49 protein-coding genes, 1 tRNA gene and 1 pseudogene (1 of these 51 running past the window's edge) are annotated in these 57,671 nt (G+C 64.4%); 39 read left to right on the top strand and 12 right to left on the bottom strand.

Translation table 11 applies throughout. The annotated features are described in order from the left end of the window. Positions 1-193 carry the 3' end of an HAD family hydrolase gene (locus CTR53_RS00250; protein ID WP_290808077.1) on the top strand. It extends 320 nt beyond the left edge of the window, so only the last 193 of its 513 coding nucleotides appear in the window; its start codon lies beyond the left edge, outside the window; it ends in the stop codon at positions 191-193. A gap of 32 nt (positions 194-225) precedes the next feature. Beyond that, complete coding sequence (locus CTR53_RS00245) at positions 226-1,131, top strand: SDR family oxidoreductase (protein ID WP_290808074.1); 906 nt, start codon at positions 226-228, stop codon at positions 1,129-1,131. A gap of 24 nt (positions 1,132-1,155) precedes the next feature. On the opposite strand, the gene CTR53_RS00240 is transcribed toward CTR53_RS00245, so the two are convergent. Continuing rightward, positions 1,156-2,472, bottom strand: a complete 1,317-nt coding sequence (locus CTR53_RS00240; protein ID WP_290808071.1) for a 3-deoxy-D-manno-octulosonic acid transferase — start codon at positions 2,470-2,472, stop codon at positions 1,156-1,158. 126 nt (positions 2,473-2,598) lie between these two features. Here CTR53_RS00240 and CTR53_RS00235 point away from each other — a divergent pair, with 126 nt between their 5' ends. Then, positions 2,599-3,369, top strand: coding sequence for a crotonase/enoyl-CoA hydratase family protein (locus CTR53_RS00235; RefSeq protein WP_290808068.1), 771 nt, complete (start codon positions 2,599-2,601; stop codon positions 3,367-3,369). On the opposite strand, the gene mutY is transcribed toward CTR53_RS00235, so the two are convergent. Next, positions 3,326-4,435 (bottom strand): A/G-specific adenine glycosylase, encoded by a 1,110-nt coding sequence (gene mutY / locus CTR53_RS00230; RefSeq protein ID WP_290808065.1) that lies wholly within the window; start codon positions 4,433-4,435, stop codon positions 3,326-3,328. The two genes, CTR53_RS00235 and mutY, sit on opposite strands and share 44 nt — an antisense overlap. Before the next feature lie 101 nt (positions 4,436-4,536). Between mutY and CTR53_RS00225 the strand changes: the two genes are divergently transcribed. The 6 genes from CTR53_RS00225 (at position 4,537) to CTR53_RS00200 (ending at position 14,063) form a co-directional block, all read left to right on the top strand. Further along, entirely contained in the window at positions 4,537-5,703 is a 1,167-nt protein-coding gene (locus CTR53_RS00225; RefSeq protein ID WP_290808062.1) for an ABC transporter substrate-binding protein, read from the top strand. 24 nt (positions 5,704-5,727) lie between these two features. Further along, positions 5,728-6,108: a fluoride efflux transporter CrcB gene (crcB, locus tag CTR53_RS00220; protein ID WP_290808059.1), complete on the top strand. Its 381-nt coding sequence runs from the start codon at positions 5,728-5,730 to the stop codon at positions 6,106-6,108. Continuing rightward, on the top strand, positions 6,105-6,620 hold the full coding sequence (locus tag CTR53_RS00215) for a DUF721 domain-containing protein (RefSeq protein ID WP_290808056.1): 516 nt from the start codon (positions 6,105-6,107) through the stop codon (positions 6,618-6,620). Before crcB ends, CTR53_RS00215 begins: the two co-directional genes overlap by 4 nt. A gap of 106 nt (positions 6,621-6,726) precedes the next feature. Then, positions 6,727-7,344 carry a DsbA family protein gene (locus tag CTR53_RS00210; protein WP_290808053.1) on the top strand — a complete coding sequence of 206 codons (618 nt, stop codon included), beginning with the start codon at positions 6,727-6,729 and terminating at the stop codon, positions 7,342-7,344. A 35-nt stretch (positions 7,345-7,379) separates the two neighbouring features. After that, complete coding sequence (locus tag CTR53_RS00205) at positions 7,380-11,717, top strand: AAA family ATPase (protein WP_290808050.1); 4,338 nt, start codon at positions 7,380-7,382, stop codon at positions 11,715-11,717. A 204-nt stretch (positions 11,718-11,921) separates the two neighbouring features. Continuing rightward, positions 11,922-14,063, top strand: a complete 2,142-nt coding sequence (locus CTR53_RS00200; protein ID WP_290808047.1) for an MASE4 domain-containing protein — start codon at positions 11,922-11,924, stop codon at positions 14,061-14,063. 66 nt (positions 14,064-14,129) lie between these two features. Here CTR53_RS00200 and CTR53_RS00195 read toward each other — a convergent pair whose 3' ends face one another. The 6 genes from CTR53_RS00195 to CTR53_RS00170 all read right to left on the bottom strand — a co-directional run bounded on the left by CTR53_RS00195 (position 14,130) and on the right by CTR53_RS00170 (position 20,277). Continuing rightward, positions 14,130-15,062, bottom strand: coding sequence for a pentapeptide repeat-containing protein (locus CTR53_RS00195; RefSeq protein ID WP_290808044.1), 933 nt, complete (start codon positions 15,060-15,062; stop codon positions 14,130-14,132). A 108-nt stretch (positions 15,063-15,170) separates the two neighbouring features. Next, the gene (locus tag CTR53_RS00190) at positions 15,171-16,163 is read right to left on the bottom strand and encodes a D-glycerate dehydrogenase (RefSeq protein ID WP_290808040.1); all 993 of its coding nucleotides are present in this window, start codon (positions 16,161-16,163) and stop codon (positions 15,171-15,173) included. Between the two features lie 183 nt (positions 16,164-16,346). After that, positions 16,347-16,958, bottom strand: coding sequence for a hypothetical protein (locus CTR53_RS00185; protein ID WP_290808037.1), 612 nt, complete (start codon positions 16,956-16,958; stop codon positions 16,347-16,349). 198 nt (positions 16,959-17,156) lie between these two features. Continuing rightward, positions 17,157-18,101 (bottom strand): Hsp33 family molecular chaperone, encoded by a 945-nt coding sequence (locus CTR53_RS00180; RefSeq protein ID WP_290808034.1) that lies wholly within the window; start codon positions 18,099-18,101, stop codon positions 17,157-17,159. A gap of 32 nt (positions 18,102-18,133) precedes the next feature. Further along, a complete protein-coding gene (argF, locus tag CTR53_RS00175; RefSeq protein WP_290808031.1) occupies positions 18,134-19,093 on the bottom strand; it encodes an ornithine carbamoyltransferase in 960 nt (319 codons plus the stop codon). After that, the gene (locus CTR53_RS00170; protein WP_290808028.1) at positions 19,090-20,277 is read right to left on the bottom strand and encodes an aspartate aminotransferase family protein; all 1,188 of its coding nucleotides are present in this window, start codon (positions 20,275-20,277) and stop codon (positions 19,090-19,092) included. The genes argF and CTR53_RS00170 overlap by 4 nt, the downstream gene beginning before the upstream one ends. 325 nt (positions 20,278-20,602) lie before the next feature. Here CTR53_RS00170 and CTR53_RS00165 point away from each other — a divergent pair, with 325 nt between their 5' ends. The 3 genes from CTR53_RS00165 (at position 20,603) to CTR53_RS00155 (ending at position 22,852) form a co-directional block, all read left to right on the top strand. Next, the gene (locus CTR53_RS00165) at positions 20,603-21,769 is read left to right on the top strand and encodes an iron-containing alcohol dehydrogenase (RefSeq protein ID WP_290808025.1); all 1,167 of its coding nucleotides are present in this window, start codon (positions 20,603-20,605) and stop codon (positions 21,767-21,769) included. 4 nt (positions 21,770-21,773) lie between these two features. Further along, positions 21,774-22,217 (top strand): thioesterase family protein, encoded by a 444-nt coding sequence (locus CTR53_RS00160; protein ID WP_290808022.1) that lies wholly within the window; start codon positions 21,774-21,776, stop codon positions 22,215-22,217. Positions 22,218-22,666: 449 nt separating this feature from the next. Beyond that, positions 22,667-22,852 (top strand): hypothetical protein, encoded by a 186-nt coding sequence (locus tag CTR53_RS00155; RefSeq protein WP_290808019.1) that lies wholly within the window; start codon positions 22,667-22,669, stop codon positions 22,850-22,852. A gap of 318 nt (positions 22,853-23,170) precedes the next feature. Here the strand turns inward: CTR53_RS00155 and CTR53_RS00150 are convergent, their stop codons facing one another. After that, the gene (locus tag CTR53_RS00150; protein WP_290808016.1) at positions 23,171-23,971 is read right to left on the bottom strand and encodes an ABC transporter permease; all 801 of its coding nucleotides are present in this window, start codon (positions 23,969-23,971) and stop codon (positions 23,171-23,173) included. A gap of 69 nt (positions 23,972-24,040) precedes the next feature. Between CTR53_RS00150 and meaB the strand changes: the two genes are divergently transcribed. The 4 genes from meaB to CTR53_RS00130 all read left to right on the top strand — a co-directional run bounded on the left by meaB (position 24,041) and on the right by CTR53_RS00130 (position 28,629). Continuing rightward, positions 24,041-25,006, top strand: a complete 966-nt coding sequence (gene meaB / locus CTR53_RS00145; RefSeq protein WP_290808013.1) for a methylmalonyl Co-A mutase-associated GTPase MeaB — start codon at positions 24,041-24,043, stop codon at positions 25,004-25,006. A 12-nt stretch (positions 25,007-25,018) separates the two neighbouring features. Continuing rightward, on the top strand, positions 25,019-26,182 hold the full coding sequence (locus CTR53_RS00140; protein WP_290808010.1) for a pyridoxal phosphate-dependent aminotransferase: 1,164 nt from the start codon (positions 25,019-25,021) through the stop codon (positions 26,180-26,182). A gap of 10 nt (positions 26,183-26,192) precedes the next feature. Next, positions 26,193-27,341, top strand: a complete 1,149-nt coding sequence (locus CTR53_RS00135) for an acyl-CoA dehydrogenase family protein (protein WP_290808007.1) — start codon at positions 26,193-26,195, stop codon at positions 27,339-27,341. 103 nt (positions 27,342-27,444) lie between these two features. Further along, a complete protein-coding gene (locus tag CTR53_RS00130; protein WP_290808004.1) occupies positions 27,445-28,629 on the top strand; it encodes an acetyl-CoA C-acyltransferase in 1,185 nt (394 codons plus the stop codon). Positions 28,630-28,646: 17 nt separating this feature from the next. Here CTR53_RS00130 and CTR53_RS00125 read toward each other — a convergent pair whose 3' ends face one another. Both CTR53_RS00125 and CTR53_RS00120 read right to left on the bottom strand, forming a co-directional pair. Then, positions 28,647-29,087 (bottom strand): DUF3293 domain-containing protein, encoded by a 441-nt coding sequence (locus CTR53_RS00125; RefSeq protein ID WP_290808001.1) that lies wholly within the window; start codon positions 29,085-29,087, stop codon positions 28,647-28,649. After that, entirely contained in the window at positions 29,084-29,785 is a 702-nt protein-coding gene (locus tag CTR53_RS00120) for a lipid-binding SYLF domain-containing protein (RefSeq protein WP_290807998.1), read from the bottom strand. Before CTR53_RS00120 ends, CTR53_RS00125 begins: the two co-directional genes overlap by 4 nt. Positions 29,786-29,934: 149 nt before the next feature. Between CTR53_RS00120 and CTR53_RS00115 the strand changes: the two genes are divergently transcribed. The 10 genes and pseudogenes from CTR53_RS00115 to CTR53_RS00075 all read left to right on the top strand — a co-directional run bounded on the left by CTR53_RS00115 (position 29,935) and on the right by CTR53_RS00075 (position 38,348). After that, positions 29,935-30,210, top strand: coding sequence for an exodeoxyribonuclease VII small subunit (locus CTR53_RS00115; RefSeq protein WP_290807995.1), 276 nt, complete (start codon positions 29,935-29,937; stop codon positions 30,208-30,210). Position 30,211: 1 nt separating this feature from the next. Further along, positions 30,212-31,135, top strand: a complete 924-nt coding sequence (locus CTR53_RS00110; RefSeq protein WP_290807992.1) for a polyprenyl synthetase family protein — start codon at positions 30,212-30,214, stop codon at positions 31,133-31,135. A gap of 16 nt (positions 31,136-31,151) precedes the next feature. Next, entirely contained in the window at positions 31,152-33,074 is a 1,923-nt protein-coding gene (gene dxs, locus CTR53_RS00105; RefSeq protein ID WP_290807989.1) for a 1-deoxy-D-xylulose-5-phosphate synthase, read from the top strand. A gap of 168 nt (positions 33,075-33,242) precedes the next feature. After that, positions 33,243-34,352, top strand: coding sequence for an MATE family efflux transporter (locus CTR53_RS00100; protein WP_290807986.1), 1,110 nt, complete (start codon positions 33,243-33,245; stop codon positions 34,350-34,352). After that, positions 34,349-35,098 (top strand): TlyA family RNA methyltransferase, encoded by a 750-nt coding sequence (locus CTR53_RS00095; RefSeq protein WP_290807983.1) that lies wholly within the window; start codon positions 34,349-34,351, stop codon positions 35,096-35,098. The genes CTR53_RS00100 and CTR53_RS00095 overlap by 4 nt, the downstream gene beginning before the upstream one ends. Next, the gene (locus tag CTR53_RS00090; RefSeq protein WP_290807978.1) at positions 35,088-36,374 is read left to right on the top strand and encodes a class I SAM-dependent RNA methyltransferase; all 1,287 of its coding nucleotides are present in this window, start codon (positions 35,088-35,090) and stop codon (positions 36,372-36,374) included. The genes CTR53_RS00095 and CTR53_RS00090 overlap by 11 nt, the downstream gene beginning before the upstream one ends. A gap of 80 nt (positions 36,375-36,454) precedes the next feature. Further along, positions 36,455-36,528 (top strand) — tRNA-Gln (locus CTR53_RS00085). Positions 36,529-36,601: 73 nt separating this feature from the next. Further along, positions 36,602-36,727: pseudogene (locus tag CTR53_RS21170) on the top strand (DUF6538 domain-containing protein); the annotation flags it as partial. 57 nt (positions 36,728-36,784) lie between these two features. Beyond that, the gene (locus CTR53_RS00080; protein WP_290807975.1) at positions 36,785-37,522 is read left to right on the top strand and encodes a hypothetical protein; all 738 of its coding nucleotides are present in this window, start codon (positions 36,785-36,787) and stop codon (positions 37,520-37,522) included. Continuing rightward, positions 37,503-38,348: an ATP-binding protein gene (locus CTR53_RS00075; RefSeq protein WP_290807971.1), complete on the top strand. Its 846-nt coding sequence runs from the start codon at positions 37,503-37,505 to the stop codon at positions 38,346-38,348. Before CTR53_RS00080 ends, CTR53_RS00075 begins: the two co-directional genes overlap by 20 nt. Positions 38,349-38,809: 461 nt before the next feature. Here CTR53_RS00075 and pgmG read toward each other — a convergent pair whose 3' ends face one another. Then, positions 38,810-40,225: a phosphoglucomutase/phosphomannomutase PgmG gene (gene pgmG, locus CTR53_RS00070; RefSeq protein WP_290807969.1), complete on the bottom strand. Its 1,416-nt coding sequence runs from the start codon at positions 40,223-40,225 to the stop codon at positions 38,810-38,812. A gap of 473 nt (positions 40,226-40,698) precedes the next feature. Here pgmG and CTR53_RS00065 point away from each other — a divergent pair, with 473 nt between their 5' ends. The 13 genes from CTR53_RS00065 to CTR53_RS00005 all read left to right on the top strand — a co-directional run. Next, positions 40,699-41,262 (top strand): hypothetical protein, encoded by a 564-nt coding sequence (locus CTR53_RS00065; protein ID WP_290807960.1) that lies wholly within the window; start codon positions 40,699-40,701, stop codon positions 41,260-41,262. After that, entirely contained in the window at positions 41,195-42,007 is an 813-nt protein-coding gene (locus CTR53_RS00060) for a response regulator transcription factor (RefSeq protein WP_290807957.1), read from the top strand. Before CTR53_RS00065 ends, CTR53_RS00060 begins: the two co-directional genes overlap by 68 nt. Further along, positions 41,931-43,538 (top strand): HAMP domain-containing sensor histidine kinase, encoded by a 1,608-nt coding sequence (locus CTR53_RS00055; RefSeq protein WP_290807955.1) that lies wholly within the window; start codon positions 41,931-41,933, stop codon positions 43,536-43,538. The genes CTR53_RS00060 and CTR53_RS00055 overlap by 77 nt, the downstream gene beginning before the upstream one ends. Positions 43,539-43,673: 135 nt before the next feature. After that, the gene (locus tag CTR53_RS00050) at positions 43,674-45,137 is read left to right on the top strand and encodes a mannose-1-phosphate guanylyltransferase/mannose-6-phosphate isomerase (RefSeq protein WP_290807952.1); all 1,464 of its coding nucleotides are present in this window, start codon (positions 43,674-43,676) and stop codon (positions 45,135-45,137) included. Then, positions 45,124-46,134, top strand: a complete 1,011-nt coding sequence (gene galE, locus CTR53_RS00045; RefSeq protein ID WP_290807949.1) for a UDP-glucose 4-epimerase GalE — start codon at positions 45,124-45,126, stop codon at positions 46,132-46,134. The genes CTR53_RS00050 and galE overlap by 14 nt, the downstream gene beginning before the upstream one ends. Positions 46,135-46,251: 117 nt before the next feature. After that, the gene (locus tag CTR53_RS00040) at positions 46,252-47,493 is read left to right on the top strand and encodes an outer membrane beta-barrel protein (protein ID WP_290807946.1); all 1,242 of its coding nucleotides are present in this window, start codon (positions 46,252-46,254) and stop codon (positions 47,491-47,493) included. 168 nt (positions 47,494-47,661) lie between these two features. Next, positions 47,662-48,345, top strand: a complete 684-nt coding sequence (locus CTR53_RS00035; RefSeq protein WP_290807943.1) for a polysaccharide biosynthesis/export family protein — start codon at positions 47,662-47,664, stop codon at positions 48,343-48,345. Then, entirely contained in the window at positions 48,345-50,627 is a 2,283-nt protein-coding gene (locus CTR53_RS00030) for a polysaccharide biosynthesis tyrosine autokinase (RefSeq protein ID WP_290807940.1), read from the top strand. The genes CTR53_RS00035 and CTR53_RS00030 overlap by 1 nt, the downstream gene beginning before the upstream one ends. 3 nt (positions 50,628-50,630) lie before the next feature. Further along, a complete protein-coding gene (locus CTR53_RS00025; RefSeq protein WP_290807938.1) occupies positions 50,631-53,087 on the top strand; it encodes a glycosyltransferase in 2,457 nt (818 codons plus the stop codon). A gap of 137 nt (positions 53,088-53,224) precedes the next feature. Beyond that, a complete protein-coding gene (locus CTR53_RS00020) occupies positions 53,225-54,844 on the top strand; it encodes an undecaprenyl-phosphate glucose phosphotransferase (protein ID WP_290807935.1) in 1,620 nt (539 codons plus the stop codon). 15 nt (positions 54,845-54,859) lie between these two features. Beyond that, positions 54,860-56,050, top strand: coding sequence for a glycosyltransferase (locus CTR53_RS00015; RefSeq protein WP_290807931.1), 1,191 nt, complete (start codon positions 54,860-54,862; stop codon positions 56,048-56,050). After that, positions 56,047-57,399: a hypothetical protein gene (locus tag CTR53_RS00010; protein ID WP_290807928.1), complete on the top strand. Its 1,353-nt coding sequence runs from the start codon at positions 56,047-56,049 to the stop codon at positions 57,397-57,399. Before CTR53_RS00015 ends, CTR53_RS00010 begins: the two co-directional genes overlap by 4 nt. A 3-nt stretch (positions 57,400-57,402) precedes the next feature. Beyond that, a partial coding sequence (locus tag CTR53_RS00005; protein ID WP_290807925.1) for a glycosyl hydrolase family 28-related protein occupies positions 57,403-57,671 on the top strand: 269 nt, incomplete at its 3' end.

Genomic DNA, 57,671 nt, shown 5'->3' with positions numbered 1-57,671 from the left:
CGGCCTCAACGAGGTCTGCCATGTCGCCGATGACGTCAACGACATGGATGTGATGGAGGCGGTCGGCCTGCCCATTGCGGTGTCGAATGCCCGGCCGATGGTGAAAAACGCCGCCGCCTATGTTACCGAAACCGCCGGCGGTCACGGCGCCGTGCGTGAAGTCTGCGACCTGCTGCTGGCGCACCAGGTCTGATCCAACATATCTGATCAGGAAGGGGAGTTCTCATGGCCATCGATTTCCAGGGCCGCGTTGCCATTGTCACCGGAGCTGGCGCAGGTCTGGGCCGCAGCCACGCGCTGCTGCTGGCAGAGCGCGGCGCGAAGGTGGTGGTCAACGATCTGGGCGGTGGCGTCGACGGCACCGGCGGCTCGTCCAAGGCCGCCGATCAGGTGGTGGCCGAGATCAAGGCGAAAGGCGGCGAGGCCGTCGCCAATTACGACAGCGTGTCGGAGGCGGCTTCGGCGGCCAATATCGTCAAGACCGCGGTGGAGGCCTTCGGCCGTGTCGATATCCTGGTCAACAATGCCGGCATTCTGCGCGACAAGAGTTTCGCCAAGATGGAGATCGCCGATTTCGACACCGTGGTCGACGTGCATTTCCTTGGTTCGGCCTATGTCACCAAAGCGGCCTGGCCGATCATGCAGCAGCAGCAATACGGCCGCATCGTCATGACGTCGTCGAATTCCGGCCTCTACGGCAATTTCGGCCAGTCGAATTATGCCGGCGCCAAGATGGGCGTGGTCGGCCTGATGAATTCGCTGAAGCAGGAGGGCGCCAAATACGGCATCCTGGTCAACACGATTGCGCCGGTGGCCGCCACCCGCATGACCGAGGCGCTGCTGCCGCCCAAACTCCTGCCGCATCTCAAGCCGGAATACGTGTCGCAGGCCGTGGTCTATCTCTGCTCGGAAGCCTGTGGTGCCACCGGCGACATCATCTCGGCCGGTGCCGGCTTCTACGCCAAGATGCAGATCATGGAATCGCAGGGCATGTTCTTCGGCGTCGACGCCAAGGTCACCGTGGAAGACTTCGCCGCCAACTATGGCAAGATCACCGACATGTCGAAGCCGCAGCATTTCGGCTCGTCGATGGAAGAAGTCGGCCATATCGCCAAGCCGTTCGTGGAATAACGGCGCTTCACCAACGCCGTTTGATCAGCCGCGGGGCAGGCGTTCCAGCACGGCCTGGCTAAGCCGTTCGATCACGGTATCGTCGGCACTGGCAAAGCGCTGGCCGGCAGCGGCGATGGCCTCGCGCTGTGCAGCATTCTGCAGCAGGGCAGCCACCGCACCGGCAATGCCCTGTGCGTCCTGCACCAGCCGCGCGGCGTTCGTGGCCAGCAGGCCGGCGCTCGCTTCGGAGAAATTGTACATCTGCGGGCCGAACAGCACGGCGCAGCCGAGCCGTGCCGGCTCCAGCGGATTGTGGCCGCCCACCGGCACCAGCGAGCCGCCCATCAGCACGACTGGTGCGAGGCGATACCACAGGCCGAGTTCGCCCAGCGTGTCGGCGATATAGAGATCGGTGTCGGCGTCCGGCAGTTCGCTGGCGGAGCGCAGCGCAATCTTCACATCCGGTGCTGCCAGTTCCTGCTGCAGCACCGCGCCGCGATCGGGATGGCGCGGCACGATCATGGTGAGCAGCCCGGGCAGTTGCGGCTTCAGCAGGCGATGCGCGGCGACGATCTGCACCTCTTCGCCGGGATGCGTGCTGGCAGCGAGCCAGAGCGGTCGCCCGGTTGGCAGTGGGCCGGCCAGCCGTGCGCGCCAATCCGACAGGGCCGCAGCATCCGCCGGCAGCGGCGGCGCCGCCTGTTTCAGGTTACCAACTTCGATCACCCTGGATGCGCCGAGCCGCAGCAGCCGTTCGGCATCGCCGCCGGTCTGCGCGTAGATCGTATCGAATGCCGACAGCAGCCAGCGCGCGGTATTCGGCACCAGCAGCCAGCGCGACACCGAGCGTTCCGACAGCCGCGCATTGGCCAGCAAAGCCGGGATGCCGCGCTGGCGCAGCTCTGCGAGAATCCCCGGCCAGAAATCGGACTCGCTCCACAGCACCAGATCCGGTTGCCAGTGATCGAGGAAACTGTCCACGGCATCGGGCAGGTCGATGGGGATGAACTGATGAATCACGCCGTCCGCCGCGCGCTGTTCCACCAGTGCAGCAGAGGTGACGGTGCCGGTGGTCAGCAGCAACGTGAGATCCGGCCGGACTTTGCGCAGATGTTGCAAAAGCGGCAGCAGCGCCTGCGCTTCACCCACGCTGGCGCCATGGCACCAGAGCAGCGGGCCGGACGGACGCGGCTGCGCGGCCTGGCCGAAACGTTCGCCCAGACGCGCGGCATTTTCTTTGCCCTGCGTCACGCGGCGCTGCAGCCACAGGCGGACGACCGGCGTCAGCAGATGGCCGATGCCGCGCCACAGCGCACGCCGCCCGTCGAAAGCCGGCTGGTATTTTGATTGGCCATTCATTGCGGCGCAGATTGCCGTAACGGGAGGGGCAATGAAAGAGTTTAGGCGACACTTGCAGCGCGGCAATGGCACTGTCAGCCTGTGCCAAGACGCACAATATGGGCAACGATAACGGGAGGGCACGCCATGGCGGTGCATGTGGACAAGCGCGGCGCGGTGACCACGGTGATTCTCGATCGTCCGCAGGCACGCAATGCTGTCGACCGGCCGACCGCCGACGCGTTGCGTCAGGCCTTCAAGGATTTCGATGCCGATGACACGGCGAAGGTCGCGGTGCTGTGGGGCGCGGGCGGTCATTTCTGCGCCGGTGCCGATCTGAAAGCCGTCGCCGACGGCAATCAGCGCAACGACGTCTCGCCCGAAAGCGAAGGGCCGATGGGGCCGACGCGACTGATGCTGTCGAAGCCGGTGATTGCCGCGGTGTCGGGCTTTGCTGTCGCCGGCGGGCTGGAACTTGCGTTGTGGTGCGACCTGCGTGTCGCCGAGGAAGACACCACCTTCGGCGTCTACTGCCGGCGCTGGGGTGTGCCGCTGATCGATGGCGGCACCGTGCGTCTGCCGCGACTGATCGGCCACAGCCGCGCGCTCGACATGATCCTGACCGGTCGTGCAGTTGACGCTCAGGAGGCATTGCAGATCGGGCTTGCCAACCGCGTTGTGCCCAAAGGAGAGGCGCGCACCGCCGCCGAACAGCTGGCCGAGGAGATCAGCCGCTTTCCGCAGGCCTGCATGCTGGCCGACCGTGGCTCCAGCTATCGCCAGTGGGACATGTCGCTGGATGCCGCGCTGCATGACGAGGCCGAGGGCGGGTTGCCGATCATCGAACAGGAAGCCATCAAGGGTGCCGCCCGCTTCAAGAGCGGGCTCGGTCGCCACGGCGACTTTTCGTCAATTTGATGTCTGCGCTCGGCAGCAGGCCGAGCATTTTCTTCATCACGGTGGGCAGAGCCGCCTCCTGCGGCTGTTGCCACTGGCCGTCGAGTTTTGCGGCCTCACGCGCGCCGACGCGGCCCAGCATGGCGCCGATGCGCAGTTCGAAATGCGTGAATACATGCACGGCATCGCCGTTCAGCATCAGCCAGTCGGTCTGCGCCGGTGCGTGTTGTAGTGCCTCGACGCTGGCCCAGGGCGTGTCGCGCCAGGGCGCGCTCGGCACTTCCAGCATCCCGCCCAGCAGGCCTGTCGGCGGCCGGCGGCGCAGCAGCACGGCGCCGTCGTCGTTTCGCTGCAGCAGGAAGGCGATAGTATGGCGCACCGGGCGTGCGGCTTTTGCGGCCTTGCGCGGCAGCGTCTCGGCGATACCGCGTCTGAAGCCTTCGCAGCGTGCCTGCAAGGGACAGAGCAGGCAATCAGGGCTTTTCGGTGTGCAGATAGTCGCGCCGAGATCCATCATTCCTTGCGCGAAATCGCCGGGCCGCTTTTGCGGCGTTACCTGCGCCGCGAGCTTGCGTAACTCAGTCCGTGCCTGCGGCAGCGGCGTTTCGACGGCAAACAGCCGCGCCAGCACACGTTCGATATTGCCGTCCAGCACGGCGGCCGGCTCGTCGAAGGCGATGGCGGCAATGGCGGCCGCCGTATACGGCCCGATGCCCGGAAGTTCGAGCAGTCCGGCTGCGCTGCCGGGGAAAGTGCCACCATGCTGCTCACTCACGGCCTTGGCGCATTTGTGCAGGTTGCGGGCGCGCGCGTAATAGCCCAGCCCAGCCCAGGCTTCCATCACCTGCTCGACCGGCGCATGGGCCAGATCATGCACGCTGGGCCAGAGTTTAAGGAATTTCTCGAAATAGGGTTTCACCGCCGGCACCGTGGTCTGCTGCAGCATCACCTCGCTGAGCCAGACGCGATAAGGTTCGGGCGCCGGCATGCCCGGCGGGCTGCGCCAGGGCAATTTACGATGGTGCCGGTCGTACCAATCCAACACCAATGCGGCAATATCGGGCGAATTGGTGCGGGCTTTCGACATGGCGAGACTGTAACATCCACTTTATCCACCTGCCATGCAGATGGACTTGCATCTGGGTCACCTTCTGCGCCATTTTGCGCGCGCCTGACTGGGAGAAACTCATGCGGCATATCCTTCGCGCAGCACTGCTGATCGGCCTGGCTGCACCCGTCTTATGCTTTTCTGGCTCGTCCTACGCGCAGGGCAAGTCCGACATCGTTGTCGGCACCATCACCGATCTGTCCGGTCCAGCTGCCGTCTATGGCCATGCCGTGGTCAATGCGATGCGCCTGCGCTTCGATGCGGTGAATGCCGCTGGCGGCATCCGCGGTCGCAAGCTGAAACTCGTTGTTGAAGACCATCAGTTCCAGGTGCCGCGCGCCGTGCAGGCGACGTCGAAGCTGCTCAGGCTGGACCATGCGCAGGTTTTCGTCGGCTCGCTCGGCACCGCACAGGTGCAGGCGGTGCTGCCGCAGCTGCGTGCCGCCGGCGTCGCCAACCTGTTTCCAATGGCCGCCAGTCGCGATCTGGTCCATGCGCCGGATGCGATCAGCTGGATCTCCGGCTCGCTCTATTACGACCAGATCCGCGCCGGCGTGAAATGGATGGTCGAGACGCAGGCCAAGCAGGCGGTCTGCGTGATGGCGCAGGGCACGGACTATGGCGAGGAAGTGCAACAGGCAGTGAAAGATGAGCTGGCCCGGCATGGCCAGAGCGTGAAGATGGTCGTGACACATCGTCCGATCGACACGGATTTCTCCGCGCCGGTGCAGCGCCTGCGCAATGCCGGCTGCGATCTCGTCGTGCTGGCCACCCTGCTGCGCGACACCATCCTGCCGATGGCGTCGGCCAAAACAGCCGGCTGGAATGTCGATTTCCTCGGGCCGTCGACGACGCATGACTATCTGCTGGCGCAGGCACCGGGCGGCGCCACGCAGGGACTCTACAGCGTGTCGTCGATTGCGCTGCCAGACCGCGCCGCCGCGCCGGCCGGGGTGGTGGCCTGGATGGATGCCTACAAGGCGCGGTTCAATACCGAGCCCAATGCAGCCGCGATCTACGGCGCCACCATTGCCGATCTTGCCGTGCTGGCGCTCGACCGCGCCGGGGGCGACGCCGGCATGGCGAAGCTGACCCGCAGCATTGCCAGTATCCGCGGCTGGCGTGACCTGTTCGGCGGTACGCTGCAGTCCTTCGGCGATGGCGGCCGCCAGGGTACCCGGCAGGCCTATGTCTACCAGCTGCGCGGCCCGCACTATGAACGCCTCACCGAAGCCGTGGGCTACTAGCTGCATCTGCGCTAAACTGGCGGCATGAACTACCTGATCGTCTTTCTCGGTGCCGGCATCGGCGGGGCCATGCGGCATGGCGTGAATGTCGCCGCCATGCGCCTGATCGGTGCCGGTTTTCCCTGGGGCACGCTGGCGGTCAATATCGCCGGCTCCTTCGTCATGGGCCTGGTGGCCGAATATTTCGCGCTGAAAAGCGGCCTGCCGCAGCAATGGCGGCTGTTCCTGGCCACCGGCGTGCTCGGCGGTTTCACGACATTTTCGGCCTTCTCGCTGGAAGTCGCGCTGCTCTATGAGCGTGGCGAGGTGATGGCGGCGGGCCTGTATGTGCTGGGCTCGGTCGCGCTTGCCGTGGTCGGACTGTTCGCCGGGCTTTACGTCATCCGCGCCCTCGTGGCGTCGTGACGGACGAGAAGAAGAAACCGGCACGCGATCCATCGCAGCGTACGAATGCGCCGAAAGCGCTGGGGGTTTCGCTCGGCCGGCTGACGCGGCCGATCATGAAGCAGCGCGGTGTCGCACTGGCCGAGATCATCAACCGCTGGAGCGAGATCGCCGGACCGCTGCTGGTGAAGGAAACCCAGCCCGAGAAAATGGTCTACGCCTCGGGTGCCGGCCATGCGGCGACCCTGGAGATCGCGGTCAGCCCGGCCTTTGCACTCGAACTGCAGCATCTCTCTCCGCTGATCATCGAAAAGATCAACGGCTATTTCGGTTTCCGCGCCGTCGAGAAACTGCGCCTGAAACAGACTCCGATCCACCGCCCCGAGTCGCAGGCCCCAGCGGGACGGAGCAGTCGGCCGCTGACCGCCGACGAGCAGGCGAAACTCGAAGATTTGCTCACCGGAGTCGAAGATCGCGACCTCCGCCAAGTGCTTGAAAGCCTTGGTAGATCACTTTTCGGTGCGAGTCGCTGAGCTGCCTTGAGTCGGCCAGATTCTTGTGGATAACGGCAGAGTCCGGTTGCAGGCCGGACGTGCAACCATACAATGCCCCCAACATGTAGGGGGTCGGAGTATCTCTATGAAATATATACAGCGTTTCGTTCTGACCCTGGCGTTCGTCCTCGGTGGTTTCTTTGCAATCGGCGCGCAGGCCCAGACGGCCTCTGCCGCGGCAGACCCGCGTCTGCAGGACATGGTGCTCGGCAAGGCCGATGCCCCGATCACCATCATTGAGTATGCCTCGCTGACCTGTCCGCATTGCGCCCATTTCCATGAAACGGTGCTGCCGACGCTCAAGACCGAATATATCGACACCGGCAAGGCGAAGCTGATCTTCCGCGACTTCCCGCTCGACCAGATGGCCTTCGCCGGCGCGGTGCTGGCGCGCTGCGGCGGGCCGGAGAAGTACTACACCTTCCTCAGCGTGCTGTTCGCGCAGCAGCGCCAGTGGGCCGGCGCGTCGGATCCCAAGGCGGCCCTGGTGCAGATCGGCCGGCTCGGCGGCATCTCGTCCGACCAGTTCGAGAAATGCCTGCAGGACAAGCCGCTGGGCGATTACATCCTGAATTCGCGCCTGGAAGGCAACCAGAAGCTCGGCGTCAATTCGACGCCGACGCTGATCATCAACGGCAAGGCCGAAGCCGGCGTGCCGTCGATCGACGATTTGCGCAAGAAGCTCGACGCGCTGGCGAAGTAATCGCTAAGCGCCGCGTTATTTGAAAGGGAGTCCCCGTGCAGTTCACCAAGTTGCGCTTGTCCGGTTTCAAGTCCTTCGTCGAGCCGACGGATTTCATTATCCATCCCGGCCTGACCGGGATTGTCGGCCCGAACGGATGCGGCAAGTCCAACCTGGTGGAAGCCCTGCGCTGGGTGATGGGTGAGAACTCGGCCAAGCGCATGCGCGGCACGGGCATGGACGACATGATCTTTGCGGGCACGGCCACTCGGCCGTCCCGCAATATCGCTGAAGTCACGCTCACGCTCGACAACAAGACCCGTACCGCGCCTGCCGCCTTCAACGAGATGGAAGAGGTGGCGATCACGCGCAAGATCGAGCGGGAGAAGGGTTCTGACTATTCGATCAACGGCAACGACGTGCGCATGCGCGACGTGCAGCTGCTGTTCGCCGATCTGGCGTCGGGCGCCAATTCGCCGGCCATGGTCAGCCAGGGCCGCGTCGGCGCCATCATCAATGCCAAGCCGACCGACCGCCGTATGCTGCTGGAAGAGGCGGCCGGCATTTCGGGCCTGCATTCGCGCCGGCATGAAGCCGAGCTGCGCCTAAAGGCAGCGGAATCGAACCTGGAACGCGTGGTCGATGTGATCGGCCAGCTCGACAATCAACTGCAGTCTCTGAAGCGCCAGGCCCGTCAGGCCAGCCGCTACCGCAATATTGCCGGCCAGATCCGCAAGACCGAAGCGATCCTGTTCCACCTCAAGCATGAAGCGCTGAAAAACGCGCTGGCCGAGGCCGAACAGGCCATGCATGCCGCCGAGCGTGAGGTCGCCGACCGCACCTTGCAGGTGTCGGAAGCGCATGAGGCCGAACGCATCGCCGCCGAGGCGCTGCCGCCGCTGCGCCAGCATGAGGCCGAAGCCGGTGCCCGCCTGCATCGCCTGACCGTCGCCCGCGAAGGCCTGGAAGCCGAATCCGCCCGCGCCCAGGAAGCCGCCGAAGCCGTGCGCGCCCGTCTGGCGCAGATCGCCTCGGATGCCGAGCGCGAAAGCGCACTGTCGCAGGATGCCGAAGAGACTGTGGCGCGTCTCGCCACTGAAACTGAGCAGCTCGAAGCTTTGCGTGCCGGCGAGGCCGAAGCGCAGACCGCCGCGGAAGCCGCGGTCACCGAGGCGCAGGGCAAGGTCGATGCCAGCCAGGGCGAACTCGACGCCCTCACTGGCCGGGCCGCCGAAGAACAGGCCCAGCGCGCCCGCCTGCGCCAGGCCATCGAAGATGCCAGCCGCCGTCTTGAGCGCCTGAATGCGCGTCTGGCCGAACTGAGCGCGGAAGAAACCCGCCTGAACGAGCAGACCGAAGCGCTGGTCGAAGCCGAGACCATCACCGCCGAAGTCGAGGCCAAGCAGGCGGCCGTCGAGACCATGCGCAATGCGCTGGATGGCGTCGAGACTGAACACGCCGCGAAGATCGACGCGGCGCGGCAGGCCTACGAGGCGGTCGAAGCCGAACAGGCCCGCCTGATCGAAGCGGCCCGTGCGGCGTTGGAGGCCGTCGAGGCCGAGCATGCGCAGAAGATCGAAGCCGTGCGTCAGGCGATGGCCGATGTCGACAGCGAACACGAACAGAAGATCGAAGCGGCGCGTGCCGGTCTTGCCACTGTCGAAGGCGAGCATGCCCAGAAGATCGAAGCGGCCCGCAGCGGTCTGAATGCGGTCGAGTCCGAACATGCGCAGAAGATCGAACAGGCCCGCGTCGGGCTGAACGCCGTCGAGGCCGAGCAGGCGCAGAAGATCGACGAGGCCCGCGAGGGCGTCAACGCCGTCGAGGCCGAGCATGCCGAGAAGATCGCCGAAGCCCGCCGTGGCGTGGAGGCCGCCGAAGCCGCTCGCGCCGCCCAGCAGCAGGCCGAACAGGCCAGCCGCGATGCCTGGCAGGGCGTGCAGGGCGAACTCACCCGCCTGAAGGCGGAAGAGACCGGCCTGACCAAACTGCTCAAGCTGGACGAAAGCAATCTCTTCCCGCCGCTGATCGACCAGGTCACCGTCGAACCCGGCTTCGAAAAGGCGCTCGGCGCGGCGCTGGCCGACGAACTGAACGCCGCCACCGATCCCAATGCACCGATGCACTGGGATGCACTGCCGCCGATGAGCGACGCGCCGGGCCTGCCGTTTGGCGCCGAGCCGCTGTCGAAATACGTCACCGGTGCCGCCGCGCTGCAGCGCCGCCTGAGCCAGATCGGCCTCGTCGCGGATGACGCCGATGGCGCCCGCCTGCGCGCGGACCTGAAGCTCGGCCAGCGTCTGGTCACGAAGTCCGGCGCGCTGTGGCGCTGGGATGGTTTCACGGTCAAGGCCGGCGCGCCGACCTCGGCCTCGATCAAGCTGGAACAGCGCAACCGTCTGGCCGACCTGCGCGAGGAACTGCGCGAGCTGGAAGGCAGGCTGAGCGACGCGCAGCGCGCCTATGAGGAGGCCCGCCGGGCCACCGAACACGCGGCACAGGCCGAACGTACCGCGCGTCAGGGCGTTGCCGCTGCCGAAGAGCAGCGCAACGTCGCGCGCCAGCAGGCCAATGCCGTTGTGCAGGCTGCCGAACAGGCGCGCAACGAAGTGCGCCAGCAGGCCGCCAGCGTTGTGCAGCAGGCCGAGCAGGCTCGCAACGAAGCCCGCCAGCAGGCCAATCAGGTGGTGCAGGCCGCCGAACAGGCGCGCAATGAGGCCCGCCAGCAGGCGGCGAGCGTCGTGCAGACGGCCGAACGTGCCGCTCTTGAAGCGCGTGACCGTGCCGCGCAGGCTGTGGCGGGCGCCGAACGCGACCGTCAGGGCGCGCGCGATCAGGCCAATCAGGGCATTGCCCAGGCCGAACGCGAGCGCAACACCGCACGCGAACATGCCAATCAGGGCATCGCCACGGCGGAACGCGAGCGCAATGCCGCGCGCGAACGCGCCAATCAGGATGTGGCCCGCGCCGACCGCGAACTGGGCCAGGTGCGCGATCGCCAGGCGGAGATGGTGCGCCGGGAAGCCGAGCGCCAGTCGCGTCTGGCGGCTCTCGCCGAACAGAAGCAGCAGACCGAAGGCGAGATCGCCGAGACCACGCAGGCGCGTGAGGCCGAGGAAGCTGCGCTGGCCGCGATGCCGGCGGAAGACGAAGTACGCCAGCTGATCGGCATGATCCGCGAGGACCTGACGGCATTGCGTCAGGCGCTGGTCGAACGCCGCGCCGCGCTGGAACAGTTACGCCTCGATGCCCAGGCCCGCGCCCGCCGCCTCGACGGCATCGTGATCGAGCGCCGCGCCGCCAATGCGCGCAACGAAAGCGCCTCGCAGCAGCTCGCCCAGCTCGGTGTCCGCCAGGCCGAGGCGACAGCCGAACTGGAAAAGCTGGAGCAGATTCCGCGCGAACTCGAAACCCGCCGCAATGCGCTGCAGGAGCAGATCGACATCGCCGAGATCGCCCGCAGGGAAGCCGCCGATCATCTGGCCAATGCCGAAGGTGCGCAGCAGCTCGCCGCGCGGACTGCGCGTGAGATCGAGCAACTGCTCGGCACTGCACGCGAGTCGCGCGTGAAGTCGGAAAGCGACCTGGAGCATCAGCGCGTCAGCCTCGACGAGCTGGCGATCCGCGTGCGCGAAGTGCTCGATTGCACGCTGGATGCCGTGCTCAGGGCCGGCGAAGTGGAGGACGGCGAGGAATTCCCCGAACTCCATACGGTCGAAAATCGCCTCGAACGCCTCCGCAAGGAACGCGACAACATGGGGCCGGTCAATCTGCGCGCCGAGCTGGAAGCCAACGAGGTGGAGGAGAAACTCACCGCGCTGTCGACCGAGCAGACCGATCTGGTTTCCGCCATCGACAAGCTGCGCCAGGCCATCACCTCGCTGAACAAGGAAGGTCGCGAGCGCCTGCTGGAGGCTTTCCAGAAGGTCGACGGCCATTTCCAGAAGCTGTTCGTCGAGGTCTTCGGCGGCGGCAAGGCGCATCTGCAACTGGTCGAAAGCGACGATCCGCTGCAGGCGGGCCTCGAAATCTATGCCTCGCCGCCGGGCAAGCGCCTGCAGGTGATGTCGCTGCTCTCGGGCGGCGAGCAGGCCCTGACCGCGCTGTCGTTGCTGTTCGCGGTCTTCCTCACCAACCCGGCGCCGATCTGTGTGCTGGACGAAGTGGACGCTCCGCTCGATGACGCCAATGTCGAGCGCCTATGCAACCTGATGGAAGCGATGGCGCGCCAGACCTCGACCATGGGCGAGGGCACGCGCTTCGTGGTGGTCACCCACCATCCGATCACCATGGCGCGCATGGACCGCCTGTTCGGCGTCACCATGGCCGAACGCGGCGTCTCCACCCTGGTCAGCGTCGACCTCGCCGGCGTCGATCACCTGAAGGCGGCGTAAGCGCATCACCGTCATGCCGGCCTTCGGGCCGGCATCCCATTTCTTTTTAATGGGACCCCGGGTCAAGCCCGGGGTGACAACCTGAATGCCGCCCCCATTGCCCATGACGGCGCCTGTTTTTCCGGTCGCCCTCCCCAGAATTCGTCGGTAGACTGAGCTATCTGGTTCACCTGCGGCGGCAGCCGGGAAGGCGCGGGTCAGTTCATGGCAGTCGAGTCATACAACCGCGATCAACCGGTTTTCCTGTCACTTCTGCCGGCCCGGCCCGGCGAGCGGACTTTCGCCTTCGGCATCATGGCCGCGTCGCTGGTGGTTTTTGCCCTGCTGGCGCCGCTGGCCAAAGTGCCGTTGCAGCGGCTGGATGCGTTCATTCCGGTCTATCAGTCGGCGCTGGTGATCAATGACCTGATCACCGCCGTGCTGCTGTTCGGCCAGTTCAGCATCCTGCGGTCGCGCAGCCTGCTGATCCTCGCCAATGCCTATGTATTCACCGCCCTGATGGTGGTGGCGCATACACTCAGCTTCCCTGGCCTGTTCGCCGACAGCGGTCTGCTTGGCGCCGGACCGCAGACCACGGCCTGGATCTACATGTTCTGGCATGGCGGGTTTCCGTTGCTGGTGATTGGCTACGCAGTGTCGCGCGGCAACGACCGCATCCTGTCCGACCGCAGCGGGTGGCATATCGCCGCCAGCCTGGTCGCCACCATGGCCGCCGCAGGCGGCGTCACGCTGCTTTGCACACTCGGGCAGGATCAACTGCCGGCGATCATGGTCGGTAACAGCTATACGCCGGCGATGATCGTCGTGATCGCCACGGTCTGGGTCCTCGGACTTGGCGCATTGCTGTTTCTCTGGCGGCAGCGGCAGAAAGCTTCGCTCGATCTCTGGCTGATTGTGGTGGTGGGCGCCTGGCTGCTGGATGTGGCGCTGGCGGCCATGCTGAATGCCGGCCGTTTCGATCTCGGGTTTTATGCTGGCCGCATCTATGGCCTGATTGCCGCAAGCACCGTGCTGATGGTGCTGCTGCTGGAAACCCGCTCGCTTTACGCACGCTATGTCGGCGACCTGCAGACGGCCAATCATGCGCTGCGCGACAGCGAAAACCAGCTCAAGCAGCTCAACGACACGCTGGAGCAACGTATCGCCGAACGCTCGCGCCAGCTGGAAGCCGAGATCGCCGGACGCGAGGAGCTGCAGTCGGCCCTGCGCGAGGCGCAGAAGATGGAGGCCGTCGGGCGCATGGCCGGCGGCGTTGCGCATGACTTCAATAACCTGCTTGCCGTGGTGATCGGCAATATGGAAATCCTGCAGGTCGAATTGCGCGACAAGGAACATCTGGCGGCGCTGGAGGCGATCGACCGTGCCGTCACGCGCGGCAGCCGGCTGGTGCGGCAGCTGATGACCTTTTCCCGCCGCCAGCCGGTCAACGTGGTCGCTGTCGATCTGGCTTCGCATGTCGCCGAACTTAGCCAGCTGCTCGAACAATCCCTGCGCGGCGACATTCGTCTGGTGCTCGACCTGCCCGACTATCTCTGGCCGGTCCAGTGCGACCGCGACGAACTCGACCTCGCCCTGATGAATATCTGCGTCAATGCGCGCGATGCCATGTCGCGTGGCGGCCTGGTGCGGATCGAGGCGCGCAACGCCACGCTGGCGGCCGTGCGGGATCCGGCGCTGGGCCTGAGCGGTTATTTCGTCGCCATCTCGGTTTCGGATACCGGCACCGGCATTGCCGCCGAGAATATCGACAAGGTCTTCGAGCCCTTCTTCACCACCAAGGAGGTCGGACAGGGTACCGGCCTGGGCCTCAGCCAGGTTTATGGTTTCGCCAAGCAGGCCGGCGGCAGCGTCACGCTATCGAGCCAGCCGGGCGAGGGCCTCACCGTCACGCTGTATCTGCCGCGGGCCAACGCCGCGGCGGCCGAGACGCTGCCGGCCCGCACACCGGCCACCCAGCCGGCGCGCGGCCGGATCCTGCTGGTCGAGGATGACGACGATGTGGCGTCTGTGGCGATCCGCACGCTGGGCCTGATCGGCTACGACTGTCACCGGTTACGCGACGCCGGCACCACGCTCGCGCTTCTGCTGGGCAGGCAGAATTTCGATCTGCTGATGTCCGATATCGTGATGCCGGGCGGCATGAGCGGCCTGGATCTGGCGAAAAAGGTGCGCAGCCATTTCCCCCGTCTGCCGATCCTGCTCTGCACCGGCCTCTCCACGGCGGTGGCAGATGCCGATTTGGAAGGCTTCGACGTGATCGCCAAGCCCTATCGTGCCGATGCGCTGGCCGATGCGATCTCCCGCGCCATCGCCACCAGCCGCCGGGAATCGCGCAGCAGCGCGTAGGGCTGCGTTCTGTGAAGGCCCTCACCCCAACCCTCTCCCGCAAGCGGGAGGGTGAGGGTGTCGGAGCTACAAACTTCCACTCGGATGGAAGCCGAAGCAGCCATCCAGCATGGCGCCGCGGAAATCGGCCTCGGCCAGCCGCGTGCGGCTCAGATTGGCGTTGCGCAGATCCGTGCAGATCAGCTTGGCGCCGGAGAGATCCGCGCCGGCGAGATTGACTTCGCTCAGGTCGGCGCCGCTCAGGTCGGCGGCGATCAGTTTCGCGCCGGTGAGGTTCAGGCCATGCAGCACGGCGCGGCTGCCGCGCCGGCCGTCGCTGGCGATCCATTCGGCATGCTGGGCGATGGCCTCCAGCAGATGCTCCGCGCCCATCGGGCGCTCCACCTTGCCGCCGGCGGATTCGATCACGTCAGCCATGCCGGTGCCGAGATCGGCCTTGGCGAAACTGGCGCCGCGCAGATCGGCGCCGCGGAAGCTGACATTGTCCAGCCGCGCATAAGCGAATGAGGTGTCCTGCAGATTGGCCTTGTCGAAGGCCGCTTCCACCAGCGTGGCGCCGGAGAAGCTGGCACCGGTGATCTTGGCGGCATGCAGTCGCGTCGTCTGGCTGGCGAGATCCTGCGACGACTGATAGGGCCCGAGCTGGGCATCGTTGAAACGCGTGTTGGTCAGCACGGCGCGGCTCAAGTCGGCACCGCGCAGATCGGCCCTGATGAAATTGGCCGCGGTCAGGTCGGCCGCGCTCAGGTCGCAGGCCATCATCTCGGCTTCGGCGAAGCTGCTTTCGCGCAGGTCGGCGCAGCTGAGTTTGCACATCGGCAGCGAGGCGCGGGTCAGGTTCTTGCCCATCAGCTTGATGGCGCCGAAATCGATGCGTTCGCATTGCAGGCGGCGACCCATCTGCACCTGCTTGCCCATCGAGGAAATGAAACGGGAATGCGACTCCAGCAAATCGCTGAAGCGGGGCGGGCAGGGCGCGTAGATGGTCAGGGCTGTCATCCGGAAGAACTTTGTAACATCCGGCAGTATGGCCCAGCCGCCGCCCGGCTGGAATTGAAATATTCCGGCCCGGACCAGCCCTGAAGGCAGGAAAGCGCGATTCGCAGCTTAGAGCAGGCCGGCAATCACGCGGTCCGGCGGCGCATGGCCGTCGGCGAAGGTCTTGATGTTGATCAGCACCTTCTCGCCCATGTCGATGCGGCCTTCCAGGGTGGCCGAGCCCATATGCGGCAGCAGGATCACGTTGCCGAGTTCCAGCAGCTTGGGGTTGACCGCCGGCTCATGCTCGAACACGTCCAGCCCGGCGCCGGCGATCTCGCCCTTGCGCAGCTTGCGCACCAGCGCGTTCTCGTCGATCACCTCGCCGCGCGCGGTGTTCACCACATAGGCATGCGGCGGCAGCAGGTCGAGCCGGCGCGACGACAGCAGGTGGAAGGTGGCCGGCGTGTGCGGGCAGTTCACCGAAATGATGTCCATGCGCGCCAGCATCTGGTCGAGGCTTTCCCAGTAGGTCGCTTCCAGCTCCTGCTCGATGCTCTCATGCACGCGCTTGCGGTTGTGATAGTGGATCGACAGGCCGAAAGCCTTGGCGCGGCGGGCGACGGCCTGGCCGATGCGGCCCATGCCGATGATGCCGAGCCGCTTGCCCCAGATGCGCTGGCCCAGCATCCAGGTCGGCGACCAGCCTTCCCAACTGCCGTCGCGCAGCGCGCTGGCGCCGGCCACCAGGCGGCGCGGCACGGCGAGGATCAGCGCCATGGTCATGTCGGCAGTGTCTTCGGTCAGCACGCCCGGCGTGTTGGTGACGGTGATACCGCGCTGGCGGGCGGCAGCCAGATCGATGTGATCGACGCCGGTGCCGAAATTGGCGATCAGGCGAAAGTTAGGCCCGGCATGGGCGAGCACCGCGCCGTCGATCTTGTCGGTGATGGTCGGTACCAGCACGTCGGCGGCCTTCACCGCCTCGATCAGCTCGGCCTGGCCCATCGGCTTGTCGGCGATGTTCAGCCTGGTGTCGAACAGCTCCATCATCCGGGTTTCGATCGGGTCCGGCAGTTTCCGGGTCACGATCACCAGGGGGCGCTTTTTCGGCGTTGGCATAAGGCGTTTCCGCTTCCCGGCAGGAGTGTTTCAGAGCGAGTTTCTTGGGCTTCTCTAGCAGATCGACCCGGTCGAGACAAACCCTCGACCGGGCCGAAAACCTTTGCCTAAAGAATGACCTTGCGGCAGGTGCCGCCTCTCTCCGTACGTATACGTACGGAGAGATTTCAGGGGCTTAACGGCTTACCGGACGTAAAGCGGCATATACTGGCGGATGTTACGCTCCAGCTCGCGATTGACGTCCATCATGGTCTCGCGCACCAGGTCGTGGATCAGGCGGTCGCGGTCGTTCAGGGTCGCCTTTTCACTCATCGAATTGGAGCGGCGCGCCGAGGCCTGCGCCTCGCCGACGCGGAAGCCGCGGGCATCGCGCACCTCGACCGCCATTTCCACCTCGGTGTCGAAACGGGCGACCTGGTCTTCGGTGAAGCTGCCGCGCAGGCCCGGCGTCTTCTTCAGGTCGACCTCGGTCACGCTTGCCTTGCGCACGATCACGGTGACGCGGTTCTGCTGGCTGTTGTCGATAGCGACGCGGTCGCGCGTCCAGCGCATCGCCACGCTGGCCGGCGGCTGCGGGATCGCCAGTTCGATATGCGGCGGCTGCGCCGTCGGCTGGTATTCCATGATGGTTTCCACCGAACTGGCGGCGAAGGTCAGCTTCGGCTGGCTGGTGAAGGTGATCTCGGGCAGGATCGACTTTTCCATCGGGCCGCCGCAGGCGACAGCCACCAGGGCAAGGCCCGCCACAGCCAGCAGGCGGGGCAGGGCAAGTACACGGGCGAGGCGGGTAGACATGGGTCGTTTCTCCTTGTTTTCCGCCCCCAAATAGGCGGCGAAATAGGGCAAATTCAAGGCCCGGCCAATGACAACGGCGGGGCCGCGGTGCCGGAGCGTAAACTCCGGGCGGCGGCGGACTGCAGGTGGGGAATGGCCGACCTTGAGGCTAGAAACGCCTGAAAACCGGTTTTGTCGCCGTGCGGTTGCGCGAGGGGGTCAGTTTTGGCCGCTGGCGCCGGTCTGAACGGCTTCGGCCGGGAAGCTGTAGCTGTCGCTGCAGAACTGGCAGGTCACCGTGATCAGGCCGTCCGGGGTGGCCATATCGGCGATCTCGTCCGGGCTGAAGGTGGCGAGGATGCCCTGCACCTTGTCCTGCGAGCAGGTGCAGCGGTCCTGCAGCGCGGCGGCCTCATAAACCCGTACCCCGTCTTCGTGGAACAGGCGGAACAGCAGCTCATTATGGCCCAGCGCCGGATCGGTCAGTTCCTCGGGCTTTGTCGTGCCCAGCAGGGCCGTCACTTTCTCCCAGGCGAAGGTTCTGTCCTCCATCGACAGCCCGCCCGACTGCAGCGGCAGCTGCTGCAGCAGGATGCCGCCGGCGCGCCAGTGACGGCGGGCTTCGCCGGCGGCCTTGCGATGCGAGGCTGCCAGCACGATGCGGGCATTCAGCTGCTCCGACTGCGCGAAATAGGCATGCGCCGCTTCAGCCAGGGTCGCGCCTGTCAGGTCGACGATGCCCTGGTAGCGTTCCATATCCTCGCCCTGCGGATCGATGGTGAAGGCGAGATAGCCCTTGCCGAGCAGCAGCGGGATCAGGCCGCGCTCCGATCCGGGGCCAAGCTCCAGCCCGTCGAGGCGTTCGGCATCGAAATTGGCATAGCCGCGCAGATCGCCCGGCGTGCGGAAATCCACCACCAGGGTCGAGACCGGGCCGTCGCCCTTGGCCTGCACCGAAAAGATGCCGTCGAATTTCAGTGCACTGGCCATGGTGCCGACCAGCGCGGTGGCTTCGGCCAGCAGATGCGCGACCGGCTCGGGATAATTATGCCGCGCCAGCATGCGGTCGAGCGCGGGCCCCAGCCGCACGAGACGGCCGCGCACATCGCACTGCTCGATCTGGAACGGCAGCGACAGGTCGTCGTGAAGGGATGCTGTACTCACGGGCCTAATATAATGCGGCTGGACGCGATGACCTAGGGGGCCTCGGTTCCGAAACACCAGGCCAGGATGGCCTTCTGGGCATGCAGGCGGTTTTCCGCCTCGTCGAACACAACAGACTGCGGACCGTCGATCACCTCGGCGGTCACTTCCTCGCCGCGATGCGCCGGCAGGCAGTGCATGAAGATGGCATTCGGCGCGGCCTTGCGCATCAGGTCGGCATTGACCTGGAACGGCGCCAGGATCTTGTGCCGCTGGTCGGCATCCTTCTGGCCCATCGACACCCAGGTGTCGGTGATCACGCAGGCGGCGTCCTTCACCGCATCGGCAGGATCGCTGACCACATGGATCTGGCCCTGACGTTCCTCGGCCCATTTCAGCACCTTGGGGTCGGGCTGCAGTTCGGGCGGGCAGGCAAGATCGAGGCGGAAGCCGAACTGCACGGCAGCATGGATCAGCGAGGTCGCCATGTTGTTGCCGTCGCCGACCCAGGCGAGCTTCTGGCCTTTGATCGGACCCAGCTTCTCCTCGAATGTCATCACGTCGGCCATCACCTGGCAGGGATGGCTGGCATCGGTCAGGCCGTTGATCACCGGCACGGAGGCATTGGCGGCCAGGTCGCGCAGGTTCGCGGCCTTGCTGGTGCGCATCATGATGGCATCGACATTGGCCGACAGGATCTTGGCGGTGTCGGCGATGCTTTCGCCGCGGCCAAGCTGCAGTTCGTCTCCGCGCACCACGATGGTCTCGCCGCCGAGCTGGCGCATCGCGCTGTCGAACGACAGCCGCGTGCGGGTCGAGGGCTTCTCGAAGATCATCGCCAGAATCCGGTCGCGGCCCGGGCGATCCTTTTCCACGGTGCCCTTGGGCAGGCCCTTGCGGCCGGCCTTCATGCGCACGGCATGGCTCAGGATGCCGCGCAGCGTATCCGGCGCGAACTGGTCCAGGTCGATGAAATGGCGGATGCCCGCCTTGCCGTTCTGTCCGGTGATCATGCGGCGGCTTTCGACTTGTCCGTCAGCTTCTGGCAGGCGGCTTCGAGCCGGTGGATGCCCTCGGCGATATCCTTTTCCGGCACGGTCAGCGGCGGAATCAGGCGCAGCGTATTGTCGCCGGCCAGAACGCCCAGCACATGCTCGTCGCGCAGTGCGGTCTGGAACTCGGTGTTCGGAATCTTGGTCTTCACGGCCATGAGGAAACCTTGGCCGCGCACATCCTCGATCACCTCGGGATAGCGATCTTTCAGCATGACGAGCTGCTGCATGAAATAGCTTGAGCGCTTCTGCACGCCATCGAAGAAGCCCGGCTCCAGCATCACGTCCAGCACGGCATTGCCCGCCGTCATCGCCATGATGTTGCCGCCGAAGGTCGTGCCATGCGTGCCCGGCGTCATGCCCTTGGCCGCTTCCTTGGTGGCCAGCACCGCGCCGACCGGGAAACCGCCGCCCAGGCCCTTGGCCAGCGAGATGATGTCCGGCTCGATGCCCGACCATTCATAGGCGAACAGCTTGCCGGTGCGGCCCATGCCGGTCTGGATCTCGTCCAGGATCAGCAGCAGGCCATGCTCGTCGCAGAGCTGACGCAGGCCGCGCAGCATTTCGGTCGGCACGCTGCGGATGCCGCTCTCGCCTTGGATTGGTTCGATCATGATCGCCGCCGTCTCCGGCGTGATCGCGTCCTTCGCCGCCTTCACGCTGAAGGCGACCTGGTCGAAGCCTTCCACCTTGGGGCCGAAGCCTTCCAGGTATTTGGCATTGTTGGTCGCCGCCAGCATGCCGAGCGTGCGGCCGTGGAAGGCGCCATCGAAGGTGATGATGCGGAATTTCTCGGGTTTGCCGCTCACGGCGAAATACTTGCGGGCCACCTTCACGGCGCCTTCATTGGCCTCGGCGCCCGAGTTGCAGAAGAAGGCCTTGTCGGCAAAGGAATTGGCCACCAGCCGCTCGGCCAGCTTCTCCTGCTCCGGAATCCGGAACAGGTTGGAGGTATGCCACAGCTTGGCCGCCTGCTCCTGGATCGCCTTGACCAGATGCGGGTGGGCGTGGCCGAGCGCGGTGACCGCGATGCCGGAGCCGAAGTCCAGATAACGTCGACCGTCAGCGGTGAAAAGGTAAGACCCCTCGCCCCGCTCGAACGCAAGGTCCTGCCTTGCGTAGGTCGACATCAATGCTTCGCTCACGACACCTCTCCCTGGATACGGGGCCTGAATCGTTCAGGCCCTGAAAAAATTGACGCCAGCTCCGGGTTTACGCGGCCGGGCTGGCGGTAAGACCGGATTCTACGGGCCGCTAAGGCCTTGTGTCAATTCAGCGAATGTATGGGCGCAATGGTTGCCAAGGTGTTGCGGGCGCAACGGAAATGGGATGCCCGGGCATGACGATCAATAATCATTTGTCACCCGCGGGCTTGACCCGCGGGTCCCATTTTTCGCCGGCCGAGGACTTTTTCGTCTATCCCGGCCGATGCTACCCTTTTGGCAAATAAGCATTTTTGGAGGATCCGCCATGACCACCCTGAGTTTCGAAACCACCCGGCGGGTCTACTGCGAACCCGGCGCCAGCGCCAAACTCGGGCCGCTGATAGCCGAACTGGGCGCCAGCCGCGTGGTGCTGGTGACCGATCCGGGCGTCATGAAACTGGGCCTGCCGCAGGCCGGGCTGGACAGCCTGAAGGCCGCCGGCATTGCCGTCACCATCTACGACCGCACCGAGGCCGACCCGCCGGAAAAGCTGGTGCATGAGGCCGTGCAGGTCGCCAGGGACTTCAAGGCGGATGGCGTGATCGGTTTCGGCGGCGGTTCGTCGATGGACATCGCCAAGCTGGTCGCCTTCCTCCCCATTGCGACGCAGCCGCTGTCGGAGATCTACGGCGTTGGCAATGCGCGCGGCAAACGCCTGCCGCTGATCCAGGTGCCGACCACGGCGGGCACCGGTTCGGAAGTCACCGGCATCGCCATCATCACCACGGGTGAGAGCGAGAAGAAGGGTGTGGTTTCGCCGCTGCTGCTGCCCGATATCGCCCTGCTCGATGCCGACCTGACGCTCGGCCTGCCGCGCCATGTGACCGCCGCCACCGGTGTCGATGCCATGGTGCATGCCATCGAGGCCTATACCTCGAAGAACAAGAAGAATGCGATGTCGGATGCGCTCGGCCGCGAGGCTTTGCGTCTGCTTTCAAAAAACATTCGCACGGTCTGTTCGCCCGAAGGCATGAAGGACCGCGCGGCGCGCTCGGAAATGCTGCTCGGCGCCATGCTCGCCGGCATGGCCTTTGCCAATGCACCGGTCGCGGCGGTGCATGCGCTGGCTTACCCCGTGGGCGGGCATTTCCATGTGCCGCATGGCCTGTCGAATGCGCTGATGCTGCCGCATGTGCTGCGTTTCAATCTCGAAGTGCCGCTGGCGGCAGGCCAGTATGCCGAACTGGCGCCGATCCTGCTTCCGGGCAAGAGTTTCAGCACTCCATCAGCAGGCGCCGGTGCGCTGCTCGCCGAACTGGAAGCCATCATCGACGACGTGAAGCTGGAGAAGCAGCTGCGCCAGGTCGGCATCAGCCATAATCACCTGCCGATGCTGGCGAAAGACGCGATGAACCAGCAGCGCCTGCTGGTCAACAATCCGCGCGAGGTCAATTACGACGACGCGCTGAAGATCTACGAACAGGCGCTCTGAGCCGATGACTGACGCTGTCGACCCCAAGCTGGAAGTCCGCGAGAACTATCGCCACAGCCTGCTGATCCCGACCCGGCTGTCGGATATCGACGTCTACCAGCATGTCAACAACGTGCAGTATTACGCCTATTTCGACACGCTGGTGAACGACTACATGATCCGCTTCGGTGGGCTCGACATGCCGAATGACAAGGTGATCGGCCTGCTGGTGGAAAGCGGCTGCCGCTTCCACAAATCGCTGAACTACCCGGAAACGGTGGAAGGCTGGCTGCGCACGGTGAAGCTCGGCAATTCATCCGCGCGGCACGAGATAGCGCTGTTCAGGCAGGGCGAGCCGCATCCCGCCGCCACCGGCCATTTCGTACATGTCTTCGTCGAACGCGGCGTGCAGAAACCGGCGCCGATCCCACCGCGCATCCGCGCCGCGCTGGAGAAGATTCTGGTTTAGGCAGCGCGGCGCTTTCGCCAACCCATCCCCGTCATGCCCGGCCTTGTGCCGGGCATCCACGTCTTTCTTTTTCAAGCAGTGCCGGCAAGGCGTGGGTGGCCGGGACAAGCCCGGCCATGACACAAGGAGGGTGAGGCAATATCCGGCCTTCAACTCCTGGTTCCGAGCCCGACAATCGTCATCACCGGGCTTGTCCCGGTGATCCATCTGTCAGTTCTGCAAGGCCATGACTAGGCCGATATGGAGATGGAGACCCGGCACAAGGCCGGGCATGACGATTTTTGATTTTGATGCCTGACCGTCAGCGAAGCGTTGCCGCAGTTGGGCCTGCGACATTCCTATCCATAAATTTACCTCGGATTTTTTTATCCCTTCGCTATGCTGCCCCCGGGTCCAATTTGGCAGGCAGGTAAGCGCCGCATCGCGCGGCGTCTGAGGGGAAGACAGTCATGCAGTTTCGGGACATGCAGGTGCAGCCGGGCAACAAGAAGGTTGTGCTGATCGGGATCGTCGCGGCCGCCATTGCCGCGGCTGCCATTGCCGACAACGACCGGATGTCGGCCATGCTGGCGGGTGCCGCGCTGCTCGGCGTCGGCCTGCTGCTGGTTCTGCCGGTGCGTCATCCGGCGCAGTAAGCCAGGGGCCAGCTCCGGCTGGCTTTACTTGACTTTATTCCCAAAACAGAACATCATTTGTTCTCAGGCTGCCGGGGGTTCTCCGGCGGCCCCTCTGTTCTTGGTCATCGTGAATCTGCCAGCGTGAATCCATAGGGGGGCGATCCGGGGAAGACCGGATCGTTCACGGGTACTGTCAGCCCAAATAAGCCGACCTAAGCAAAAATAAGAAAAAATAAGCCCCAAATAAGACAACATAAGAGTCAGATAAGGATCAAATAAGCCTGCGGTAATGGCCTTATAATACTGTAAGAACAATGACTTATGGTGTTTCTGGCGTCACGGACGCAGGCGGTAGCCGCGTTTCAGCAGCGCGTAGCAGCCGAACCAGAGCGCCACGGCCACGGCGCCGAGCGCCACCCCGCCCAGCAGCACATCGCCGTCGGTATGGCCGGTCAGGCCATAGCGGAAGCCGTCGATCATGAAGAAGAACGGGTTGCCATGGGCGGCGGCATACCAGAAGGGCGGCAATGCCTGCACCGAGTAGAAGGTGCCGGAGAGAAACGCCAGCGGCGTGACGACGAAGTTGGTCACCGCCGCCATATGGTCGAATTTCTGGCTCCACAGCCCGGCAACCAGCCCGGTCAGGCTGAGGATCAGTGAGCCGGCAAAGACGAAATACAGCGCGGCGAACCAGTGATGCACATGGATCGGCGCAAAGGGGAAGATCGCGGCGGCCACCGCCAGCGCCACCAGCAGGCCACGGGTGACGCCGGCCAGGGCATAGGCCACCAGCAGTTCGCCGGGGCTGATCGGCGGCATCAGCACGTCGACGATATTGCCCTGCACCTTCGAGATCATGATCGAGGAGGAGGTATTGGCAAACGCATTCTGGGTGGTGGCCATCATGATCAGGCCGGGTGCCAGGAAATCTACAAACGGCATGCCGGCGATCTGGCGCACCGCGCCGCCCAGCGCCAGCGCAAACACGGCGAAGAACAGCAGCGTGGTCACCATCGGCGCCAGCACGGTCTGGGTCACCACCTTGAGGAAACGCTGCACTTCCTTGACGTAGAGCGTCCACAGGCCGAGCCAGTTGACCGGACCGTAATTGCGGGGCGCGAGTAGGGGAGTGGACATGTCAGATTTCCAGACGGCGGCTTTGGACGGCTGCTTTTCGGGCGTCTACATAGCGCGTATGGTGCGGCTATGCAAAAGCCTGCCGACTCAGCCGCCGATTCAGCCATCCTGCCGGACTGGCTGCCGGCGCTCTTGGCCGGCGAACGGGCGGCGCTGGCGCGGGCCATCACCGCGGTCGAGAACGAGACCGACGAGGCCCGGCTGGTGCTGCAGGCGATCCGCGGCCGGCTGGGCAATGCCCTGGTGGTCGGCTTCACCGGTGCGCCGGGCGCCGGCAAATCCACGCTGGTCTCGGCCTATGTCGGCGAGTTGCGCCGGCGGCAGCAAAACGTCGGCGTCGTTGCCGTCGACCCCTCCTCGCCACTCACCGGCGGCGCCATCCTCGGCGACCGCATCCGCATGACGCAGCATGCCGCCGATCCGGGCGTCTTCATCCGCAGCCTCGCCAGCCGCGGCCATCTCGGCGGCCTATCGCGCACGGCCGCGCGGGTCATCGACGTGTTCGACGCTTCGGGCCGCGATGTGGTGGTGGTCGAAACCGTCGGCACCGGACAGTCGGAAGTCGAGATCGCCGAGATCGCCGATGTGCGCGTGGTGGTGAATGCACCGGGGCTGGGCGACGACGTGCAGGCGATCAAGGCCGGCATCCTCGAAATCGCCGATGTGCTGGTGGTCAACAAATCCGACCTGCCCTTCGCTGAACGCTCGGCGCGCCAGCTGGCGGCGATGAGCGCGCAGCGTAGCGGCACGGCCGTGCCGGTGTTGCAGACCAGCGCCCTGCAGGGCAGCGGCGTGCCTGAACTGGCGGATGCCATCGCTGCGATCGGCCGGCGCAAGCGGCCCGATCCGCGCGCCCGCACGCGACGCCTGCTGCAAAACCTGGTGCTCGACCGCCTGCGCCGCGCGCTCGCCGATCTGCCGGCCAGCGAACTGGATGTGCTGGCCGATGGCGTTCTCGCCGGGCGGCTCGATATCGAAACCGCCTCCTGGCAGATCATCGACAAGCTCGTCTCATCCCTCCCCAAACAGAAGTAGCCCAGCACAATCATGTCCGAAGCCGTCATCTGCTCCAATATCCTCGACATTCCCGGTTCGCGCATTCGCCTCGTCACCCGCGCCTCGGCCGATATCCCCGATATGATCAAGCTGTGGTTCGGCGAGGGCGACGAACCGACGCCGGCCTTCGTGCGCGAGGGTGCCAAGGCGGCGCTGGATCGCGGCGAGACCTTCTATGCCGCCAATCGCGGCATCGCCCCGCTGATGCAGGCGATTCACGACTACCTGCTGCGCGCCTACGGCGCCGACATTCCGGCCGAGCGCACGGTGGTGACGGCCTCGGGTATGAACGCCATCATGATCACCATCCAGTGCCTGATCGAACCGGGCGACAGCGCGGTGATCATCGGGCCGCTGTGGCCGAACGGCCGCTCCGCCGTGCGTGCCATGGGCGGCGAGCCGCGCGATGTCTACCTGCAGCCGCAGGACGACGGCCGCTGGAAGCTCGACATGCAGCAGCTGTTCGATGCCTGCGACGAGACCACCAAGCTGATCATGATCAACAGCCCGGGCAACCCGACCGGCTGGGTGGCGACCGAGGAAGAGCTGACGACGATCCTGAATTTCTGCCGTGAGCGCGGCATCTGGATCCTGTCCGACGAGGTCTATGGCCGCATCGTTTATAACGGCGCGAAACATGCGCCGAGCTATTACACGCTGGCCGGGCCGGAAGATCCGGTGGTGATCATCAATTCGTTTTCCAAGAGCTGGTCGATGACCGGCTGGCGGCTCGGCTGGATCGTGGCGCCGCCGCGGCTCTGCACCGCCGTCGAGAAGATGACCGAGTTCAACATCTCGCATCCGACCACCTTCGTGCAGTGGGGAGGTGTCTCCGCCCTGAATGAAGGCGACGAATACATCGAGGGCCTCGTCGAGCGCTATAAGCGCGCCGCCGACATGGTCTATCAGGCGCTGGCGCCGCTGCCGCGTGTGACGCTCGGCAAGCCGGAAGGTGCCTTCTATGCCTTCTTTGCACTCGACGGCCTGACCGACAGTGTCGAACTCTGCAAGGAGATCGCGCGCGAGGCCCAGGTCGGTCTGGCGCCGGGCGTCGCCTTCGGTCCGGCCGGCGAGGGACGTATCCGGCTGTGCTACGCCGCCTCGCTGCCGAAACTGTCGCAGGCACTCGAACGGCTGGTGCCGTTGCTCAAATAGGGAAGATTCCATGCGGACGATCTATGAGAGCGACGAACACGCCGCCCTGCGTGAGCAGGTCGCGCGCTTCGTGGAAAACGAAGTTCGTCCGCACGGCGATGCCTGGGAAGAGCAGGGCATGGTGCCGCGCGAGACGCTCCGGAAAATGGGCGCGCTCGGCTTCTTCGGCATCCGCTATCCGGAGGCCTATGGCGGCAGCGACCAGTTGCCGATTGCCTCGGCGATTCTGGCCGAGGAATGCGGGCTGTCAGGCTATGGCGGCTTCTCGGCCACCGTGCTGGTGCATACCGACATGGCCTCGCCGCATCTGGCCCATGCCGGCAACCGGCAGCAACTCGACCGCTGGTTCGCCAAAGTCATCGCCGGCGAGCTGATCACCGCCGTGGCCGTCACCGAACCGGATGCCGGCTCGGATGTCGCCGCAATCCGCACGCGGGCGAAACGTGACGGCGACCATTATGTGCTGAACGGCAGCAAGATGTTCATCACCAATGGCGTGCATGCCGATCTCTATTTCGTTGCCGCCAAGACCGACCCCGACGCCAAGGGTTCGCGCGCCATCTCGATTCTCGCTGTCGAGAAAGGCACGCCGGGTTTCTCGGTGGGCCGCAGCCTGAGGAAACATGGCTGGCTCTGCTCGGATACCGCGGAACTGGTGTTCGATAACTGCCGGGTGCCGGTCGAAAACCGGCTCGGCGACGAGAACCGCGGCTTCTACGCCATCATGCGCAACTTCCAGAACGAGCGTCTGGTGCTGGGCGCCATGGCGGTGGGCGAATGCCGCCGCGCGCTGGAGATCACGAGGCAGTATGTGACGACGCGCAAGGCCTTCGGTGGCGTGCTGGCCGACAAGCAGGTGATCCGCCAGCGGCTCTCCATGCTGGAGGCCCGCACCGAAGCGGCGCGGCAACTGGTCTATCACGCCGCCTGGATGGCGGGTGACGGCAAGGACGCCGTGCGCGAGGTTTCCATGGTCAAGGCGCTGTGCGGCGAACTGGTCAACGCCGTGACCTATGACTGCCTGCAGTTCCATGGCGGGGCGGGTTATCTGCGCGAAAGCGCGATCGAGCGTATGGCGCGCGATGCCCGTATCCATCCCATCGGCGGCGGCGCCACCGAGGTGATGCTGGAAGAGATCGCCAAGCGCTGGCCGGCTTGACGTTCAGGTAAAGCCCTGCCGTAGCGGCAGGTTTGCACTGCGGAAAATTTGGGTCTAGCGTTCGCGCCCAAGAACGCTATTTGGCCATTCCTGGGAGAAGAAAATGCGCGAAGCTGTCATCGTTTCCACTGCCCGCACGCCGATCGGCAAGGCCTATCGCGGCGCCTTCAACAATACCGATCCGGCCACGCTGGGCGCGCATGCGATCCGCGAAGCCGTCAAGCGCGCCGGCATCGACGGCGCTGAAGTCGACGACGTGATCATGGGTGCGGCTTTGCAGCAGGGCGGCACGGCCGGCAACATCGCGCGGTTCTGCGCCGTGCGCGCAGGGCTGCCCGTTTCAGTGGCTGGCATGAGCCTGGATCGCCAGTGCGGTTCGGGCCTGATGGCAATTGCCACGGCCGCCAAGCAGGTGATTCACGACAACGCGCCCATCGTGGTCGGCGGCGGTCTGGAATCGATCTCGCTGGTGCAGAACGAGCATATGAATACCTTCCGCGCCCGCGATGAATGGCTGATGAAGAACAAGCCCGACATCTACATGGCGATGATCGACACTGCTGAAACCGTGGCCAAGCGCTACAACATCAGCCGCGAGGCACAGGACGAATACGCGCTGGAAAGCCAGAAGCGCACGGCGGCCGGTCAGGCGGCAGGCAAGTTCGACGACGAGATCGTGCCGATGCAGAGCAGCATGGCGGTGGTCGACAAGGAGACCAAGGCGGTCAGCTATAAAGACGTTACCCTGACAAAAGACGAGGGCAATCGCGCCGACACCAAGCTGGAAGGCCTCGCCGGCCTGCAGCCAGTGCGCGGCCCGGGCAACTTCATCACTGCGGGCAATGCCAGCCAGCTTTCCGATGGCGCTTCGGCCTGTGTGGTGATGGAAGCGAAACTCGCCGAGAAGAAGGGCCTGCATCCGCTGGGCATCTATCGCGGCATGGCGGTGGCCGGCTGCGAGCCCGACGAGATGGGCATCGGTCCGGTCTACGCCGTGCCGAAACTGCTGCAGCGCTTCGGCCTCAAGATGGACGATATCGGCCTGTGGGAGCTGAACGAGGCGTTTGCCGTGCAGGTGCTGTACTGCCGTGACAAGCTCGGCATCCCGAACGACCGTCTGAACGTCAACGGCGGCGCGATCTCGATCGGCCATCCCTATGGCATGTCGGGCGCGCGCATGACCGGCCATGCCCTGATCGAGGGCAAGCGCCGCGGCGCCAAGTATGTGGTGGTGACGATGTGCATCGGCGGCGGCCAAGGCGGCGCCGGGCTCTTTGAAGTAGCTTAAGGCGGGAAGTCGCCTGATTACTTCAGCGCGAGCCGGGTGAGGATCAGTTCCGCGATCCCGCCGCGTTCGTAGCGCACGATCCCGAACTGGCCATGGCGCTGTGCAAGTGCCATGGCCTTTTCCGTTTCGAGGTCCAGCACGGCAAATCCCGGCTCCGGCCGCCAGGTCGAACGATCCGGCACGCCAAGATGCGGCAGGGCTGTGTATCCCGCCAGATCACGGCGCAGGCGCTGATGCGCCGCCATGTTGCGGGTTACATTCAGCACGCGGCTCTGCGGGTTCCAGGCATTCAGGCAGGTGATGCTCTGCGCCTTCACGGTCTTCAGAAACGTGTCGGCCTGCGGACTGTTTTCATCCAGCCGCAGGCCAAGCATTTCACAGTCAATATGATTCTTGGCAGGCAGCGTCACCGCATAGGTGGTGGCGCGATAGCCTCGCAAAGTAGCAGGTGAGATCACCGCATCTCCGCATTCGCCAGCGCCTGGCGCAGCGCCATGGTGCCGGGATTGCTCACCACGTTGTCGTAGAGGATGTTGCGCGGATGCGCTTCCTTGCCGTAGTAGGCGGTGTTGCGGCTGTGGCGCGCGGTGATCACGGCACCTTCCACCGATATGCCGGCGGCGAGGCCCTTGGTCTTGGCAAACGAATAGATGTCGGCGCCGAGATTGCTGGTGGTGGCGGCTTCCACGCCCATGCCGACCGGGCCGGCGGCAACGGTGGCATCGGCGCCGATCTTGAATTCGTTGCGCAGGATGGCATTCACTGCCTTGTCGTTCATCAGCACCAGCATGACCTGCGAGGCTTCGCCGCCGATCTGCAGGCCGATGGAGCCGGCACCCATCGTATAGATGGCAGGCTCGCTCCAGCCATTGGCAGTCTTGGCGAGCAGCACGCCGGAGCCGCCTTCGCCACCGATGATGAAGCTGGCTTTCAGCAGCTGTGGCACCACGAAGACGCCCTTGGCTTGGGCCAGCTTGCGGCGCAGGTCGCTCATCTGGCCGTCATTGGCGAAGGCATCCACGGTGATGCGGGCGGAGTCGATCAGCGACTGGTCGTCGGACGCGGCGCGGGCCGCCTGTGGCCTGAGTACCAGGATGCCGGCACTGGCGAGACTGGACAGCAGTAAGGATCGGCGAGAGACGGTGAGGCTGGACATGCAGATTCTCCCTTGGCGGGTTGGCAAATACTACAGCGCATTATATTGCTTCGGCCACGCTGGAAATGGCCGCGAATCGGGCGGCGGCGCGGGTTGTTGGCGATAAAGCTAGACCGTAAACTGTGGCGGCTTTGTGGAACGGAGGCGGCATGTCCAAGGCTGAGAAGGATGCCCAGCAGGAAACCATCCCGGCGGATATCGCCGCGATGAGTTTCGAAGCTGCGCTGAAGGCGCTGGACGAGATCGTCGCCCGGCTGGAAGGCGGCCGCGTCGACCTGGAAGAGTCGATTGCACTCTACGGTCGCGGCGCGCTGCTCAAGCGCCATTGCGAAGCCAAGCTGAAGGCCGCTGAAGAGAAGATCGAGAAGATCGTGGTCGGAGCCGATGGCCAGGCCGCCGGCACCCAGCCCTTCAAGGCAGACTGACATGACCGACCAGCCGTCGCCTGTTCTTATGGCGGCGATGCAGGAGGTGGGCGCCGCCGTCGAGGCCGCGCTGGACCGCCTGCTTCCCGCTGTGGGCAAGGGCGGCACCGCCAAACTGGACAACGCAATGCGCTATGCCAGCCTGGGGGGTGGCAAGCGGCTGCGCGCACTGCTGGCGGTGGCGTCCGCCGATCTGTTTGGCGTGCCACGCGAGCGCAGCCTGCGGGTCGCAGCCGCCATCGAGATGCTGCATTCCTATTCGCTGATCCACGACGATCTGCCCTGCATGGACGACGATGACCTGCGTCGCGGCAAGCCCACCGTGCACAAGGCGTTTGACGAGGCGACCGCCGTGCTGGCGGGAGATGGCCTGCAGACCCAGGCTTTCCTCACCCTGGCCGATGCCGCCACCCATCCTGACGCTGCCGTGCAGGCCGGGCTGGTGGCCGGGCTGGCCCAGGCGTCCGGCGCACGCGGCATGGTTGGCGGCCAGGCCATCGACCTTGCCGCCGAGGACCGTACGGCGGCGGGGCAGCCGCTGAGCTACGACGAGATCGCCGATCTGCAGGCGCTGAAGACCGGCGCGCTGATCCAGTTTTCGGCCGAGGCCGGCGCCATGCTCGGGCAGGCCGGCACGGCAGAACGCGCGGTTCTGCGCGACTATGCCGCAGAGCTTGGCCTCGCCTTCCAGATCGCCGACGACCTGCTGGACCACGAGGGTTCGGCCGCCGAACTGGGCAAGGCGGTGGGCAAGGACGCTGCGGCAGGCAAGGCCACCTTTGTGGGCCTGCTGGGGCTGGAACCGGCCCGGGCCAAGGCGCGGGCGTTAACCAATTCCGCCAAAAGCCGGCTGTTGTCGCATTTTGGCCCCAGGTCCATGGTTTTACAGGAGCTGGCGGAGTTTGTTATAACCCGCCGCTCGTGACACCCTTAGGCCAGCAATGATCAGCAATCGCACGCCCCTGCTGGATACCGTGACCAAGCCGGCGGATATCCGCCAGTACGATCTCGACCAGCTCAAGCAACTCGCCGACGAAGTTCGTCGCGAGATGATTGATGCTGTCTCGGTGACGGGCGGTCATCTCGGCGCCGGCCTCGGCGTGGTCGAGCTGACCGTGGCGCTGCATCACGTGTTTGCCACGCCGGACGACAAGCTGATCTGGGATGTCGGGCATCAGGCCTATCCGCACAAGATCCTGACCGGTCGGCGCGACCGCATCCGTACCTTGCGCCAGGGTGGTGGCCTGTCCGGTTTCACGCGCCGTGCCGAAAGCGAATACGATCCGTTTGGCGCCGCGCACTCTTCCACATCGATTTCCGCCGGCCTCGGCATGGCGGTGGCGCGCGACTTCAAGGGCGACACCAACAATGTGATCGCGGTGATCGGCGACGGCGCGATGTCGGCCGGCATGGCCTATGAGGCCATGAATAATGCCGGCGCGATGAACAGCCGGCTGATCGTGGTGCTGAACGACAACGACATGTCGATCGCGCCGCCGGTCGGTGCGATGAGTGCCTATCTGTCGCGCCTGATGTCGTCGCGCTCCTATATCGGCCTGCGCCAGATCGCCAAGCAGATCGGCGAAAAGATCCTGCCGCGCACGCTGACTTCGATGGCCGAGAAGGCCGAGGAATATGCGCGTGGTATGGTCGCCGGCGGCACGCTGTTCGAGGAAATGGGCTTCTATTATGTCGGCCCGGTCGATGGTCATAACCTCGACCATCTGGTGCCGGTGCTCAAGAATATCCGCGACACCGACAAGACCGGCCCGATCCTGATCCATGTCGTGACGCAGAAGGGCAAGGGCTATGGCCCGGCCGAGGCGGCGGACGACAAGTATCACGGTGTATCGAAATTCGACGTTGTCACCGGCACACAGGCCAAGCCCAAGGCCGGACCTCCCAGTTATACCCGGGTCTTTGCCGACAGCCTGATTGCCGAGGCGGCGCGTGACGACAAGATCGTGGCGGTGACGGCGGCGATGCCGTCCGGCACCGGCCTCGACCTGTTTGCGAAGAAATTCCCCAGCCGCTGCTTCGATGTCGGCATCGCCGAGCAGCATGCCGTCACCTTCGCCGCAGGCCTTGCCACCGAAGGTTTCAAGCCTTTCTGCGCGATCTATTCGACCTTCCTGCAGCGCGCCTATGACCAGGTGGTGCATGACGTGGCGATCCAGAAGCTGCCGGTGCGCTTCGCCATCGACCGTGCTGGCCTGGTCGGCGCCGACGGTGCCACGCATGCCGGCAGTTTCGACATCGCCTATCTCGCCTGCCTGCCCGATATGGTGGTGATGGCGGCGGCCGATGAGGCCGAACTGATGCATATGGTGGCGACCTCGGCCACTATCGATGACCGTCCGTCCGCCTTCCGCTATCCGCGCGGCGAAGGCACCGGCCTGCTGATGCCGGAGCGCGGCTCGGTGCTGCAGATCGGCAAGGGTCGTGTCATCCGTGAAGGCAGCAAGATCGCCATTCTGTCCTTCGGCGCACGTCTGCAGGAAGCCATGAAGGCGGCCGACGAACTCGGTGCGCGCGGGCTTTCCACCACCGTGGCCGATGCGCGCTTCTGCAAGCCGCTCGATATCGATCTGGTGCGCCAGTTGGCGCGGAACCATGAAGTGCTGATCACCTTGGAAGAGGGCTCGGTCGGCGGCTTCGGCAGCCATGTGTTGCAGTTCCTCAGCCATGACGGGCTGCTGGACAATGGGCTGAAGATCCGTCCGCTGGTGCTGCCGGATCGTTTCATCGACCATGACTCGCCGGTGAAGCAGTATGACGAGGCGGGGCTGAACGCGCCGCAGATCGTTGCCATGGCTTTGTCCGCTCTCGGCCGACCGGCCGACGCCACCGCCACCAGCGCCTAAGCAGGATTCCTAAAACATGATCCTGACCGAAGCGCGGGCGACGCTCACGCTGGCGCTGCCGATCATCGGCACGCAGCTGGCGCAGATGGCGATCCACACCACCGATGTCTGGCTGNNCCGGCGCTGGCGTCGCAGGCGCGCGGTCGCGACGCGAAGGATATCGAAGGCGTGCGCCAGGCTGTGCATGACGGGTTGATCACCACCGGCATCGTCGGCGTCATCTGCACCGGCATACTGCTGGTGACCGAACCCTTCCTGCGCCTGATCGGCCAGCCCGACGAACTGATCCGGCTGGCAGTGCCCTTCATGCAGGCGGTCAGTGGCATGTTCCTGCCTGCCATCTGGTTCATGGTGCTGCGCGGCTTCGTCGCGGCGCTTGAACGGCCGCGCTCGGCACTGGTGCTCACCATCCTTGCGGTGATCCTGAATGCGGCGGTGAATTCGGTGCTGATCTTCGGTTTCTGGATCGTGCCGGAACTCGGCGTGGTCGGTGCCGGCATCGGCTCCAGCATCGTCAACCTGATCGTGCTGCTGCTGTTCTTCTGGTATATCGCCCGCGATCCGCAATTCAGCAGCTATCATTTGTCGCGCGGCTGGTGGCGCAGCACGCCGCAGCGGCTGATCGCCTTCCTGCGCGTCGGCGCGCCGATCTCGCTGGCGCTCGGCGCCGAGATCGGGCTCTTCTCCGCCGGCGCATTGCTGATGGGCCGGCTTGGCACCGTCGAAGTCGCCGGCCATCAGGTCGCGCTGCAATGGGCGGCACTCGCCTTCATGGTGCCGATGGGGTTGGGCCAGGCTGCAACTGTGCGTGTTGGCCTGGCGACCGGTGCCGGCGATATCTCGGGTGCGGCGCGCGCCGGCTGGATCGCCATCATCATGGGCATGACCTTCATGGGTTGCGCGGCGCTGGTCTTCCACTTCGCCGGCGGTCATCTGATTTCGGTTTTCGTCAGGGACAGCGCAGCACCGGTCTATGCGCTGGCGCTTGCCTATCTCGGCATGGCGGCGTTGTTCCAGTTGGTCGATGGCGCACAGGGCGTCGCCAATGGCGCGTTGCGCGGCCTGAAAGACACTGCGATCCCAATGCTGATGACGCTGGTCGGCTACTGGCTGATCGGGTTTCCGGTAGCGATCTGGTTCGGCTTCTACACACCACTGCGCGGCATCGGCGTCTGGGCCGGCCTGGTGGTCGGTCTCGCCGTGGTGGCCGTCTTGCTGCTCTGGCGTTTTGCTGTGATGACCCGTAGGCTGGCGCGCAAGCGGGAGGCGGTGGCATGAAGGCCCCGAAACTGCGTCTCGATCAGATGCTGGTGGAGCGCGGCCTGGCGGACAGCCGGGCCAAGGCGCAGGCCGCCATCATGGCCGGGCTCGTTTATACAGGTGAGAAACGCTTGGATAAACCTGGCGTGGCGCTGGCCGCCGATACGCCGATCGAACTGCGCGGCAAACCGCATCCCTGGGTCAGCCGCGGCGGCATCAAACTGGCACATGCGATAGACCATTTCGCGTTGAAAGCCGCAGGCCGTACCGCCATCGATGTCGGAGCCTCCACCGGCGGCTTCACCGACGTGCTGCTGCATCATGGTGCGGCCAAGGTCTTTGCCGTCGATGTCGGCGAGGGCCAGCTCGACTGGAAACTGCGCAACGACGAGCGCGTGGTCGTGCTGGAAAAAACCAATGCGCGACATCTGACGCCTGAGATCATCCCCGATGCCATCGACTGCGTCGTGTGTGATGCCAGTTTCATTGGGCTGCAGATCGTGCTGCCGGCGGCGCTGTCGCTGGCCTGGCCGGGTGCCTGGGCCGTTGCGCTGATCAAGCCGCAATTCGAAGTGGGGCGGGCGCGCGTCGGCAAGGGCGGCGTGGTGCGCGATCCGGCCCTGCATGACGAAGTCTGTGCCACCATCAACGAATGGTGGTCGGGCCTGCCGGGCTGGCGCGTGCTGGGCATCGAGCCGAGTCCGATCACCGGCCCCGAAGGCAACCGCGAATTCCTCATAGCTGCCGAGAAACATGATGCGTGACATCGAGGGTGTGATCGAGCGCATGGGCGGGCAAGGCCATGGCGTGCTGGACAGCGATGGTGAGCGCTTTTACGTGCCCTTCACCGTGCCGGGCGACCGCATCGCCGCCAAGGTGGGCGAGAAACGCGGCGACGGCTTTGCCGCCAGCCTCAGCGTGCTGGAAGCCGAAGGGCCGGACCGTGTCGAGGCACCGTGCCCGCATTTTCAGGCCTGCGGCGGCTGCACGCTGCAGCACTGGAACGATGCTGCCTACCGTAGCTGGAAGCGCGACAAACTGGCGGCGGCGCTGGCGCGGCGCGAAATTCAGGATGTGCAGATCGGCGATCTGGTCGCTGTGCCGGATCGTTCGCGCCGTCGCGCCGAGTTCATCACGCGGCGCGTGAAAGACAAGGTGCTGATGGGCTTTCACGAAGCCCAGAGCCGCAAGATCGTCGATCTCGAAACCTGCCTGGTGCTGAAGCCGGAACTGTTCGCGCTGCTGCCCACGTTGCGCGCCATGATGATGCCGGTGCTGGGCGATGGCTGGGCGGTCGACCTGAAAGTCACCGTCACCGAGACCGGCGCGGATGTGCTGATCACCGGCAAGCTGAAGATGCGGGTGCAGGAGCGGATCGATCTGAGCAAGGCCGCCAAGGCCGCCGGTCTCGCCCGGCTCAGTGCGCGGTTCGACGAGCGCAGCGATCCCGAACTGCTGTACCAGGGTGCCGAACCGCCGCGTGTGCGCTTCGGCAATACGATGGTGACATTGGCGCCGGGCGGCTTCCTGCAGGCGGCACCCGAGGCCGAGCAGGCGATGGCCGATTTCGCTCTCGACGCCCTGAAAGACGCCAAACGTATTGCCGATCTCTTCTCGGGCTGCGGCGCCTTTGCACTGCGCCTGGCCGAAGCCGGCAAGAGCGTGTGGGCGGTGGACGCCGACCGCCCGGCGATTGCCGCGCTCACCGCGGGCGCCAAATCGGCAGGCCTGAGCCGCGTGACGGCCACCGCGCGCGATCTGGAGCGCCAGCCGCTGACCCGCAGTGAACTGAAGAAGCTGGATGCCCTGCTGCTCGATCCGCCCCGCGCCGGCGCCAAGGCCCAGGTGCAGCAGATTGCCGAGGCCGCGAAATTCGGTGAGGCGCCCGGCCTGGTCGTCATGGCCTCCTGCGACCCCTCCAGCTTCGCCCGCGATGCCAAAGCACTGCTGGAGGCCGGCTACCGGCTGGAGCAGGCCGTGCCGATCGATCAGTTCCGCTGGTCGCCGCATCTGGAAATCGTCAGTGTTTTCAGGCGCTAGGCCCGCCGGTCGGGGACGGCCAAGAAGGGTTGCAAAGCCCTCCCGGACGGGCTATATCCCGGGCCCGACCCGATCCCTGCTGGGGGATCGTCTAACGGTAGGACCCCAGACTCTGACTCTGGTTGTCTAGGTTCGAATCCTAGTCCCCCAGCCATCGCTTCCGTAAATCCTTGAATACTCGGACGGCCTAGCGCCCGGAATGCGGTTTCCGGCTGGGGTCGTCGTTTATGTTCCCACAATGCTCCCACATCACGCGAAAGCGGGGGGTCTATTTTTTCCGGCGCAGACTGCCCCGCCCCCATCGCGGCGAGGTGGTTGTTTCGCTGCGGACCAAGAACTTCCGCGAGGCGGAACACTTGGCTAGCTTCCTCGGCCCTTTGTTCAACCGAGCAGTAAGCACCCGCAAGTCCATGACCACCGCAGACCTTAAGGCGATCCTTCGCCAGTACCTCAGTGACGCCCTCGACGCGGACCTCCAGCACCATCGCAATACCAAGCCGGGCCTCAGTGTCTATTCCGGTCGGGTGCCCTTCGGGATCGACCCGGTAGAGCAGGACATCGAGACAATCGACCACCTCATTTCCGAGTATCGGGACTGGCTGATACGGCGCGAGGTCAGCCGAGCGGAGCCGACGCTTTCGCGGTTGATGGCTGAGAACAACGTCCCGGCAGAGGACCGGGTGGAACTGGGCCTAGGTCTGCTTCAGGTGAATGTGCAGGTGCTGGAGAAGGCGCGGGAGCGGGTGGTAGGCGGCGCGGTTGATCCGTTCTCTGCCGCGCCAGCCGACGAGAGGAGCAACCACCGAAATGACAGCGTGACGGTTGCGCCAACAGGGCCGCTGCTGTCCGAGGTGCTGCCCGCATACTTGGATTACATGGTCAAAGAAGAAGGGTGGCGCGGGCAGACGCTGGCGCAGAACTCGGCAACCTATCGAATGCTGCAGGAGCATTGCGGCGACAAGCCGGTGCAGAGTTACACCCGAAAGGACATGACCGCGTTCTACGACATCCTGCGTGCGCTACCGGCCCTATGGTCTAAGAGAAGCGACTGGACTGGTCTCAGTCTCAAGGAGATCGCAGAGCGGTCGAAGAACGAAGTTGTCCCGCGCATGACAATGAAGACGGTCAGTGTATGTCGACCTGAATAAGATTGAGCACATCACGCCGGCCGCCACCCTCATGCTTGCCGCTGAACTGGATCGATGGCGCAGATTGAAGCGGATAAAGTTGCGTATTCGAGACATGCAGACGATGCAGCCGTCCGTTCTGTGGTCACTTGCGCAAGTAGGCTTCTTTAACATCTTGAAGACGATGAACCTGCCGCGCTTGGACGGTGACGACGGAGAGCCGAGAATTATCAGGTGCATTTCCGGTAACAAGAGCGACCTTGAGGCGGCAAGTAAGATTTCCGAGGAACTGACCGCGATTTCCGATGGTGAGTTGGCAGTCAGCGAACTGGAGTTGAATGACGCAATCGTCGAAGCTATGACCAACGCTGTGCAGCACGCGTATCCAGATGACATGGCCTCGGAAACCGAGTGGCTTCAGGGCGAATGGTGGGTTAGCGGGTCATGGATAAGACAGGAGCGGCGGTTGAACGTACTGATCTACGATCAGGGGGTCGGCATCCCGGCGACTTTACCGCGCTCGAAGGTTTGGGAAAAAATTCGTGGGCGGCTGGCCGGATTGCCGGTAGTTGATGGCCTGTTCTCAGACCATGCCCAGTTAATCGAGGCGGCGGTTGAGGAAGGGCGAACTTCCGTGGACACCGACGGGCGAGGACTGGGGCTTGCTGAGATAACGAACTTGGTCCTTGCAGACCCGCAGGGCCGGCTTAGGATACTAAGTGGTCACGGGGAAACCATCTTCCATTCTGGCCAACCAGTCCAACATCTTAATCATGGTAGACCGCTCGGCGGAACGTTAATCCAGATTTCGTTAACGCTCTCGCAACAATCCAGCGGTACGAGTTAGCTTATGGAGACAGCAATGCTCATAAACGTTGCTAACCAGTTTTCGCCTTTTCCGGCCGGTCGCTTCCGCACAGATGGGCAGTTCAGCGGTGAGCGTTTCCGGGATGAACTATTGCGCCCGGCTCTGGAGAAAGACGCCGAGGTAAGCGACACACCGGGCAGCCATTAGACGAGTGCCAGCTTTACACCATCACCGAAGACGGATTTGAGGCGGTGACGAATGGGTAAGGGCGGGATTGTCCGCACGGCACCCATTGACGCAGTAGTTTCTTGCTCCCACAATGCGACCACAGGCGTTCAGTCCTGTCCGATTTAAGGCCATTACGAGGCCGCTGGGCCTAAATCCTAGTCCCCCAGCCAAAACTTTCAAAATTTACGTGCTGCACCGGCCTTTCACGCGAAAGGCCGACGGGTTGCTGCGAGAACCCGCCGGCCTTACTGGCAGCGTAACGACTGTCGCGGTCAGGCTGCCGTGCGTTCTTCCTCGCCTAGCGCCGACGAGATCACTGCCGGTGCAACGCCGCTGGCGCTGAGTTGCTCGCCGAGCGCATGTTTCAGCCGCGCCAGGCCGGCCTCGTCATTGGCCTCGCAGCGCGCCACCAGCACATTCTGCGTATTGGATGCCCGCAGCAGCCACCAGCCGTCTGCCGTTTTCACGCGCACGCCGTCGATATCGTTGACGGCGGCACCTTCGGCCTGGAGCCGCAACTTCACGGAATCGACGATCGGGAATTTGTCCTGCTCGCGACATTCGATGCGCAGTTCCGGCGTATTCACCATCTCGGGCAGGCGGTCGCGCAGGTCGGCCAGGCTGCGCGGCGACCGCGCCACGATGTTGAGCAGGCGGATCGTGGCGTAGAGCGCATCGTCGAAGCCGAAATAGCGGTCGGCGAAGAAGATATGGCCGCTCATCTCGCCGGCCAGCTGCGCGCCGGTCTCACGCATCTTCGCCTTGATCAGCGAATGGCCAGTGCGCCACATGATCGGATTGCCGCCCAGCCGTTCGACGGCATCGAACAGCGACTGGCTGGTCTTGACGTCGGCGATGATGGTGGCACCGGGCTGACGGCGCAGGATCTCTTCCGACCACAGCATCATCAGCTGGTCGCCCCATAGCACGCGGCCCTTGTTGTCGATCACACCGAGCCGGTCGCCATCGCCGTCGAAGGCAATGCCGAGATCGAGGTTTTCGCTCAGCACGGTTTCGCGCAACTGCTCCAGCGTTTCGGGCAGTGTCGGATCGGGATGGTGACTGGGGAAGGTGCCGTCCACGTCGCCATTCAGCACCACATGCCGGCCGGGCAGCCGCTTGGTCAGCCGTTCCACGATGGGACAGGCCGCGCCGTTGCCGGGATCCCAGGCGACCGACAGCGGGCGCGCCAGATCGGCATCCTGCAGGATGCGCATCGCATAATTTCCGGCGACCGAGCGGCGCAGCACCTTGCCGGCGCCGCTGCTGAAACTGCCATCGCGGATGATGGTGCCGAGCTTCTGGATCTCGTCGCCATAGATGGTCTTGCCGCCGACGGTGAGCTTGAAGCCGTTATAGTCGGGCGGATTGTGCGAGCCGGTGATCATCGCGCCGGCATCGGCATTGAGATGGCGTTCGGCGAAATACAGCATCGGCGTCGGGCCCAGCCCGACCGTCAGCACATCGGTGCCGGCATGGCGCAGGCCCTTCGAGAAAGCGCGGCTGAGCTGTGGCGAACTGAGACGTCCGTCGCGACAGAGCGCCACGCTGCGGCCCCCATTCCTGCGGACCAATGTGCCGAAGGCCTGGCCCAGGGCATAGGAATCTTCCAGCCGCAGGGTTTTTCCCACGATGCCGCGAATATCGTACTCGCGCAGGATTTCCGGATTGAACTTTTCCTTCGCCATCGTCGTTGCAACCTCCTTGAGCCAGTTTTTCCCGCCGAATGGCGAGCGATGCAGCGGCAGATGCTATGATGGGAAAAGCGCGCGCATTTGTGTGTGGTAATAGCGTGGCCTTGCGGCAGGACATCGACGCAATCGCGTGTCCGGTGACTATTCTGTGGTTCGGCCACAGGCCTGACGCGCGGAACTTGAAGGGCATCAGTGACATCCTAGAATACCGGGACTCCTTTGCGCCTGGATTCGCTGTTGCAGACGGCGAACTGAATCGCGGCAGCAACGTTAGGAGCGCACGACTTAGGCCTGGCTGCAACGACAGTCGGGTTCGGCAAGGGGAAACTCGAGAAGGAAGCGGTGGGCATGCGCCTGTCGCACAATAGTCGACGGATGCAGCTTGGCCGTGTCGCCATGGCCAAGCTGCAAGCTGAGAGGTTTTGTGTGAGCGAACCGTTCGAACGGGCCCATCAATGAAGCGGACCATGTCTTGGGCGATCACCGTTTCGTGCCTGCTGGCAGCGACCGGTCTCCTTGCCGGCTGCGACGCGCGGCAGTGGCCGCTGGCGGATTACAAATCGGGTCAGCCAAGGGCAACGTCCTGGCGGCAACCGCCCGCGACACAGAGTCACGCAACACAGAGTCACGTAACACAGAATCAGCAGGGCAGTGCGGGCCAGGCGGACCGTAAATCCGCTGCAGCCAGGCCGGCGCCGACGCCCGGCTTGGCGACGCCTGCAAACGGTCCTGTCACGGCCTCGACGACCATGCCGGGGCCGGTGAGCGAGAGCAGCGACGTCTCGCTGATCGGTCTGGATATGGCGCAGGCCCGCAGTCGTCTGGGTCCGCCCACCGAAGAAATCGAACAGGCACCAGCCAAGGTTTGGCGCTATCGCACCGCGCAATGCAGTCTGGATATGTCGCTCTATCCGGATGTGCATACGCAGATTTTCCGCGTCCTCAACTACGAGGTAAAAGGCAATGACGGTACTGAACAGGGAAGACGCAAATGTATCTCCGACCTACGCGCCGGCTCCTTCAGCCGATGAGGGCATTGCGCGCGGCGACGGCATCAAGGTCGTTCTTGTCGATGACGATGAGGATTACCGCGAGGCTGTCGGCGGCGAACTGACCGATCTGGGATTCGAGGTTGTCAGCCTGCCCGACGGGACGGCGATGTTCGAGTATTTCTCCGGCGGTAACAGCAGCGACGTCATTCTGCTGGACTGGCGCATGCCAGGCATTTCCGGCCTCGATCTGCTCGGGCAGGCGCGCCGGCGCGGCATCAATGTGCCGGTCGTATTCCTGACCGGCATGCTGGCGGCATCCTATGAGAATGCCGCGCTGGACGGCGGTGCGCTCGACTTCGTCAACAAGTCGCGCGGCGCCACCATTCTGGCCAAGCGCCTCAACCTGATCGTCAAGGCCGGCAAGCGGCCGCCGGAGCAGCAGCAGGAAGAGATCGTCGAGTGCGGCGGACTGCAGCTGCGGCCGCAGATCAGCCGTGCCTTCTGGCGCGACACCGATGTCAACCTGACGGTCGTCGAATTCAACATCGTGCATCTGCTCGTGCGCAATGCCGGTGAGTATGTGACCTATCGCGCAATCTATGACTGCGTTCACCATGTCGGCTTCATAGCCGGGGCAGGCGAGGATGGTTATCGAACCAATGTCCGGTCCTCTATCAAGCGCATCCGCAACAAATTCCGGGCCATCGATGGCGACTTCGGCGAAATCGAGAACTTCCTCGCCTTCGGATACCGCTGGCGCGGAGCGGTTCGCGACGCGGAGTGAGACGAAAGATGCCTCGGGTTGGCGGGCGCGCCGGTTCGGCGCCTCGCTGACCATCAAGCTGGTGGCGCTGATTGCGGTCTTTGTCGCCCTGCCGATGGTGCTCTACGGCCAGTTCGAGGCCGCCGACGTGCAGCGGCGCGAGCTGGTCAGCCGCGGTATCCAGCAGCGCGCCTGGCTGATCGCCCAGGCGCTGGCGCCGATCCTGAATCAGCCCAATGCGCCGCCGCATAAATCGCTGAATGCCGAACTGCAGCGCTTCAGCGGCGACGACCGCACGCTGCTGAAGCTGATGTTCCGTCCGGCCAATGCGCCGAGCGGCGGCAGTTTCTACTATATCGCCTCGGCGCCGGAATCTCGGATCGAGCGTATCGGCCCCGAACTGGAGACGCTGGCCGAGCGCGGCATCCTGCAGCAGCTGGCCGAAAGCTGTGCCTGGGACAAGCCGATCGATATCCGCTACCGGCAGACCGACGGGCATGAAGAGATCATGACCTCGATCCTGCCGATCCAGTCGCGCTGGGGCTGCTGGGTCCTGATCTCGGCGCACCCGACCACCGAATTCCTCAACATTTCGATCGGCCGTTCTTACTGGCAGACGCGCGAAATCCGCATCGCCGCGGCAATCTATTTCGCCTTCGCCCTGCTCGCCATCCTGATCGCCCTCAGCGTATGGCGCAGCCTGCATCATTTCCGCAAGGTGGCGCGCGAGGTGCGTCAGGGGCGCGTGACGGAATACCCGTTTGCTGACCGCAACATCGTGCCGGAGCTGGCCAGCGTGGCGAAGGATTTCGACTATCTGGTGCGCGACCTGCGCAACATTGCGCAGGACATCCGCCAGACGGCCGAGGACAACGCGCATTCCTTCAAGGGGCCGCTGGCGACGATCAATGCCTCGCTGGAGCCGATCAAGCGCACCCTGCCGGACGGGAATCCGCGCGCCCATCGGGCCGTCAGCCTGATCGAGGCATCGCTCGGCCGGCTGAACATGCTGGTCAACTCCACCCAGCGTCTCGACCTGAATACCGCCGATATGATCGATGCACCACGGCTGCAGATCGACCTCACGCGGCTGGTGGCCGAGGTGCTGCTGCGCTACCGCGATATTCTGACCGAACGGCAGATCAGGCTGGTCCGCACGCTTGAGGAGGACGCCGCCATTCGTGCCGCGCAGGGCGTGGTCGACATCGTGTTCGAGAATATCCTCGACAATGCGATCAGCTTCTCCTCGGCCGGCGGCACCATCGCCGTCTATCTGTTCCGCGAAGGCAGCACCGTGCATCTGCATGTCGACGACGAGGGCCCCGGTGTCGATCCGCGCAAGATCGAGCATATCTTCGACCGTTACTTCTCGCAGCGGCCGAAGGAACACAGGTTGCAGCCAGAAACTGCGAATGGCGAAGGCGCGAAACATGCGGGCCTTGGCCTGTGGATCGTCCGCCGCAACATCGAGGCGATCGGCGGCAGCATCAGCGCGGTAAACCGCATCGGCGGCGGCTTGAGCGTGCGCATCGTGCTGCCTTATGCGCGCTGACACGCGAATATGCCGATGCGATTTGTGTGTTGATTCTGCTGGATTAACCGCGCCGGCAACCACAGTTTGATCACTGGCCCCTGTAAAGGGGTGTCGACATAGTCGGCCGCAGTTCATGCAGCCACGAGGTCGACAATGAATGCCATCATCGAGCAGCGCCAGACTCTTCAGCAGGGTGCGTCGCGCATTCATCCGGTGATTCTCGCCGGCGGTTCGGGCACGCGCCTGTGGCCACTGTCGCGATCCGCCTTCCCGAAACAGCTGCTGTCGCTGGTGTCCGAGCGCAGCCTGTTGCAGGAGACCGTGCAGCGCAGCGGCGGCGATTTCGGTTTCGCCGCACCTGTCCTGATCTGCAACGAGGATCACCGCTTCCTGATCGACGACCAGATTCGCGAACTCGGCGTAGAGCCGCAGAAGATCCTGCTGGAACCGGCGGCGCGCAACACGGCGCCGGCTCTGGCTGCAGTGGCGCACTGGCTGCTGGCGCAGGATTCGGATGCGATGATGCTGGTGCAGCCGGCCGATCATGCCATCGGCGCGCCGCAGGAACTGCACCGCGCCGTGCAGGCCGGCCTGCCGGCTGCTGCAGATGGGCATCTCGTCACTTTCGGCATTCGTCCCGATCGGCCGGAGCCCGGTTACGGCTATATCAAGGTCGGGCCGCTGATGGAGACGTCCGATCATGTCCGTGTCGTCGATCGCTTCGTCGAGAAGCCCGATGCGGCCACGGCCCAGCAGTATCTCGACAGCGGTGCCTATTGCTGGAACAGCGGCATCTTCCTGATGTCGGCACGCCGCTACCTGGAAGAACTCGAACGCCTGCATCCGGAAATTCATGCTGCCTGTGCGCAGGCGGTGACGAACGGCAAGGAGGATCTCGGCTTCCTGCGGCTCGATACCGATGCCTTCGCTTCGGCTGCCGCATTGTCGATCGACCATGCGGTGATGGAACACACCCAATATGCTGCTGTCGTGCCGGTCGACATGGCCTGGAGCGATCTCGGGTCGTGGAAGGCGTTGCGCGAAACCGCGCAGTCGGACGGCGACGGCAATGTGATTTGCGGCGACGTGGTTACGCGCGATGCGCATAACTCCTACCTGCGTACCGAAGACAAGCTGCTGGCGGTGATCGGCCTCGACGATGTGGTGGTGGTGTCGACCGACGACGCCGTGCTGGTGGCCAAAGCCGACCGGGTGGATGAAGTCTCGCGTGTGGTCGACCAGCTGAAGCAGCGCAACCGGTCCGAGCCGGTGTCGCATAGTACCTGCTATCGCCCCTGGGGCTGCTATCGGTCGGTCGATACCGGCGATCGTTTCCAGGTCAAGCGCATTACCGTGAAGCCGGGCGCCAAGCTGAGCCTGCAGAAACACTATCATCGCGCCGAACACTGGGTGGTGGTACATGGCACGGCGCTGGTGCAGCGCGACGACGAAAGCCTGCTGCTGCGCGAGAACGAGTCGGTCTACATCCCCATCGGTGCGACGCACCGGCTGGAGAATCCAGGCAAGCTGCCGCTACATCTGATCGAGGTGCAGTCGGGCTCCTATCTCGGCGAGGACGACATCGTTCGCCTGGTGGATACCTATGGTCGCGCCTGAGCAGCCGTCGATCCTGGTCACCGGTGGCGCCGGCTATATCGGCAGCCATGTCTGCAAGGCGCTGAGCGAGGCAGGCTATCTGCCGGTGACCTACGACAACCTGTGTGCCGGCCATCCCTGGGCGGTGCGCTGGGGCCCGCTGGAAGGCGGTGACCTGGTCGATGCCGCACGGCTCGACGAGGTGATGCGCAAATACAAACCTGTCGCCGCGATCCATCTCGCCGGACTGCTGGTGGTCGCTGAGTCGATGAAGGATCCGGCGCAGTATTATCTCAACAATGTCAGCGGCAGCATCGGCCTGCTGGACGCCATGCGCCGCAATGGCATCGAACGGATCGTCTTCTCATCCAGCGCCGCGGTTTACGGTGAGCCGGAAACGACACCGATGCCGGAAAGCCATCCGCAGCAGCCGCTCAATCCCTATGGTACCAGCAAGCTGATGATCGAACGCGTGCTGCAGGATTATGCCCGCGCCTACAATCTGCATTCGGTTTCGCTGCGCTATTTCAACGCGGCCGGTGCCGATGCCGACGGCGAGATCGGCGAGGCGCATCCGGTGGAAACCCACCTGATCCCTCTGGTGCTGGAAGTGGCGGCCGGCAAGCGGCATTACGCCGCGATTTTTGGCGACAGCTATCCGACCCGGGACGGCACCTGTGTCCGCGATTACGTCCATGTCGCGGATCTGGCCCAGGCCCATGTTCTGGCCCTGCGGTACCTGGACAATTCGGTCGGCGCCCATGCCTTCAACCTCGGGAATGGCGCCGGTGCCACAGTCCGGGAGGTCATTGAGGTGGCGCGAGCAGTCACCGGCCATGCAATCCCTGCGCGTATAGAACCGCCCCGGCCAGGCGATCCCGCTGTACTGCTGGCCGACCCGACCCGGGCCCGGCAGCTGCTGGGCTGGCAGCCGGCCCGCTCCGGCCTCGAAGAAATGGTATCCTCGGCCTGGACCTGGCAACAACGGGTTCCCGTTCCCCAACGGATTATGGTATAAGCCCCAACCAAATCAGCGATTTGGCAAAACCAGAAGTTTTAACGAGGGCGTGCGCGGATGCGACAGTATTTCGGGGCGGCAACGTTGGTCCTTTCGGCGGGATTGACGGTTTTCTCCATGGAAGTTCTGACGGTAAAGCAGGCGGTTGCACAAACCCCGCCGCGGACGTCGCAGGACGCGCAGACCTCCGCCGAGCCGCAGCGAGGCGAAACCGTCACAAGCCGCCGGCGCCCGGAATACGATCCGGTCGGCGTCCGCATGGGTGGCTTCATGCTCTACCCCGAACTGGGGATCCAGCAGAGCTACAACAGCAACGTCTATTCCACCTCGTCGAACGAACAGGGCGACTTCATCACCGCGATCGAGCCCAGCCTCGATCTGCGTTCGAACTGGAACAACCATGCACTGAACCTGCATGCCGATTCCAGCGTGGTGCGCTACTGGGACAACGACGACGAAAACTACACCGACTACACGCTGTCGGCCGATGGCCGCGTCGACGTGCTGCGCGACCTCCGCCTCCTTGCCGGTGCCGGCTATCAGATCCGCCACGAGCCGCGCTATTCGCCCGACAACCAGGGGGGCGTCGAGCCGACCGAATACAGCATCACGGGCGCCAATCTGGGTGTGGAGAAGGAATTCAACCGGCTGTCCTTCCGCGTCGACGGCCAGACCGAGCGTTACGAATACGACAATGTCCGCACGGCAGCGGGCGCAGTGATCGACCAGAGCGGTCGCGACCGCGACCAGCATCAGATCGGCCTGCGGACCGGCTACGAGATCGCGCCGCTGCGCAAGGTCTACCTGCTGACCAATTACTATCTGCGCGAATACGACAACTTGACCGGCGGCTTCAACCGCGATTCCGATGGCTATCTGATCGGCGCCGGCACGCAGTATGACCTTACCGGTCTGGTTTTCCTGGATGCCTATGCCGGCTATCGCCGCCAGGATTACAAAGATGCGCGTCTGACCACGATGGACGGGTGGGCCAGTGGCATCAAGGTCACCTGGAATGTCACGCCGCTGACCACGATCACCGGAACGCTGGACCGCGATATTCGCGAAACCACGCTGACCAATGCCTCGGGTTATTTCCACACCCGGGCTGAAGTGCGGGCCGACCATGAGCTGCTGCGCAATCTGATCCTGACGGCATCGCTCGGTTACGAGAATGACGACTTCCAGGGCATCTCGCGTAACGACGACTACACGCTTGCCGGCCTGGGCGCGAAATACCTCATCAACCGTAACTTCTCGCTGTCGGGCGGCTATGGCTATCGCAGCCGTGATTCCAACGTGGCTGGCAGCGATTTTGACGAAAATGTGGTGATGGTGCGTCTCGGCGCCCAGCTGTAATCAGCTCCAGAAGAACCGGCATTTTTGCCGGTTCAAAACCACTGTTAGGTCACACCAAATCCGGCCGGCCGTTGCTAGCGTAAGCTTGCACGGCCGCACTGGCCACACCTGCGAAGGTGGTCGCGTCTGTACGGTGCCGTGCGTTCTGCAACAACAGATCGTGCCGCCATGCAAATCCGCCATATCCTCCGCACCGTAAAGGTGTCCGCCATCGTTCCTGCCATACTGGCCGTCGCGCTGCTTTCCACGCAGGCAATGGCCCAGAATGCCTCCCAGGGTGCTGTTCCGCAGCAACCCCTCCAGCGGCCTGCCGCAGAAAGCAATGCCGCCGCCCCGGCCCAGGCCGCACCAGGTCGGTCCGCGGGCCAGACCGCCGCGCTGAAGGCCGATGACAGCTATCGTCTCGGCTCCGGCGATCGGGTTCGCATCACCGTTTTCGGCCAGCCGGAACTGACCGGGGAATATGCCGTCGACGGCAGCGGCCAGATGTCTTATCCGCTGGTCGGCCAGATCGGCGCCGGCGGTATGACAGCGCATGAACTGGAAAAGGCGCTGATCGGCAAGCTTTCGCCGAACTACCTGAAGAATCCGAGCATCAGCGTCGAGGTGCTGACCTATCGGCCCTTCTACATCGTCGGCGAAGTGCGCACCCCGGGCAGCTATCCCTTCGTCAGCGGGATGACCGTGTTGAATGCCGTGGCGCTGGCCGGCGGCTTCACCTATCGCGCGCGCGAGACTTCCTTCTATGTCACCCGCACCGGCGAAAATGGCGCGAAGAACAAGATCACCGCCGGTGCCGAAGCAACCATCTTGCCGGGCGATATTATCACCGTCCGAGAACGGTATTTCTAATGGCTCTCCCTGACCGCTACCATCCGCAGCAGTTCCAGCCGCCGGTCGCCTATGCCCCTCCCCCGGTCTATGTGCCGCAGCAGGGCAAGGAAACCGATTTTCTCGATACCCTGCGCAAGCTGTGGCGTCATCGCGGTACCATTTTTATCACTACCTTTGTCTTTACTGCGGCTGCGGTGCTGGTGGCGCGTCAGATCCCGGCGCATTACATCGCCGATGCCAGGATACTGGTGGGTGTGCCGGCAGCCCGGGCGCTGAATATCGAAGCGATCATCGCCGATATCAGTCCGGACGCCGAGCGCATCCAGAATGAGGCTTACGTGATCCAGTCGCGCGATACGGCGCGCCAGGTGATCGACAAGCTGAAGCTCAAGGAGAATCCGGAATTCAATCCGGCCCTGCGGCCGGAGCCGGGCTGGCTGAGCTATCTCGATCCGACGCGCTACCTGCCAGATTCGATCAAGGCCTATATGCCCGGCCAGAAGGCCCCGGCCGAGCAGCCGGAGGTGTCGCCGGAGGTGAAGGCCGAGCAGGAGATGAACGGGATCATCGACACCCTGCTGGCGAAGATTGAAGTCACGACGCTGGGCCGTTCGCATGTGCTCAATGTGGAGGCGCGGTCGATTGCGCCCGACACCGCGGCAGAGATCGCCAATGGATTCAGCCAGGCCTATCTGGCACGTCAGCGCAGCGACAAGATCGAGGCCAGCGAGGAGGTCGAGAAATTCCTGGCCGACCGCATCGCTTCCTTGCGCGAGCAGACCGAAAAATCCGATCGCGCCGTCGAAGAATACCGCCGTGCCAACAATCTCTATCAGGGCGCCAGCGCCAGCGTAACGGCGCAGCAGATGACCGAGCTGAACACCCAGCTGATCGTCGCGCAGACCGCCAAGGCCGAGGCCGATTCCCGTCTCGGCGAGGCCCAGGCCCTGCGCCGCACCGGGATCGACAGCCAGAGCGTGCCGCAGGTGCTGCAGTCGCCCGTGGTGCAGCAGCTCAAGGCACAGCAGGCCGAAGCAGACGGCCGGCTTGCCGACCTGTCCGGTAGTCTGGGACCGCAGCATCCGCGTGTGGTCAGCGCCAAAGCCGAGATCAGGGAGATTCGCGGCAAATTGAATGCCGAGGTCGGCCGTATCATCCAGAGTCTGCAGCACGAGGCCCGCACGACAAACGCCCGCTATGAAACCCTGCGCAAGAATTTCGACCGCCTGCAGGGCCAGGCTGGCGGCGTCAACGAGAAGTCGATCCGGCTGAATGCGCTGGAACGCGAAGCCCAGGTGAATCGCAACCTGCTCGAGCAGATGATGGGCCGGGCGAAGGAAACCGTCGGCCAGGATCAGCTGCAGAAGCCGAATGCCAAGCTGATCTCGCAGGCCGCGCCGCCGACGCATCCGGGTTTCCCGCCCAAGATGCTGCTGGTATTCCTGGGCGCGGTGGCCGGCGCATTGATCGGCATGGCCTATGCCCTGCTGCGCGAAGGCGTCGACCGCACCTTCCGCCGCGCCGACCAGATCGAGGCGATGACCGGCCTGCCGGTGCTGGCGATGGTGCCGACCCTGCGCGGCAGCATCACGCCGATCGCACATGTCCTGCGCAAGCCGGTGTCGCCTTACGCGGAGGCGCTACGCAAGCTGCATATCGGGCTCGAACTGTCCGAGGCTGCGCAGTCGCCGAAGACGGTGCTGGTCAGTTCGGCCGTCCCGGGCGAGGGCAAGACCGTTCTGGTGGCGTCGATGGGTCGCATGCTGGCGAGCCATGGCCGGCGAATTCTGATGGTCGATTGCGACTGGCGTAATCCGCGCCTGCACAAGGCCTTCCAGTGTCAGAACCGCAATGGTCTCGCCGAGCTGCTCTGCGATCAGCCGGAGCGGATCGAGGATTGCATCTTCACCGACACGCTGTCGGGTGCCGATCTCATCCCCTCGGGCGTCTTCACGCCGCAGGCGATGCGGTATCTCACGACCGACCGCATGAAGATGATCCTGCATGCCCTGGCGCCGCGTTACGACATGATCCTGATCGACAGCGCGCCGGTTCTGGTTGGCGCCGAGGTGCTGACGCTGTCGCGTATGGTCGACAAGGTCGCTTTCACGGTGCGCTGGGGCAACACCAAGCGCGACGCGGTGATGGAGGCTATGAAGGATCTGATCGAGGTGAATGCCGATATTGCCGGCATCGCGATGACACGCGTCGATCCCAAGGGCTATCGCGCCTACTCCTACAGCGAACTGAACTATGAATACGAAAGGCCGATGCTGGCCAAGCCGGTCAACTGGAGTTAGGGCATGGCCCGTCAGCTCGAGGACTCGCGCGAGCCCGTCCTCTTCGTGACGCAGCATTATACACCGGAGGTGATCGGCTCGGCGCCGTATTGCGCCGATCTGGCGGAAGGTCTCGTGCGTCGCGGCCGACAAGTCACCGTGCTGGCCGGCCTGCCGCATTATCCCGATCCGGCGGAGTTCGAGGCCTTCACTGCCGATCCGCCGCCGCGGCAGAACCTGGCTGGCGTGGCCGTCGAACGCCTGCACAGCTGGCTGCCGAAGCGGCGCTCGGCCTTGCTGCGGGTGGCGGGTGAACTGGCCTTCATGTTCACCGGGCTGTGCGCTCTGCTGCGCGGGCGGGTGAAGCGGCATGACGTGGTGATTTCGCTCTGCCCCTCCATTTTCGCCGTGCTGCTCGGCATGATGGCGACCGCGCGCGGCGGCCGTCATGTCGCGATGGTGCATGACGTGCAGTCCGGCCTGGCGCAGAGCCTCGGGATCGTGCGCTTTGCGCTGCTCGTGCGCCTGATGCGGCTGGCCGAGCGGTTCATTCTCAATCGGGTCGACCTGGTCATGGTGCTGTCGACCGAAATGGCTGCGACTTTGCGCGGGCTAGGTGTGACCCGGCCGATCGAGATCCTGCCGATCTGGGTCGATGCTGAAGCCATTCATCCCCGGCCGGTGCCGGCGGGGCAGCCGCCCACGATCCTGTACAGCGGTAATTTCGGCCGCAAGCAGGGCCTGGACCAGTTGATCGCCCTCGCGGCGGAACTGGCCGGGAAACGTCCCGATGTCCGGTTGCTGCTGCGCGGCTCAGGCGGCGAACGCGCCGCCGTCATGGCGGAAGTCGCTGCCCGCGGCCTTACCAATGTCGACTTCGGCGAACTGGTGCCGCGCGAACAACTGGGCGAGGCGCTGGCGGCCGGCATGCTGCATCTGGTGCCGCAGAAACCGGATGGTGCCGATTTCGCGGTGCCGTCGAAAATATACAACATCATGGCGGCGGGCCGCTGCTTCGTCACCACCGCACTGCCGGGCAGCGCATTGTGGAATCTGCAGGCGCTGACCAGGGCCTTCATCTGCGTGCGCCCGCGGGATACTGCAGCGCTCACGCAGGCCGTGCTCGATCTGCTGGACGATCCCGCGCGCTGCCAGGAGATGGCGAAGTTGGGCAGGGCTTATGTTGAGCAGCACCATGCCCGGGAAACGCTGATCGCAAAGATCGACGCGTGGCTGATCTCCCTGTGCCGCGAAGGCAGCCTGCCGGGACAGCGGCGCGATCTGCTGGTGCTGGAGCCGGATGGAGACGGACATGCCGAGGAATGGCTGCGACATCTGCTCGTGCATCTCGGGCGTCAGAGCCAGATTGAGCGCATCTGGCTGGCGATCCCGGCGGGCCTGCGCGAGCGCCTGTCCGGTCAGTTGCCGGCACATCTGCGTCATCGCATCGGCCTGCTGGCCCTGACACCGATGGAGCTGCGCTATTGCACGCATCGCCGCCTGGCGATCAGTGGCATGGCGCGCTGGTGGGTGATGCGGCGCTACCTGATCCGCACCGGTGCCGAGATCGGTTATTTCCTGTCGCTGGATCATTTATCGCTGCCGCTCGGTCTCGGGCTTGGTGCGGACGGGCGCCGTCTCGGCGGCATCCTGTTCCGCCCGTCGGTGCATTATCACGAAATCGGCGACTACAAGCCAAGCCTGGCCGAAAAGCTGCGCGACTGGCGCAAAGCTATGCTGTATCGCGGCATGCTGCGCAATGGCGCGGTCGACACCATCCTGACGCTGGATCCGTTCTTTGCCGATTTTGCAATGGAGCATTATCCCGGCGGCGAGAAGGTCGGCGTCGTGCCGGATCCTGCCTTTCCGGCCGCCACCATGCCGGCCAACGACGACCGCGCCCCCCCTGGGCTGCCACAGGATCGTCACGTCCTGCTGCTCTTCGGCGCCCTGACCGAGCGCAAGGGCGTGCTGCATCTGCTGGAGGCCCTGCGCCTGCTGCCGGCATCCGTGGAGGGCAAAATCGCTGTGGTTATTGCGGGGCGGGTCGCGCCGGATATCAGCGCCCGATTTGTCGAGAAAGAGGCAGCAGTGCGGCGCGAGAAACCGGCACTATGGCTGAAGGTCGACAATCGCTGGCTGAGCAGCGCTGAGATCACAACGCTGGTGCAGCGCTGCGATATCGTGCTGGCGCCATATCAGCGCTTCGTCGGATCCAGCGGCGTGCTGCTCTGGGCGGCACATGCCGGCAAGCCGCTGCTGACACAGGATTACGGGCTGCTCGGGCGTCTGGTGCGCGATCACGGACTCGGCATCGCGGTCGATACCGGAAATCCGAATGACCTTGCCGCCGCAATCGCCGGCATGGTCACACAGAATCCACAGACGCTCGTGGATGCGCGAGCTGCGGCGGCCTTCGTGTCGCAGCGCACGCCCGAAAGCTTTGCATCGCATATTTACGCCAGTTTACGCGGCGCCTGAGACGCGGTGACTGTTCTGTTGCGACGCAGCGGAACGGCCCCGCCTTGGTCACAAGACCTTGCACAAGCCCTGTGGCAAATCGAATGGGTGGCGCGTTAGATCGACGCGTCGAGTGCAATGCCGGACTGGAGTAAAGCATGTCGTTCGACATTCCCACATTATCGGCTCGCAGCAGCGCTGCCCGTATCGAGCAGCCCCGTGTCGAGCAGCCCAAATCGCATCTGCAGGCGAAGGCGCAGGTGCGTGCGATCCCGCAGCCGGCAACCTGGCACGGCAAGAACAGCACCAGAGACACTGTCCGAGACAGTGCCAGGGCCACACGCCTGGCGCGTCGCATTGAGGCTATGACCCGCGAGCCCGTCTCGCTGCCGATCGTCAGCGGGCTGCTGCGCGCCTGGGATGCCGCCGCGATTCTCGTCGCCGGGCTGGCGGCACTGATGCTGGCCGCCCCCGACCTGCCGATGACCAATTCGTATTACGTCGCGCTCGCGTTCTTCGGCGCTGTGGTGGCCGGCAACAGCCTGCATATCGCGGGGGCCTATCGCATCGAGAAGCTGCGGCTGAGCAATATCGGCTGGGCGCGACCCGTCGTCGCCTGGAGTGCAGCGGCCGCGGTGACGGCGATTGCGGTGCTGGCCAGCGGTGCATCGCTGGAAGAGAACTGGACCTGGCTTGCACTGTGGTTCATCCTTGGCCTGTTCCTGCCGCTGCTGGCGCGCGGCGCCCTGGCGATCCGCATGGATTACTGGCGCAAGGCCGGTCGTCTGCGCCGCCGGCTCGCCATCCTCGGTGCCGGCCCCGGCGGCCAGATGCTGCTGCGTCGCTTTGTCGGTGCGCGCCGTGAAGACGATATCGCGATTGTCGGCCTTTATGATGACCGGACGGGCCCGCTGGCGTCCGGCTGGCGCGGCCATGCCGTGCGCGGCAACTGCACCGATCTGATGGAGGACATCCGGCGCGGTCGCATCGATATGGTTGTCATTGCCTCGCCGCCAGGAAATCCCTGCATGGACGAGATGCTGGCGCAGTTGCGTTGCGTCGCCGTCGATATCTGCTTCTGCCCCGAAGACAGCTACGCCACCAAGGCCCGGAGCGGGGTGGAGATCGTCGGCCAGGTGCCGCTGATGATGATCGACCGTCGTCCGCTGCGCGACTGGAGCGGGGTGATGAAAGAAGTCGAGGACCGCGTCTTTGCGGCGCTGATCGTCCTGCTGATTTCGCCGCTGCTGGCCGGTATCGCGCTGGCGATCAAGCTCGACAGCCCGGGGCCCGTGCTGTTCAGGCAGAAACGCTACGGGCGCAACAACAAGCTGATCGAGGTGCTGAAATTCCGCAGCATGTATCACCACGTGCGCGATCCGAACGGTACGCAGCTTGCCACGCGGAACGACCCGCGAGTCACCAGGGTGGGTGCCTTCCTGCGCCGCACCAGCCTGGATGAACTGCCACAGTTCTTCAACGTGATCCGCGGCGACATGTCGGTGGTTGGGCCGCGCCCGCATGCCCTGCTCTGCAAGGCCGGTGGCGTGCTCTACCAGGATGCTGTGGAGAATTACGACTGGCGCCACCGCATCAAGCCCGGCATCACCGGGTGGGCCCAGATCAACGGCTGGCGCGGCGAGACCGAGACGGTCGAGCAGATTCAGAAGCGCGTTGAACACGACATCTACTATATCGAAAACTGGTCCCTGTTGCTGGATGTGAAGATCATCGTCAAGACGATCTTCGGTGGGTTCACTGGCAACAAGGCCTACTGATGGTGAACACAACATATGCGATGTCTCTGGCTGACACTGGCTGATCCCGAGCCGCGCCATAACGGGCAGTATATCTATTCCGGCGGCCTGATCGACGCGATGAAGCAGGGCGGAGCGCAGATGCATGTGCTCGGCCTTGCCCGTCCTGAATCTCATCGCCGGGATGGTGCCAGGATCGATAACGGGGTTCATTGGTGGCTGTCGGACCATCGCCCGCGCTCCGGGCTGCAGAGCCTGGTCTCCATGCTGCCGCATATCGCGGACCGCAGCTGGACCCCGGACCTGCGCCGTGTGCTGGATGCCCGCCTGCAGAACGATTCGTGGGACACAATCGTCTTTGACGGAATCTCCGCGGGCTGGGCGCTCGATCAGGTCATCCGGCGTTTTCCGGATCGCCGGCGGCGACCCAAGCTGGTCTATGTCTCGCACAATCACGAGGCCAGCCTGCGGTGCGAAGTGGCGAACCATCATGAAGATTTCCTCAAGCGCCAGGTGTTGCGCTACGACGCACTGAAGGCTGCGCGGCTGGAGCACCGTCTGGTCGATGCCGCCGATCTGGTCACCGCGATCACGGAGGATGATGCCCGGCAGTATCTCGCCCGCCGGCCCGATCGCCGGGTCGATGTGCTGACGCCGGGGTATGCCGGCAGCCATGGCGTTGGCCGGCGCATCACCAACGCCACGCCGCGCCGCGCCGTGATCGTGGGCAGTTTCGACTGGGTCGCGAAGCGGATGAATCTGGAGCAGTTCGTCGCTGTTGCCGACCCGCTGTTTGCCGCTCATGGCGCCGAACTTCAGGTGATCGGCAGTGCGGAGGAAACCTTCCTCAACCGTATGCGACGCAATGCCTCCGCCACGCAGTTCACAGGTCCGGTCGATGGCGTGCTGGACTTCATGCGCGACGCGCGGATCGCCTTGGTGGCGGAACGCCATGGCGGCGGCTTCAAGCTCAAGGTGCTCGACTATATTTTCAACCGCATGCCGATCCTGGCCCTCTCCGGGTCGGTGGCCGGGGTGCCGCTGCGGCATGAAGACAGCATCCTGCTGTATGAAGATTACGAATCCCTCGCACGCGGCGTGCTCCAGGTGATCGACGACTGCGAGCGGCTCAACCAGCTGCAGGATCGGGCCTATGCCGCCTGCCACGACCAGTTCGATTGGACCAGTCGTGGCGAACGGCTGCTGTCAGCGGTGGCGACGCTATGAAGCTGAAAGTTGTCGCAGAGCCTCGTCTCGGCAGCATCGACATGCTGCTGCTGCTGATATTCTTCATCGGCATCTATCTTGGCGTCATCGTCCAGATCACGTCGAAGATTCCGTTTCCGGCGGCGCCGGCCGGCGTAGCAGGACTTTTTCTGCTCTGGCGGCGGCGCGACGATATCGTTCCTGCGCATCTGGGTGCGCTGTTCGGCATCGTCCTGATCTATCTCGCCGCCAGCCTTTCAGCCGGCGATCTGACCGGCCTGTCGAAGCGATTCACCGGCCTGGTCCAGCTGACTTATTCCTTTGTGATCGGCTATGCGATGTTCCTGACGCTGCTGCAGGCCAGTCGCCAGCAGCTCAGCAAGCTGTTCCTGGGATTGAGCCTGTTCATCCTGGTTGGCAGCCTGCTGGAAAGCTATGCCGGCCTGAATCATCTCAGCGATGCCGTGCGACAGAAGCTTTACGATTCCGGGATCTACGAGGCCGATCTGCGCGATCAGCTGCTCTACGGCAAGGTGCGGCCGAAGCTGTTCACCTCGGAACCGTCCGCCGTCACCTTCGGCTACACGCTGTTCACCTTCGCTTGGTTCATGGTGACCCAGGCCCGCAGGAAACTGCTGCGGTTTCTCCTGCTGCTGGCCGCGGGCATGGTCGCCATGCCGGGACCGACGCTGCTGCTCGGGATTCTGCTGCTGCCGCCGTACTACTTCTTCATTCTGCCTGAGACGCCGTTGACCCGGTTCGGCACCGGCTACCGGCTGGGGATTCTCGTTTTCGGCAGCATCCTGCTGCTGATTTTTGCCGTATTGGGCGCCACGGTGTATGCCGAACGCCTCAGCCAGATCGTCAATGGCAACGATCCGAGCTTCTTCTATCGCGTGATCGGTCCGGCCCTGGTCGCCTTCGAGGTGATGGGCCAGCATCCCTGGGCGGGTGCCGGGCTGACCGGCGAAGCCTTCATCGGCGATCTGGTGATGAATGTCTTCGTGCAGTCGTCGCATTTCTCGGCCGGCTGGCGCATCACCAAGATTGCCGACGTGCTGACCAATTATTTCTGGCTGCACTGGATCTATCTCGGCCTGGTCTGGGGCTGTGTCGCCTTCGCCGGCCTGTCGGTCTGGCTGCGCATGATCGGCACGCCGAACCTGCTGTTCTGCTGGACCGTGTGGATCCTGATGGGGCAGGCTTCCGGTGCCTATGTCGCGCCAAAGACCTGGACCGTGCTGCTGCTCGCGGCGGCCCTGTCCGCACTTCATCAGCGCGTGGCCGTGCCGGTTGCGCCCCAGCCGGAGATGCCGTTCGGACGGCTGCCACGGCTGCGGCGCCGGTTCGGCTACGCGCCGCAGGTCTGAACCATGCAGCGGCGGGAATTACTGGCTCTCGGCGGTGCTGTCCTCGGTACCTCGGCGCTGGGGACGGCGCAGGCTGCACCACCGGCTCCTGCCGGCCGCCAGATACTGGCAGCCGATTTCGGAGCGGTCGGCGATGGCAAGGCCGACGATACCGCTGCCCTGCAGCGCGGATTGAACGCCGCCTTCGCCGAGGCCGGCGGAATGCTGGTGGTGCCGCCCGGCACCTATCGCGTGACCCGTACGCTGCGCATTTCGCCGAAGCAGAATATCGT

It is taken from the genome of Ferrovibrio sp. (assembly GCF_002796975.1).
In the GTDB taxonomy this organism is placed as follows: Bacteria; Pseudomonadota; Alphaproteobacteria; order Ferrovibrionales; family Ferrovibrionaceae; genus Ferrovibrio.
This window is presented reverse-complemented; position numbering and strand designations above follow the sequence as displayed.

Bases quoted from the DNA above. Each gene is read 5' to 3' on its own strand.
- CTR53_RS00245 (WP_290808074.1), top strand. From the start codon at position 226: ATGGCCATCGATTTCCAGGGCCGCGTTGCCATTGTCACCGGAGCTGGC.
- CTR53_RS00240 (WP_290808071.1), bottom strand. From the start codon at position 2,472: ATGAATGGCCAATCAAAATACCAGCCGGCTTTCGACGGGCGGCGTGCG.
- CTR53_RS00235 (WP_290808068.1), top strand. From the start codon at position 2,599: ATGGCGGTGCATGTGGACAAGCGCGGCGCGGTGACCACGGTGATTCTC.
- mutY (WP_290808065.1), bottom strand. From the start codon at position 4,435: ATGTCGAAAGCCCGCACCAATTCGCCCGATATTGCCGCATTGGTGTTG.
- CTR53_RS00225 (WP_290808062.1), top strand. From the start codon at position 4,537: ATGCGGCATATCCTTCGCGCAGCACTGCTGATCGGCCTGGCTGCACCC.
- crcB (WP_290808059.1), top strand. From the start codon at position 5,728: ATGAACTACCTGATCGTCTTTCTCGGTGCCGGCATCGGCGGGGCCATG.
- CTR53_RS00210 (WP_290808053.1), top strand. From the start codon at position 6,727: ATGAAATATATACAGCGTTTCGTTCTGACCCTGGCGTTCGTCCTCGGT.
- CTR53_RS00200 (WP_290808047.1), top strand. From the start codon at position 11,922: ATGGCAGTCGAGTCATACAACCGCGATCAACCGGTTTTCCTGTCACTT.
- CTR53_RS00195 (WP_290808044.1), bottom strand. From the start codon at position 15,062: ATGACAGCCCTGACCATCTACGCGCCCTGCCCGCCCCGCTTCAGCGAT.
- CTR53_RS00190 (WP_290808040.1), bottom strand. From the start codon at position 16,163: ATGCCAACGCCGAAAAAGCGCCCCCTGGTGATCGTGACCCGGAAACTG.
- CTR53_RS00185 (WP_290808037.1), bottom strand. From the start codon at position 16,958: ATGTCTACCCGCCTCGCCCGTGTACTTGCCCTGCCCCGCCTGCTGGCT.
- argF (WP_290808031.1), bottom strand. From the start codon at position 19,093: ATGATCACCGGACAGAACGGCAAGGCGGGCATCCGCCATTTCATCGAC.
- CTR53_RS00165 (WP_290808025.1), top strand. From the start codon at position 20,603: ATGACCACCCTGAGTTTCGAAACCACCCGGCGGGTCTACTGCGAACCC.
- CTR53_RS00160 (WP_290808022.1), top strand. From the start codon at position 21,774: ATGACTGACGCTGTCGACCCCAAGCTGGAAGTCCGCGAGAACTATCGC.
- CTR53_RS00155 (WP_290808019.1), top strand. From the start codon at position 22,667: ATGCAGTTTCGGGACATGCAGGTGCAGCCGGGCAACAAGAAGGTTGTG.
- CTR53_RS00150 (WP_290808016.1), bottom strand. From the start codon at position 23,971: ATGTCCACTCCCCTACTCGCGCCCCGCAATTACGGTCCGGTCAACTGG.
- meaB (WP_290808013.1), top strand. From the start codon at position 24,041: ATGCAAAAGCCTGCCGACTCAGCCGCCGATTCAGCCATCCTGCCGGAC.
- CTR53_RS00140 (WP_290808010.1), top strand. From the start codon at position 25,019: ATGTCCGAAGCCGTCATCTGCTCCAATATCCTCGACATTCCCGGTTCG.
- CTR53_RS00135 (WP_290808007.1), top strand. From the start codon at position 26,193: ATGCGGACGATCTATGAGAGCGACGAACACGCCGCCCTGCGTGAGCAG.
- CTR53_RS00130 (WP_290808004.1), top strand. From the start codon at position 27,445: ATGCGCGAAGCTGTCATCGTTTCCACTGCCCGCACGCCGATCGGCAAG.
- CTR53_RS00120 (WP_290807998.1), bottom strand. From the start codon at position 29,785: ATGTCCAGCCTCACCGTCTCTCGCCGATCCTTACTGCTGTCCAGTCTC.
- CTR53_RS00115 (WP_290807995.1), top strand. From the start codon at position 29,935: ATGTCCAAGGCTGAGAAGGATGCCCAGCAGGAAACCATCCCGGCGGAT.
- CTR53_RS00110 (WP_290807992.1), top strand. From the start codon at position 30,212: ATGACCGACCAGCCGTCGCCTGTTCTTATGGCGGCGATGCAGGAGGTG.
- dxs (WP_290807989.1), top strand. From the start codon at position 31,152: ATGATCAGCAATCGCACGCCCCTGCTGGATACCGTGACCAAGCCGGCG.
- CTR53_RS00095 (WP_290807983.1), top strand. From the start codon at position 34,349: ATGAAGGCCCCGAAACTGCGTCTCGATCAGATGCTGGTGGAGCGCGGC.
- CTR53_RS00090 (WP_290807978.1), top strand. From the start codon at position 35,088: ATGATGCGTGACATCGAGGGTGTGATCGAGCGCATGGGCGGGCAAGGC.
- CTR53_RS00080 (WP_290807975.1), top strand. From the start codon at position 36,785: ATGACCACCGCAGACCTTAAGGCGATCCTTCGCCAGTACCTCAGTGAC.
- pgmG (WP_290807969.1), bottom strand. From the start codon at position 40,225: ATGGCGAAGGAAAAGTTCAATCCGGAAATCCTGCGCGAGTACGATATT.
- CTR53_RS00065 (WP_290807960.1), top strand. From the start codon at position 40,699: ATGTCTTGGGCGATCACCGTTTCGTGCCTGCTGGCAGCGACCGGTCTC.
- CTR53_RS00060 (WP_290807957.1), top strand. From the start codon at position 41,195: ATGACGGTACTGAACAGGGAAGACGCAAATGTATCTCCGACCTACGCG.
- CTR53_RS00055 (WP_290807955.1), top strand. From the start codon at position 41,931: ATGGCGACTTCGGCGAAATCGAGAACTTCCTCGCCTTCGGATACCGCT.
- CTR53_RS00050 (WP_290807952.1), top strand. From the start codon at position 43,674: ATGAATGCCATCATCGAGCAGCGCCAGACTCTTCAGCAGGGTGCGTCG.
- galE (WP_290807949.1), top strand. From the start codon at position 45,124: ATGGTCGCGCCTGAGCAGCCGTCGATCCTGGTCACCGGTGGCGCCGGC.
- CTR53_RS00040 (WP_290807946.1), top strand. From the start codon at position 46,252: ATGGAAGTTCTGACGGTAAAGCAGGCGGTTGCACAAACCCCGCCGCGG.
- CTR53_RS00035 (WP_290807943.1), top strand. From the start codon at position 47,662: ATGCAAATCCGCCATATCCTCCGCACCGTAAAGGTGTCCGCCATCGTT.
- CTR53_RS00030 (WP_290807940.1), top strand. From the start codon at position 48,345: ATGGCTCTCCCTGACCGCTACCATCCGCAGCAGTTCCAGCCGCCGGTC.
- CTR53_RS00025 (WP_290807938.1), top strand. From the start codon at position 50,631: ATGGCCCGTCAGCTCGAGGACTCGCGCGAGCCCGTCCTCTTCGTGACG.
- CTR53_RS00020 (WP_290807935.1), top strand. From the start codon at position 53,225: ATGTCGTTCGACATTCCCACATTATCGGCTCGCAGCAGCGCTGCCCGT.
- CTR53_RS00015 (WP_290807931.1), top strand. From the start codon at position 54,860: ATGCGATGTCTCTGGCTGACACTGGCTGATCCCGAGCCGCGCCATAAC.
- CTR53_RS00010 (WP_290807928.1), top strand. From the start codon at position 56,047: ATGAAGCTGAAAGTTGTCGCAGAGCCTCGTCTCGGCAGCATCGACATG.